Source organism: Marinobacter sp. (genome assembly GCF_041687235.1).
Taxonomy (GTDB): domain Bacteria; phylum Pseudomonadota; class Gammaproteobacteria; order Pseudomonadales; family Oleiphilaceae; genus Marinobacter.
On record NZ_JAWLCH010000019.1, the window covers coordinates 1 to 53910 of the forward strand.

General features: G+C 57.6%; 44 protein-coding genes, 1 tRNA gene and 1 pseudogene. 29 read left to right on the top strand and 17 right to left on the bottom strand.

Annotated features, from left to right (window positions below):
- The 3 genes and pseudogenes from ACESMK_RS17920 to ACESMK_RS17930 form a co-directional block, all read left to right on the top strand.
- Positions 1 to 674 (top strand): annotated as a pseudogene (locus ACESMK_RS17920) (hypothetical protein); the annotation flags it as partial.
- Between the two features lie 266 nt (positions 675 to 940).
- Positions 941 to 1354 carry a TA system antitoxin ParD family protein gene (locus ACESMK_RS17925; RefSeq protein ID WP_373001603.1) on the top strand — a complete coding sequence of 138 codons (414 nt, stop codon included), beginning with the start codon at positions 941 to 943 and terminating at the stop codon, positions 1352 to 1354.
- A complete protein-coding gene (locus tag ACESMK_RS17930) occupies positions 1338 to 1916 on the top strand; it encodes an AAA family ATPase (protein WP_373001605.1) in 579 nt (192 codons plus the stop codon). Before ACESMK_RS17925 ends, ACESMK_RS17930 begins: the two co-directional genes overlap by 17 nt.
- A gap of 7 nt (positions 1917 to 1923) precedes the next feature.
- Here the strand turns inward: ACESMK_RS17930 and ACESMK_RS17935 are convergent, their stop codons facing one another.
- Entirely contained in the window at positions 1924 to 2820 is an 897-nt protein-coding gene (locus tag ACESMK_RS17935) for a DUF1853 family protein (protein ID WP_373001607.1), read from the bottom strand.
- 76 nt (positions 2821 to 2896) lie between these two features.
- Between ACESMK_RS17935 and ACESMK_RS17940 the strand changes: the two genes are divergently transcribed.
- The 3 genes from ACESMK_RS17940 (at position 2897) to ACESMK_RS17950 (ending at position 5208) form a co-directional block, all read left to right on the top strand.
- On the top strand, positions 2897 to 3337 hold the full coding sequence (locus ACESMK_RS17940) for a VOC family protein (protein ID WP_373001609.1): 441 nt from the start codon (positions 2897 to 2899) through the stop codon (positions 3335 to 3337).
- Positions 3338 to 3437: 100 nt separating this feature from the next.
- Positions 3438 to 4862 (top strand): hypothetical protein, encoded by a 1425-nt coding sequence (locus tag ACESMK_RS17945; RefSeq protein WP_373001611.1) that lies wholly within the window; start codon positions 3438 to 3440, stop codon positions 4860 to 4862.
- Entirely contained in the window at positions 4834 to 5208 is a 375-nt protein-coding gene (locus tag ACESMK_RS17950) for a hypothetical protein (RefSeq protein WP_373001613.1), read from the top strand. Before ACESMK_RS17945 ends, ACESMK_RS17950 begins: the two co-directional genes overlap by 29 nt.
- A 45-nt stretch (positions 5209 to 5253) precedes the next feature.
- On the opposite strand, the gene ACESMK_RS17955 is transcribed toward ACESMK_RS17950, so the two are convergent.
- Positions 5254 to 5784 (bottom strand): cold-shock protein, encoded by a 531-nt coding sequence (locus ACESMK_RS17955; RefSeq protein ID WP_373001615.1) that lies wholly within the window; start codon positions 5782 to 5784, stop codon positions 5254 to 5256.
- A gap of 223 nt (positions 5785 to 6007) precedes the next feature.
- Between ACESMK_RS17955 and ACESMK_RS17960 the strand changes: the two genes are divergently transcribed.
- Positions 6008 to 6226, top strand: coding sequence for a SlyX family protein (locus ACESMK_RS17960; protein WP_373001617.1), 219 nt, complete (start codon positions 6008 to 6010; stop codon positions 6224 to 6226).
- A 49-nt stretch (positions 6227 to 6275) separates the two neighbouring features.
- Here the strand turns inward: ACESMK_RS17960 and dapE are convergent, their stop codons facing one another.
- Genes dapE through map form a run of 6 tightly spaced genes read right to left on the bottom strand, consistent with a single transcriptional unit; the run spans position 6276 to position 13410 of the window.
- Positions 6276 to 7412: a succinyl-diaminopimelate desuccinylase gene (gene dapE / locus ACESMK_RS17965; RefSeq protein WP_373001619.1), complete on the bottom strand. Its 1137-nt coding sequence runs from the start codon at positions 7410 to 7412 to the stop codon at positions 6276 to 6278.
- Entirely contained in the window at positions 7399 to 8427 is a 1029-nt protein-coding gene (gene dapD, locus ACESMK_RS17970) for a 2,3,4,5-tetrahydropyridine-2,6-dicarboxylate N-succinyltransferase (protein WP_373001621.1), read from the bottom strand. The genes dapE and dapD overlap by 14 nt, the downstream gene beginning before the upstream one ends.
- Before the next feature lie 35 nt (positions 8428 to 8462).
- Entirely contained in the window at positions 8463 to 8798 is a 336-nt protein-coding gene (locus ACESMK_RS17975; RefSeq protein ID WP_373001623.1) for an ArsC family reductase, read from the bottom strand.
- Positions 8795 to 9997 carry a succinyldiaminopimelate transaminase gene (gene dapC, locus ACESMK_RS17980; protein ID WP_373001625.1) on the bottom strand — a complete coding sequence of 401 codons (1203 nt, stop codon included), beginning with the start codon at positions 9995 to 9997 and terminating at the stop codon, positions 8795 to 8797. The genes ACESMK_RS17975 and dapC overlap by 4 nt, the downstream gene beginning before the upstream one ends.
- Positions 9994 to 12639, bottom strand: a complete 2646-nt coding sequence (locus ACESMK_RS17985; protein WP_373001627.1) for a [protein-PII] uridylyltransferase — start codon at positions 12637 to 12639, stop codon at positions 9994 to 9996. The genes dapC and ACESMK_RS17985 overlap by 4 nt, the downstream gene beginning before the upstream one ends.
- Positions 12640 to 13410 carry a type I methionyl aminopeptidase gene (gene map, locus ACESMK_RS17990; protein WP_373001629.1) on the bottom strand — a complete coding sequence of 257 codons (771 nt, stop codon included), beginning with the start codon at positions 13408 to 13410 and terminating at the stop codon, positions 12640 to 12642.
- Positions 13411 to 13663: 253 nt separating this feature from the next.
- Here map and rpsB point away from each other — a divergent pair, with 253 nt between their 5' ends.
- From rpsB to ACESMK_RS18075, 17 genes are all read left to right on the top strand, one after another.
- Entirely contained in the window at positions 13664 to 14416 is a 753-nt protein-coding gene (gene rpsB / locus ACESMK_RS17995) for a 30S ribosomal protein S2 (RefSeq protein WP_373001631.1), read from the top strand.
- Positions 14417 to 14508: 92 nt separating this feature from the next.
- Entirely contained in the window at positions 14509 to 15378 is an 870-nt protein-coding gene (tsf, locus tag ACESMK_RS18000) for a translation elongation factor Ts (protein ID WP_373001633.1), read from the top strand.
- Positions 15379 to 15562: 184 nt separating this feature from the next.
- Complete coding sequence (gene pyrH / locus ACESMK_RS18005; protein ID WP_008170379.1) at positions 15563 to 16291, top strand: UMP kinase; 729 nt, start codon at positions 15563 to 15565, stop codon at positions 16289 to 16291.
- A gap of 73 nt (positions 16292 to 16364) precedes the next feature.
- Entirely contained in the window at positions 16365 to 16922 is a 558-nt protein-coding gene (gene frr, locus ACESMK_RS18010) for a ribosome recycling factor (protein ID WP_373001635.1), read from the top strand.
- Between the two features lie 71 nt (positions 16923 to 16993).
- On the top strand, positions 16994 to 17764 hold the full coding sequence (uppS, locus tag ACESMK_RS18015) for a polyprenyl diphosphate synthase (RefSeq protein WP_373001637.1): 771 nt from the start codon (positions 16994 to 16996) through the stop codon (positions 17762 to 17764).
- Positions 17765 to 17785: 21 nt separating this feature from the next.
- The gene (locus ACESMK_RS18020; protein WP_373001639.1) at positions 17786 to 18625 is read left to right on the top strand and encodes a phosphatidate cytidylyltransferase; all 840 of its coding nucleotides are present in this window, start codon (positions 17786 to 17788) and stop codon (positions 18623 to 18625) included.
- Between the two features lie 2 nt (positions 18626 to 18627).
- Positions 18628 to 19812 carry a 1-deoxy-D-xylulose-5-phosphate reductoisomerase gene (gene ispC, locus ACESMK_RS18025; RefSeq protein ID WP_373001685.1) on the top strand — a complete coding sequence of 395 codons (1185 nt, stop codon included), beginning with the start codon at positions 18628 to 18630 and terminating at the stop codon, positions 19810 to 19812.
- A gap of 48 nt (positions 19813 to 19860) precedes the next feature.
- Entirely contained in the window at positions 19861 to 21210 is a 1350-nt protein-coding gene (gene rseP, locus ACESMK_RS18030) for an RIP metalloprotease RseP (protein ID WP_373001641.1), read from the top strand.
- Between the two features lie 44 nt (positions 21211 to 21254).
- A complete protein-coding gene (gene bamA / locus ACESMK_RS18035; RefSeq protein ID WP_373001643.1) occupies positions 21255 to 23573 on the top strand; it encodes an outer membrane protein assembly factor BamA in 2319 nt (772 codons plus the stop codon).
- Positions 23574 to 23618: 45 nt separating this feature from the next.
- Complete coding sequence (locus tag ACESMK_RS18040) at positions 23619 to 24116, top strand: OmpH family outer membrane protein (protein WP_373001645.1); 498 nt, start codon at positions 23619 to 23621, stop codon at positions 24114 to 24116.
- A gap of 47 nt (positions 24117 to 24163) precedes the next feature.
- Complete coding sequence (gene lpxD, locus ACESMK_RS18045) at positions 24164 to 25189, top strand: UDP-3-O-(3-hydroxymyristoyl)glucosamine N-acyltransferase (protein ID WP_373001647.1); 1026 nt, start codon at positions 24164 to 24166, stop codon at positions 25187 to 25189.
- An 11-nt stretch (positions 25190 to 25200) separates the two neighbouring features.
- On the top strand, positions 25201 to 25638 hold the full coding sequence (fabZ, locus tag ACESMK_RS18050) for a 3-hydroxyacyl-ACP dehydratase FabZ (protein ID WP_373001649.1): 438 nt from the start codon (positions 25201 to 25203) through the stop codon (positions 25636 to 25638).
- Positions 25638 to 26429, top strand: coding sequence for an acyl-ACP--UDP-N-acetylglucosamine O-acyltransferase (lpxA, locus tag ACESMK_RS18055; RefSeq protein ID WP_373001651.1), 792 nt, complete (start codon positions 25638 to 25640; stop codon positions 26427 to 26429). Before fabZ ends, lpxA begins: the two co-directional genes overlap by 1 nt.
- A 20-nt stretch (positions 26430 to 26449) precedes the next feature.
- On the top strand, positions 26450 to 27631 hold the full coding sequence (gene lpxB, locus ACESMK_RS18060; protein ID WP_373001652.1) for a lipid-A-disaccharide synthase: 1182 nt from the start codon (positions 26450 to 26452) through the stop codon (positions 27629 to 27631).
- Positions 27631 to 28317, top strand: coding sequence for a ribonuclease HII (rnhB, locus tag ACESMK_RS18065; RefSeq protein WP_373001654.1), 687 nt, complete (start codon positions 27631 to 27633; stop codon positions 28315 to 28317). The genes lpxB and rnhB overlap by 1 nt, the downstream gene beginning before the upstream one ends.
- Before the next feature lie 69 nt (positions 28318 to 28386).
- Positions 28387 to 28463, top strand: a tRNA-Met gene (locus ACESMK_RS18070).
- A gap of 307 nt (positions 28464 to 28770) precedes the next feature.
- Positions 28771 to 29196: a fibronectin type III domain-containing protein gene (locus tag ACESMK_RS18075; RefSeq protein WP_373001656.1), complete on the top strand. Its 426-nt coding sequence runs from the start codon at positions 28771 to 28773 to the stop codon at positions 29194 to 29196.
- Positions 29197 to 29227: 31 nt separating this feature from the next.
- On the opposite strand, the gene ACESMK_RS18080 is transcribed toward ACESMK_RS18075, so the two are convergent.
- The 4 genes from ACESMK_RS18080 to ACESMK_RS18095 form a co-directional block, all read right to left on the bottom strand.
- On the bottom strand, positions 29228 to 31795 hold the full coding sequence (locus ACESMK_RS18080) for a CHASE2 domain-containing protein (RefSeq protein WP_373001658.1): 2568 nt from the start codon (positions 31793 to 31795) through the stop codon (positions 29228 to 29230).
- 33 nt (positions 31796 to 31828) lie between these two features.
- Positions 31829 to 33466, bottom strand: a complete 1638-nt coding sequence (locus tag ACESMK_RS18085) for a FecR domain-containing protein (protein WP_373001660.1) — start codon at positions 33464 to 33466, stop codon at positions 31829 to 31831.
- Positions 33459 to 34193 carry a response regulator transcription factor gene (locus ACESMK_RS18090; RefSeq protein WP_373001662.1) on the bottom strand — a complete coding sequence of 245 codons (735 nt, stop codon included), beginning with the start codon at positions 34191 to 34193 and terminating at the stop codon, positions 33459 to 33461. The genes ACESMK_RS18085 and ACESMK_RS18090 overlap by 8 nt, the downstream gene beginning before the upstream one ends.
- A 112-nt stretch (positions 34194 to 34305) precedes the next feature.
- Entirely contained in the window at positions 34306 to 36489 is a 2184-nt protein-coding gene (locus tag ACESMK_RS18095) for a DNA topoisomerase 3 (RefSeq protein WP_373001664.1), read from the bottom strand.
- Positions 36490 to 36619: 130 nt separating this feature from the next.
- On the opposite strand from ACESMK_RS18095, the gene ACESMK_RS18100 reads away from it, so the two are divergent.
- Positions 36620 to 36973, top strand: coding sequence for a BolA family protein (locus tag ACESMK_RS18100; RefSeq protein ID WP_373001666.1), 354 nt, complete (start codon positions 36620 to 36622; stop codon positions 36971 to 36973).
- Positions 36973 to 37596 (top strand): L-threonylcarbamoyladenylate synthase, encoded by a 624-nt coding sequence (locus ACESMK_RS18105; RefSeq protein ID WP_219477792.1) that lies wholly within the window; start codon positions 36973 to 36975, stop codon positions 37594 to 37596. The genes ACESMK_RS18100 and ACESMK_RS18105 overlap by 1 nt, the downstream gene beginning before the upstream one ends.
- A gap of 9 nt (positions 37597 to 37605) precedes the next feature.
- Here the strand turns inward: ACESMK_RS18105 and ACESMK_RS18110 are convergent, their stop codons facing one another.
- Complete coding sequence (locus tag ACESMK_RS18110) at positions 37606 to 38271, bottom strand: hypothetical protein (protein ID WP_373001669.1); 666 nt, start codon at positions 38269 to 38271, stop codon at positions 37606 to 37608.
- A 286-nt stretch (positions 38272 to 38557) separates the two neighbouring features.
- Between ACESMK_RS18110 and ACESMK_RS18115 the strand changes: the two genes are divergently transcribed.
- Positions 38558 to 40192 carry a methyl-accepting chemotaxis protein gene (locus ACESMK_RS18115; protein ID WP_373001671.1) on the top strand — a complete coding sequence of 545 codons (1635 nt, stop codon included), beginning with the start codon at positions 38558 to 38560 and terminating at the stop codon, positions 40190 to 40192.
- Here the strand turns inward: ACESMK_RS18115 and ACESMK_RS18120 are convergent.
- Together ACESMK_RS18120 and ACESMK_RS18125 are read right to left on the bottom strand one after the other, a co-directional pair.
- Complete coding sequence (locus tag ACESMK_RS18120) at positions 40161 to 40808, bottom strand: MBL fold metallo-hydrolase (protein ID WP_373001673.1); 648 nt, start codon at positions 40806 to 40808, stop codon at positions 40161 to 40163. The two genes, ACESMK_RS18115 and ACESMK_RS18120, sit on opposite strands and share 32 nt — an antisense overlap.
- 41 nt (positions 40809 to 40849) lie before the next feature.
- A complete protein-coding gene (locus ACESMK_RS18125; RefSeq protein ID WP_373001675.1) occupies positions 40850 to 41524 on the bottom strand; it encodes a spermidine synthase in 675 nt (224 codons plus the stop codon).
- Positions 41525 to 41799: 275 nt separating this feature from the next.
- Between ACESMK_RS18125 and ACESMK_RS18130 the strand changes: the two genes are divergently transcribed.
- Positions 41800 to 42306, top strand: a complete 507-nt coding sequence (locus ACESMK_RS18130; RefSeq protein ID WP_373001677.1) for a PRC-barrel domain-containing protein — start codon at positions 41800 to 41802, stop codon at positions 42304 to 42306.
- 62 nt (positions 42307 to 42368) lie between these two features.
- Here the strand turns inward: ACESMK_RS18130 and ACESMK_RS18135 are convergent, their stop codons facing one another.
- Together ACESMK_RS18135 and ACESMK_RS18140 are read right to left on the bottom strand one after the other, a co-directional pair.
- A complete protein-coding gene (locus tag ACESMK_RS18135) occupies positions 42369 to 50936 on the bottom strand; it encodes a GH36-type glycosyl hydrolase domain-containing protein (RefSeq protein WP_373001679.1) in 8568 nt (2855 codons plus the stop codon).
- Positions 50937 to 51172: 236 nt separating this feature from the next.
- Positions 51173 to 52432, bottom strand: a complete 1260-nt coding sequence (locus tag ACESMK_RS18140; RefSeq protein ID WP_373001681.1) for a DUF2254 domain-containing protein — start codon at positions 52430 to 52432, stop codon at positions 51173 to 51175.
- 293 nt (positions 52433 to 52725) lie between these two features.
- Between ACESMK_RS18140 and ACESMK_RS18145 the strand changes: the two genes are divergently transcribed.
- A partial coding sequence (locus ACESMK_RS18145) for an NAD(P)/FAD-dependent oxidoreductase (protein ID WP_373001683.1) occupies positions 52726 to 53910 on the top strand: 1185 nt, incomplete at its 3' end.

Here is a 53910-nt window from a genome sequence, read left to right on the forward strand (position 1 = left end):
GCGAAGTGTGTTTTGTACCGGAGGGAGAGAAGACGCCGATCTTTGTCCCCTGGGAAGAGCTGGTCGCCTGGGTGACGGAAGCCCAGGGCGTTACCGAGTTTGGTGTGCAGCGCCAGTGCGGCTTTGGCATTGGCTTCTATCACCCGGCCACGGGCGAGAAATACACCCTGGAGTTCCAGACTTATGGCCAGCCCCAGGCCATCAGCAACTGGGAAGCTGTCCGGGCGTACATGGAGTATGAAGTCCATACCCTGAAAGAGATCCAGGATCCATTGGACCTTCAGGGCCCGGACGATCCTCCCTGGGAGGGTGTCCATGTTTTCCGCAATGCCCGCAAACGCCTTCATGAGGAATACCGGGACGGCAAGCGGGGAGTGCTTTACCTGACCGGCTGGTACCTGTACCACCTGATCACCTTCTGGACCCTGCCCAACCGGCTGGTGGAGTGGGAGGTCAGGAAGATCAAACGCATGAGCCGGAAAACACTGCCCAAGGCCATGGCGGAGTGGTCTAAATCGCTTCCGGAAGACCAAAGGGCCAAACCCAGCGAGGAACTGAAGCGCCAAAGCAAGCGGGTGCTGGAACTGCAAAAAGCGGATCCGCAAAGGCCGGTTACTGAGATCTTTGCCCAGGTGAGTGAAGAGTTTTCAGGTGAGGCCTCGATGACTGCGTAACCTGGCGCTGAGGGTCCGGCTGGACACCCTGCATTCGCAAGATAGCTGCACCCACTGGGTGAGTGCATGTGAAGGCCCGCGCGGGGCGTTTATTGTGTCCGGTTAAAATAGCAATGGGCCCTGGCAGCGTTTGTTGAAGGGCTTGCTCTGAGCCAAGCCAAATTCCTTTGGGGAAGCCGGGTTGATGAACTGAACCTTCTTTGTTGCATCGTGCAACATCCGTGGTAATCTGTAACAAATGTTTGGCCATGCCACAGGAGGCTACCATGACGACCGCTGTCCGTCTCGACGACACCCTGGTCCGCCACGCTGCTGCCGAAGGCGCGGTTCATCGGCGCTCGACGCCCAAGCAGATCGAGTATTGGGCCGAGATAGGGCGTGCGGTTGCGGGTGAGGTGAGTGCAGAAGATCTGATTGCGATTCTCCAGGGTATTCGCCAGGTGAAAGTCGAGCCTGTGGTGCCTGAGTCTGTTTCCAGTGATGACCTCTGGGCTGAGGTGGATCAGGCCCGGGTAAGCGGTGATCTGGGTCGTTCTATCGCACGTGGGAGAACGGTGTATCAGGCGTCTGGAGAGAAGCCCGGCTATCTGGAGGCCATATATCCGGATGGCAGCCGGGAAGTGGGCCAGTTTCGCAATGGGCGGTTTGAGGCACTGAGTGACCGTGACAACGCAGCCTGAACTCTGGCTGCTGATTGGCGGTAACGGTGCGGGCAAGACAACTTTCTATGAGCGTTTTCTGGCTCGTCGGAAAATTCCTCTGGTGAATGCCGATAATATTGCCCGCAGCGTGTGGCCGGATGCGCCTGAAAAGCACAGTTATGAAGCGGCGCTGATTGCCGAAAGGGAACGGCTCCGGTTGCTCGAAGAGCGTCAGACGTTCTGCTTTGAAACGGTCTTTTCTCATCCTTCCAAAGTGGATTTTGTAGCAGCTGCCAAAGCCGCTGGTTTTCGCGTTCGGTTGTTTTACTTCCACCTGGAGCTGACAGCGTTGAATAAGGCGAGGGTAGCCTCACGGGTTAAGTCCGGCGGGCATAGTGTCCCTGAGGCCAAGATTGAGTCGAGGATTCCTAGAACCCTGGCGAATCTGCGCCAATGCATAGGTCTGGCGGATGAAATGCATCTGGTCGATAACTCCAGTCTCGACCAACCTTACATGCGCGTTGCGGTCTGGGAGGCGGGGCAGTGGCGCCTCTGTGAGGAAGATTTGCCAGAGTGGGCAACAGATCTGATCGATACCTGACGGATTGTTATGGCCAGCTGTCCGGCACTACAAATAACCGGTCGGTTTCCCGCCAGAGTCCGCTAACAGAGTTCTGTTCGAGTTTCGCGAACAAGAGGGGAAGGTTGTAGCGCTTGATCGTGTTAAGTGCTGCCGACACTTGCGCCGGCAAAGGCGGCTCACTCTGACACCAGGGTCCAATCCAGTGGGGCTTGTTCAATATCACCCAGCCCGGAATATCCGATGGCTTAACCTGTGAGAGATAGCACCACCGACCGCGCAGGTGATCGGTAGGCACAGACTCGGGAGCAACAAGGTGTTTGGCTGCCGGGTAGAACAAATATCCCGGCATGAAAATCCGGGGATTCACAGGTCCAGTGATTCCAGCGTCTCCCAGCAATGCCCGGGCCTCGGGTAGCCGGGTCCGCTGACTCTGCATGCGCAGCATTCGATCGGTTTTCAGATCCAGCCGGTCCCTGGCGTTTGGGCCGTACCACCGTGTTTCCCCGCTTTGCTCCGGAACCCCCAGGTAGTATTTGATGGCAATTTCGTGGTGTTCAATCCGGTCTTCAGAGCGATTGTGGACCACGAAATCCAGTTCGCCGATGGTCCGACCGTTAGACTGGATCTGCCGGTTCTGAAGAAGAACGTCCCAGCCCAGCAGATCCTCCAGCAACACCCGGTAAAGTCGCTCGAAGTAGAATCCGAGCCGCTTCTGAGGTGTCGCTTTCAACAGTGGCGGTGCTGTTTCGGGGTTGCGATCCCAGGCCAGAAGTTGGTCTGGCACAATGTTGGACAGGTAGCGGCCAGGTTCGAACGTCAGTGGTGAGTGCAGCAGCTGGGGCGCCCTACATAACCAGGCGAGATGCCGGATAGCGGGTGTGGTCAGTTCTGACGTGTGGTCATGCGCTGTTTTTGCATCCATACGGCCAGAATACCGTAAACTGTTCTCAGTGTAAGACGGTGAATTCGCGATCAGTCCTGTTATTGAAGGAGGCTTCATGCAATATCTTCACACCATGATCCGGGTAAGCAACCTGGATGAGACCCTTCATTTTTTCTGCGATCTGCTGGGAATGGTTGAGATCAGTCGTAAAAGCAGCGACAAGGGCCGATTCACCCTTGTTTTTCTGGCCGCGCCCGAAGACGAAGCCCAGGCCCGTGAAGATAGGGCGCCGATGATCGAGCTTACGTACAACTGGGATCCAGAAGAGTACACCGGTGGGCGCAATTTTGGCCATCTGGCCTACCGGGTTGATGATATCTATGGGTTGTGTGAACACCTGAAGGCCAATGGCGTGACGATCAACCGCCCGCCGAGGGATGGTCATATGGCGTTTATTCGTACCCCGGACAACATCTCTATCGAGCTTTTGCAGAAAGGCGAGGCGCTACCGCCCAGAGAACCCTGGGCCAGCATGGAAAACACCGGCACCTGGTGATGATAGGCCGGGCCGCCGTAAAGGCTTGAAAGTGGTATAGTAAGCGCCTGCAATACAGCTTTCGCATCAGGATGATGCATTCAGAACATGGAGGAGTTTGATGGACGATTGGCAAGGATGCCTGGACCCCCAGTGCCAGACCGCATTGTTACGAGCCCGGGAAAATGTCGAACGCCGCGGTGGCTCGGTGATTACTGTTGAAGACTACCTGCTTGCCCTGCTGGATTCCGCCCCCGTGATTACCCGCTTTCTTCGCGGTTGGGGTGTGGATATGGACGAGCTCACCCGAACGATTCAGTGTGAACAGCCTATCGTGACCGAAGTCGGCGGCGAAGGGCAGTTATCTTCACAACTGATGTACTGGTTTGCAGCCGCCCGGGAAACCACTGGGTCGCCATGGCTTGGGTGGTCGCAGCTGCTGGAGACCCTGGTTCGTCATGCCGAGCGGTTGCAGGAAAAAGCCTATGTGGCGGTATTTGAGCTGGTCGCCCGCTGGCCTGACGCTTCCGAGGAGCGGGAGCCGTCGCCTATTGATGATTGCCAGAGAGCGCCCGTGGTGGTTGCGGATTCCGCATGGATCGAATTGGCCGAGGATGTTGCCATCGGCCTGGCGGCCTCTTCCTCAGGCATGATCTGGGTGCGTGGCGAGCGAGGTTCGGGCAAGACTGCCTGGCTTCAATCGCTGCTTCCGATGCTGGAGCAGGATTACGTTGAGCTGGATCTGCGGCGTGAAGCCGAGATCATGGCCAGTGATCTGCCAGTTCTTCCGGAGCGCCCGGAGGCGGGCAATCTCAGGGAAGATGCTCCACGCTGGCCGGTTCTGGTGCTGGATAACGTCTCGCCCGCGGACCTGAATGCGATGATGGATCAGCCGAGTGGTCTGGCCTCAGCATTGGTCCTTCAATGGGCTGGACCAATACTGCTGCTAGGGCCAGACGAGCCGGTTGGTGGCGCCGCAGTTGCAACGCTGCAACACCGCCTTGGGCGGACCCTGGACACCTTTGATATGCCGGGTTCAAGTGAAGTTCAGCGCCAGGCCATTCTGACGGCACATCAGGCTGCTATCGAGAAACAATGGAATATTCAGATCCCCCGGCCGGTGATACGGTTCGCCGCTACTCGACGAAGCCGTTGTGTGAGCACGCCCGGCGGGATGCTTCAATGGCTGGAGCGGGCAGCTGCGCGCCTGAATCTCTTTGCCCGGAGAGGCCCGGCGGAAGCCATGGCTCTTGCGGGGCAGGCGGAAACTCTCAGGCGTCAGTCCCTGGTTGCACTGGCCCGAAAGGAACCGCTTGAGGACATTGAAGCGTCACTGGGCGAAATCCAGCTTTATCGAGTGGCTGCCGAGGTGGCCTGGCATGAACGCAAAGCCGCCGGTACGCTGCGTCAGCTTTGTATTGAAGATTTGCGGCAGGAACTGGAGCGCTGGGTTGCAGCGCGACCCGGGCCGGTTCACTATGTGCTGCATTGTAATCAGCAGGATGGAGATTCAGCGGGTGCAGGATCTGGAAATTTACATTCGTGATCTGGAGCCGGGTGCGGTTTCGGGTTGGCTTGAGAGCCACCTGGATGAACTGGAACTGGATGATGGCGAGGTCACATCGGTCGTGAAGGGCGTTGCCCGCTATGAGGGCGAAAGGTTAAGGATATCTCTTTATCCTGGGGCATTTGGCAAGCGTTTCACCTCGTTGGTCATTGAAGGACCCCGGGTGCCCTGGAGCTGCGACCTGGATTGTGCGCGCAGTGCCTGGCGTGCCATGGATACCGAAATTCGCTGCAGTCCGGGAGACTGGAAAGAGGGTGAACCGGTAGAGGACGAGAAGTGGTGGCGGCTGGATCACCGTGGCGAGCAACAGGTCGTCTGGAACTGAAAGAGGCAGCCCGTGGGCTGCCTCTCTGTTTTTAGTGGGCGATCTTCATTCGCTCAGGATGGACACGTTATCGGCCTGAAGCCCTTTGTCCGCCTCGACAACATTGAAGCGAACCAGCTGGCCCTGGCGCAGAACCCTGCGACCACGGCCCCGGATGGCACGGAAATGGACGAAAACTTCATCACCACTGTCGCGGACGATAAAACCAAAGCCTTTCTTGACGTTGAACCACTTGACGGTGCCTTCTTCATTGCCCTCAGGGCTGCTTTCGTCGTAGTCATCCTCTTCGTCATTATAGTTCGGGCTTGGGGCGCGGTTGTTGGTTCGGGATGTGTTGCGCTGATTGGCCGGTTGTTTGGCTGAGAATGCAACGGCCAGAAAACCCGCTATGCCGAAAATAATCAGGGCGATGATGTAGGCGGCGATGCCACGGTTGCTACCCAGGGCTTCTACAAATTGTCCAGCGGCAATGAGGCGAAGCGGCTCGGGTGTGAAGGACAGCAGCAGGGCAAGCACCAGCGGTGCGGGGATGGCGATCAGGAGAGCAACAAGGATCGCTTTGGATGGATTACGCATTGACTGAAATTTCTCCATTCTTGTAACGCTAACGATAAAAACCGGATATCGGGTAAAATCGCAGATCCGGCCGGTGAAAACCGCCAGTTCCCCGGAAAACGGGCTCGCTGGCGGGCAAAAGCGGCATGATACCAGATTAACCCGAGCGCTGACCAAGCAACGGGATAAGCAGTGTCATTGATCACACTCTTGAGAGATCCACCCAGGGGAGTACCAATACCCAATGAGCCAGAACGATCTGGAAACCCGATTGGACGAGCTGGAAACACGGCTGGCCTTTCAGGACGACGTTATCAATACCCTGAGTGAACAGGTGGCCAGGCAGGAACTGGACATTCGTGAATTGTGGGAGGCCAAGCGCATGCTGCACAAACAGCTCAAGGATGTTTCACCGTCCAATATCAAGTCAGAGCAGGACGAAACCCCTCCACCTCACTACTGAAAATGGGGTCAGAAGAAAAGTTCTTCTGATCTGGCCCCAAGTTCACGTCCTAGGCCAGAAGTTCGATCAGAATCTGTTCGTAGATTTCGGACAGGGTGTCGAGATCCTCGGCCTTCACGCACTCATCCACCTTGTGGATGGTGGCATTGATGGGGCCAAGCTCCACCACTTGTGCGCCAGTGGGTGCGATGAAGCGGCCATCCGAGGTGCCTCCGGAGGTCGAAAGCTCGGTTTCCCGGCCAGTCACTGTGCGTATGGCCTCCTGGCTGGCGGACACCAGTGCGCCCTTATCGGTCAGGAAAGGGCGGCCACTCAGATGCCACTGCAGGTCGTACTTCAGGTTGTGGCGGTCGAGGATGGCGACCACCCGTTCCTCCAGGCTTTCGGCCGTGTTTTCTGTACAGTAGCGGAAATTGAAGTGCACCAGGCATTCACCGGGAATAATGTTACTGCCGGTGCCCGCTTCCAGCTTGGTGATCTGGAACGTGGTTGGCGGGAAGAAGTCGTTGCCGTTATCCCAGAACTCCTTTGCCAGCGCATCCAGGGCCGGAGCCACTGAGTGAACCGGGTTCTCGGCCAGATGTGGATAGGCTACATGGCCCTGAACACCGTGTACCGTCAGGTAACCATGCAATGAGCCCCGGCGTCCGTTCTTGATCACGTCGCCCACTTCATGAGTGCTGGAGGGTTCGCCAATCAGGCACCAGTCGATCTTTTCGTTCCTCGCTTCGAGGGTTTCCATCACCTTGACGGTGCCATGCTGGGCCGGCCCCTCTTCGTCACTGGTGATCAGCAGGGCAATAGACCCCCGGTGATTCGGGTATTTGACAACGAATCGCTCACAGGCGGTCACAAAGGCCGCCAGACTGCCCTTCATGTCCGCCGCACCACGTCCGAGGAGATAGCCGTCTTTGACCACAGGATCAAAGGGCGGGTGTGCCCAGTTCTTCTCGGGCCCGGTTGGAACCACATCGGTATGCCCGGCAAAGGCCAGGACCGGTCCCTCGGAGCCCTTTCGGGCCCAGAGGTTATCGGTATCGCCAAACCGCAGGTTTTCGCCGGCAAAACCCAGGGGCGCCAGTCGCGACATCATCAGTTCCTGGCAGCCGGCATCGTCGGGAGTGACAGACGGCCGCCGGATCAGGTCAATGGCAAGATCGAGAGTGGGGGAATCAATTGTTTGCATGCAGCTCTTCATTCAGCTCGATGGCGGACTTGTTGGTTTTGCACTCCACCGCGCCTGTCTGGCTGTTACGACGGAACAGAAGGTCCGGCTGGTTGGCCAGATCGCGGGCCTTGATGACCTCAACCAGTTCGTTGTTGTCATCCAGCAGCGCAACCTTGGTGCCTGCAGTGATGTACAGACCGGCTTCAACCTTGCAGCGGTCGCCCAGCGGGATGCCGATACCCGCGTTGGCGCCGATCAGGCAGTTCTCGCCAACGGCAATGATGATGTTGCCACCACCGGACAGGGTCCCCATGGTGGAGCAGCCACCGCCTAGGTCGGAACCCTTGCCAACCATAACGCCGGCGGAAATACGGCCTTCGATCATGCTGGTGCCTTCGGTACCGGCATTGAAGTTGATGAAGCCTTCGTGCATAACGGTCGTGCCTTCACCCACATAGGCGCCAAGACGAACCCGTGCGGTATCGGCAATACGAACACCTTTTGGTACCACGTAGTCGGTCATCTGCGGGAACTTGTCCACCGATTTCACTTCCAGCGTGCGGCCTTCCAGGCGGGCCTGGAGCTGGCGGTCGGGGAGCTCATTCAGGTCAATGGCTCCTTCGTTGGTCCAGGCCAGGTTCGGCAGAAGGCCAAAAATACCGTCCAGCTTCAGGCCATGGGGTTTCGCCATGCGATGGGAGATCAGGTGAAGCTTGAGGTACACCTCGGGCGTGCTGGACGCTGTGTCATCGGTTTCCAGCACCGTAACCACCACTGGGCGTTCACTGTTGGCTGATTTTTCAGCCAGTGCTGCCTGGTCGGTCTGGCCAACCTGGCGCAGGGCATTGGCCAGTTGGCTGAGTTGCTCGGCGGTCGCACTGATCGCCTGATTGCCACCCTTGTAATCAAGGGCATTGGAGATGACGTCCATCAGGGTGTTATCGGGTGTCATGACCGGCTGCTGGTAAAAGACTTCCAGCCACTCGCCCTGGTTGTTCTGGGTGCCGATACCGATACCGAATGCAAAGCTCATCTGATGGTTACTCCTGTGTTGGTTAATAGGTGTTTCTACCATGCAGCCCATTCGTCTGCGTTAAAGCCCACACTTATTTGATCGCCGCGCTCAACAACGGGGCGTTTGATGATGGATGGATTCTCCAGCATGATCTCGTGGGCACTTTGGGCGCCAATGGTATCACGAACCTCTTCGGGAAGTTTGCGCCAGGTGGTGCCACGGCGGTTGATGAGGGCTTCCCAGCCCAACGTCTTTTCCCATCGTGACAGCAGTTCGCCGTTCAGGCCGTCTTTCTTGAAATCGTGGAACTGGTAATCGACACCGTTCTCGTCCAACCACTTTCGGGCTTTCTTCACCGTGTCACAGTTTTTGATGCCATACAGCTTCATGTCCGGTTCACCTTAACAAATTCAACAATGCGGTTTGCTGCCTCAACGCACTCTTCCAATGGCGCAACCAGGGCCATCCTTACCCGGTTTTCTCCGGGATTATGGCCATCGACTGTTCTGGACAGATAGCGCCCCGGAAGAACGTGAACATTTTGCTGGGCGGACAAGTCCCGGGCAAAGGTCTCGTCGTCCATCGGGGTCTCCGGCCACAGGTAGAAACCGGCGTCCGGGAAATCCACATTCATGACTTCCCGGAGAATCGGCACTACGGCCTCGAACTTGGCGCGGTAGGCTGCTCGATTCTCCCGAACATGATCTTCATCGCTCCACGCCGCAATACTGGCCAGCTGGTTGTGGATGGGCATGGCGCAGCCGTGATAGGTCCGGTATTTCAGGTAGCCCTCGAGGAGGCTCGCGTCACCGGCGACAAAACCCGAACGTAGCCCGGGAAGGTTGCTGCGTTTGGACAGGCTGTGGAACACCACGCAGCGGGAGAAGTCGTCGCGGCCAATGGCGGCGCAGGTTTGCAGCAGGCCTTCCGGTGGATTGTTCTCGTCCGGGTACAGTTCGGAGTAGCACTCGTCGGAGGCGACGATAAAGTCGTACGTGTCGGCGAGCGCAATTACTTTTTTCAGAATGTCCCTCGGGATGACGGCGCCACTGGGGTTGCCGGGCGAGCAGAGGAACAGTACCTGGCACTCGTGCCAGGTGGATTCCGGGACCGAATCAAAATCGGGAATAAAACCGTTGGAACCGTCGCAAGGCAGGTACACCGGGGTGGCGCCGGCCAGGAAAGCAGCGCCCTCGTACACCTGGTAAAAAGGATTGGGGCTGACCACTGTCGCAGGCTTGCTGGCATCCACTACTGCCTGCACCAGCGAGAAAATGGCTTCTCGGGTTCCATTCACCGGCACGATGTTGCGGGCCGGACTGAGGCTGCCGGGTGTCAGATTGAATCGCCGGGTCGCCCACTGGCTGATGGTTTCGCGGAGCTCGTCCGTGCCTCGGGTTGTCGGGTAATTGGCAAGCTTGTCCAGGTTATTGGCAATGACCTGTTTGACGAAGTCGGGCGATGGGTGTTTGGGCTCACCGATACCGAGCGAAATGGGCCGGAGGTGATCAGGCACGCTAATGCCAGCCTTCAGTTTGGCCAGTTTTTCAAACGGGTAGGGGTGGAGTCTGTCCAGATTCGGATTCATTGAATATCGTCCAGCATTTTACAGAGATCCTGCTGCAGGGCCTGGCATACGGCCGGGTCCCGGATGGGTTCGCCGTGCTCGTCGGTAACGAAGAAAACGTCCTCTACACGCTCGCCCAGGGTGGCGATCTTGGCGTTGCTCAGGCGCACGCGATGTTCCAGCAGTACCTGGCCGATGCGGGCCAGCAGACCGGGCCGGTCCGGCGTGATCACTTCCATCACGGTGCGCTGGTTGATGGTGTCGTTCGAGAATGTCACTTCGGTCGGAAAGGCGAAATGCTTCAGTTGCCGCGGCGTGCGCCGGTGGATGATGTCCGGATAGTCATCCGGGTCATCCAGCTCTTCAATCAGGCGTAAGCGCACCCGCTCCTTGCGGGCCGGGTCGATGCCCAGGGGCTGGCCTTGCTCATCCAGCACCACGTAAGAGCTGATCGAGTAGGGGCCTTCGCTGGAGCTGATCCGGGCGTCCACGATGTTCAAGTTCAGTTGTTCAAGTACAGCGGTAGTCGCGGCAAACAGGGCAACCCGGTCCTTCATGTAGATAATGATCTGGGAGTAGCCGTCTGTGGGGCCGCCGCGGGTGTCGCGAATAAGCACCAGCGGGTCCGGATTGTCCCCATGTCGGATGATCGCGGCGGTTTGCCAGGCGATATCAACGGTAGAATCCTGGAGGAAGTAGTCCTCGTCGACGGTGTCCCAGATGGCATCGATCTGTTCATCGGTCATGTTCTGGGCGTGCAGGATCTCACGAGCTTCGGATTGGGTAGCACGAACCCACTCCTGCCGGTCGATCGGAGTCTCCGTGCCCCGGCGCAAGGCGCGTTTGGTCTCTATATAGAGTTGGCGCAGCAACGAGGCTCGCCAGGTGTTCCAGAGTTTGGGGTTGGTGGCGCTGATGTCGCACACAGTCAGCACGTAGAGGTAATCCAGGTGCGCCTGGCTGGGTACTGCCCTGGCGAACCCGTGGATGATGTCCGGATCCGATATGTCTTTGCGCTGCGCGGTCATGGACATCAAAAGATGGTTTTCTACCAGCCAGGAAATCAGCTGAGTGTCGCGTTCGCTGAGATGATGGCGCTGGCAGAACGCTTCGGCATCTATCGCGCCCAGTTCCGAATGGTCGCCGCCACGGCCTTTGGCGACATCGTGGTAGATGCCTGCGATATAGAGCGTTTCCAGTTTTGGCAGGCGATGGATCAGGCGGGAGGCGAGGGGGTATTCGTCCCGGGCCTCGGTACCGCTGAGCCGGACCATGTTGCGGATGACCCGCATGGTGTGGGCGTCCACGGTATAGATGTGGAACAGGTCGTGCTGCATCTGGCCAATGATCTGGCCAAATTCCGGCAGATAGCGGCCAAGCACGTTGTATTTCTTCATTGCTGACAGGGTCTGATCCAGCGCATGGGGTGTTCTGAGCAGCTCCATGAACAGGGTGGTCACGGCCAGATCGGACCGGAACGCATCGTCAATCAGGTGCCGGTGTGCCCGCAGAGACCGGATTGTAGTCGCCCGGATGCCCTTGATCTCCGGATGCTGAGCCATCAGCACAAAGATTTCCATAATGGCGTACGGGGCATAGGCAAAGACCTGATTGTTTACGGCCTCTATATAGTAATTGCGAATCTGGAAGCGCTTGTTAATTGGCTGGATGGCGTCTTCGGAGGCGCTGCCGAGAATCGCCTCGTCATAATATTGCAGGATCACATCCGCCAGTTCGGCGAGGGCCAGAACAGTGCGGTAGTAGGACTGCATCATCAACTCGACGCCGAGTCGCTTGCCCTCGTCCTTGTAGCCCAGCATCTGGGCCAGGGCCCGCTGGTGATCGAACAAAAGACGGTTTTCGTTCCGGTCGGCCAGAAGTTGCAGGCCATAACGCAGTTGCCACAGGAAGGTTTCACCCTGGAAAAGGATCTGGTGTTCTTCTTCGGTAAGGATGCTGAATCGGGTCAGGTCTGCAATATTCTGCAAGCCAAAATGCCGCTTGGTAATCCAGCCAATGGTCTGGATATCGCGCAGGGCTCCCGGGGAGCCTTTTACGTTGGGTTCAAGATTGTACTCGGTGTCGCCGTATTTCTGGTGCCTCGCCTGCTGCTCTTCGCGCTTGGCAATAAAATAGTCGCGGTCGGTACTGACACTGTCGGAATAAACCTGTTCGCTCAGTTCCGTGCGCAGCTCATCCGGACCGGCGATCGTGCGGGTCTCAAGCAGGTTGGTCAGTATGGTGATGTCTTCACGGGCGGCGGATTTGCTTTCTTCGATGCTGCGAACACTGTGGCCGATATCAAGCCTCAGATCCCAGAGCAGCGTTACAAAGGCCCCGAGATCTTCATGCCAGCTATCTTCAATGCCTTTTCGGGTAAGAATGAGTAGATCAATGTCGGAATGGGGGTGCAGTTCGCCCCGGCCATATCCACCTACCGCTATAAGGGCAATATCCGGTGAGTTGGAGAACGGGTAACGGTTCCAGATCAGTCTGAGAACGGTATCGACCGTGTCGGCCCTGGAGTGGACGAGGGCGCGAACGTCTGCGCCCTGTCGGAAGGCCTCGGCATCGGCGTTGTACCTCCCCTTCAAGAGCTCCCGGGCCGCCTTAACCGGAGAGGGGTCGTTACTGATGCGGGATTCCAGTTCGCTTTGGTCCACTTAGAAGGACTCTTCCTTTCGCTTGGTCAGAACCTCATGGCCGTCGGCAGTCACAAGGATGGTGTGCTCCCACTGAGCAGAGAGCTTGTGATCCTTGGTAACCACTGTCCAGCCATCCGGTAGAAGTTTGGTCTGGTACTTGCCCTGGTTGATCATCGGCTCAATCGTAAAGGTCATGCCTTCCTGGAGTTCCATGCCGGTACCTGGTTTGCCGTAATGCATGACCTGCGGCTCTTCGTGAAACACCGCGCCAATACCGTGGCCGCAGTAGTCGCGGACTACCGAATACCGGTGCTTCTCTGCATGCTGCTGAATCACGTGCCCGATGTCGCCCAGGCGGGTCCCAGGCTTCACCAGCTCGATACCTTTATAGAGGCATTCCTGAGTGATCTGGATCAGGCGTTCTGTACCCGGTTTCGGTTTGCCGACGATCCACATTTTGCTGGTATCGCCGTGGTAGCCATCCTTTATTACGGTGACATCAATATTAAGGATGTCTCCGTCCTTGAGGATTTTCTTCTCGGACGGAATGCCGTGGCAGATAACGTGGTTGACCGAGGTGCAGATCGACTTCGGGAATCCCTTGTAATTGAGCGGTGCCGGAATGCACTTCTGTTCGTTGACAATGTAGTCGTGGCAAATCCGGTCGAGTTCTTCGGTGGAAACGCCGGGCTTGACGTAGTCGCCGATCATCTCGAGAACTTCAGCCGCCAGGCGGCCTGCGACGCGCATCTTTTCGATTTCTTCCGGAGTCTTGATCGATACCTGCATTGGGCTTCCCGTTGATTTGTATCAAACCGGCATTTTAAGGGGCCTGCTGCCCGGGTACAAGGAAGCTCGTCCTCAAAAATAATGGCGTTTACTGCCCCGATTATGGTATAAACGCGCCCGCCGGAAACGAATCCGGCAAATTCACACACGTGTCGGCACGTTATCCCAGGGTGCCTGCTTCTGCTTTTGAAGGAGCCAGGTTGGGGTAATCGGATACGTGGAGGACTAACCCGAAGCTAAAAAGGTAACTATCATGGCTCAGGTAAATATGCGTGACCTGCTGAAGGCAGGTGCTCACTTCGGTCACCAGACCCGCTACTGGAATCCGAAAATGTCGAAGTTCATCTTCGGCGCCCGTAACAAGATTCATATCATCAACCTTGAGCAGACTGTTCCTGCCATGAACGACGCTCTGACGTTCGTTCAGCAGCTGGCAGAGAACAAGAACAAGATCCTGTTCGTTGGCACCAAGCGCGCCGCGGCCAAGATCATCAAGGAAGAAGCCGAGCGTGCTGGTCAGCCGTTCGTTAACCACCGTTGGCTCGGTGGCATGCTGACCAACTACAAGACCATCCGTCAGTCTATCCGTCGCTACCGTGATCTGGAAACCCAGAGCCAGGACGGTACTTTCGACAAGCTGACCAAGAAAGAAGCGCTGGATCGCACCCGTGAAATGGATCGCCTCGAGCGTTCCATCGGTGGTATCAAAGACATGGGCGGCCTGCCGGACGCCATGTTCGTGATCGACGTTGACCACGAGCGTATCGCTATCAAGGAAGCCAACAAGCTGGGCATTCCTGTTATCGGTGTTGTGGATACCAACAGTGATCCGGACGGTGTTGATTACGTGATTCCGGGCAACGATGACGCCATTCGTGCGATCCAGATTTACGTGAAAGCCGTTGCTGACACCTGCATCGAAGCAGCCCAGTCTGCCGGTGCCGGCGCTGACGAGTTTGTTGAAGTCAGCGAAGACGCTGAAGGCGCTGCTCCAGCCGCTGAGTGACGCTTTACCTTCACGTTTGAGATGTAAGGTATGCCCGGGGTTGCCCCGGGCATACCTCCCCACCGAATTCGGAACAGTTGAGAGGATTGAACATGGCTGCAATTACCGCCGCAATGGTCAAAGAGCTGCGTGAGCGTACCGGCCTTGGCATGATGGAGTGCAAAAAAGCACTCGTTGAAGCTGAAGGCAGTGTGGACGCTGCAATCGAAGAGCTGCGTAAGTCATCCGGCCTGAAGGCCGCCAAGAAGGCCGGCCGTACCGCTGCTGAAGGCGCTTCACTGATCAAGATTTCTGACGACAACACCGTTGCCTTCATTCTGGAAGTGAACTCCGAGACTGACTTTGTTGCTCGTGATGACAACTTCCTGAACTTTGCCAACGAAGTTCTTGGTGTTGCCTTCGAGAAAGGCGAAACCGACGTGGCCAAGCTGATGGAAGGCGATCTGGAAGCCAAGCGTGAGGCGCTGGTTCAGAAGATTGGCGAGAACATCACTGTTCGTCGTATCGTCAAGGTTGAAGGCCCGGTTGTTGGTGGTTACGTCCACAGCAACAACAAGATTGCTTCCGTTGTTGCCCTGACTGCCGGCGACCCTGAAGTGGCTCGCGACATCGCCATGCACGCTGCCGCTGTTAATCCGCGCGTTGGCAAACCGGAAGATATGCCGGCCGAAGAGCTGGAAAAAGAGAAAGAAGTCATCAAGGCCCAGCCTGACATGGAAGGCAAGCCTGAAGAAATCGTCGAAAAGATGATGGGTGGCCGCATCAAGAAGTTCCTCAAGGAGAACAGCCTTGTTGAGCAGCCGTTCGTCAAGAACCCGGACCAGACCGTGGGCGAACTGATCAAGTCCAACGGTGGCGAGCTGGTTGGCTTCGTTCGCCTGGAAGTGGGTGAAGGCATTGAGAAGGAAGAAGTAGACTTTGCTGCCGAAGTTGCTGCTGCAGCTGGCACAGGCAAGGCCTGATCCTTCGTTTGGTGCAGCAGGCATTCAGCCACTGCATCACCTGAGTCTGCCACGTTAGTCGGGAACTCCCGGCTCTCGTGGCGGGCTTGTATCTGAGATACCCCTTTTTTGAGGAGTATGTCAGATACAAGCCTGCAACGGGTATCACGCCGGATAGCAGCCAACAGACGAAAAGGGGATCATCATGCCGACATCATCGAAAACCCAGCCCAGATACAAGCGTGTTCTGCTCAAACTCAGTGGCGAGGCCCTGATGGGGGAGCACGATTTCGGTATTGATCCCAAAGTTCTTGACCGCATGGCGCTGGAAATTGGCGCGCTGATCGGGATCGGCGTGCAGGTTGGTCTGGTGATCGGCGGCGGTAACCTGTTCCGTGGGGCTGCGCTGAATGCTGCGGGCATGGATCGGGTGACCGGTGATCACATGGGCATGTTGGCCACCGTTATGAATGGTCTTGCCATGCGTGATGCCCTGGAACGCTCCAATATCCGGACTCGCGTTATGTCGGCCATCCCGATGAGCGGGATCGTGGAGCACTACGACCGTCGTCGGGCGGTTCGGGATCTCAAGGACGGCGATGTGGTGATCTTCTGTGCCGGTACCGGCAACCCCTTCTTCACCACCGATTCAGCCGCCTGCCTCCGTGGTATCGAAATAGAGGCCGATGCGGTGCTCAAGGCCACCAAGGTGGATGGCGTATACTCTGCGGATCCACATCTGGACAGCAGTGCAGAGAAATACGATTACCTCACCTATGATGAGGTTCTGGACAAGAAGCTGGGCGTAATGGATCTGACAGCCATCTGCCTCGCCCGGGACCACGGCATGCCACTGCGGGTATTCGACATGAATCGCGCGGGAGCGCTGACTCGCATCGTAACCGGCGAAAAAGAAGGTACACTGATCGAATAACTTGCTGTCCGGGTTCCCTGCCATCAGGGGCCAGATTACAGAATGAAATGACGAACGAATTGAGGATGCTGAAGTGATTAACGACATCAAAGCAGAAGCCGAAAAGAAAATGAAAAAGAGTCTGGAGTCTCTGAACTCGGCGTTCAACAAGATCCGCACCGGCCGGGCTCATCCCTCTATCCTGGACAGTGTCATGGTGAATTATTATGGCCAGGAGACGCCGCTCAAGCAGGTGGCAAGTGTCAATGTTGAGGATAACCGGACGCTGACCGTCTCTCCCTGGGAGAAAAACCTGATGCCGACCATTGAGAAGGCCATCATGAGCTCCGATCTCGGCCTCAATCCGGCCACCAGTGGCGATATCATTCGCATTCCGATGCCCATGCTCACCGAAGAAACCCGTAAGGAAATGGTCAAGCAGGCGAAAGCCGATGCTGAACACGGCCGCGTCTCCATCCGTAACGCTCGCCGCGATGCAAACAGCATGATCAAGGATCTGTTGAAGGAAAAGGAAATCACCGAGGACGATGAGCGCAAGGGTGAAGATGAGATCCAGAAGCTGACAGACCGCTACATCGCGGAAGTCGAGAAAATGCTCAAGGCCAAAGAAGAGGACCTGATGGCGGTTTAACCGTCCGGGTTCACTTGCAAGCGAATTGAAAGGCCGGTGGTAACAGCTGCTCCGGCCGCACAGGGGATTTCATGACGGGAAATGTATCCGCAGAGATTCCGGTGTCGGCAGATAGCCGGCCCCGGCATGTGGCCATCATCATGGACGGTAACAATCGGTGGGCCAAAGCCCGTCGGCTCAAGGGAGTGGCAGGCCACAAGGCCGGTGTGGATGCGGTCAGGGCAGTTGTGGAAACCTGTGCCCGTGAAGGCGTGGAAGTCCTTACCCTATTTGCCTTTTCCAGTGAAAACTGGCGTCGGCCCAAGGACGAGGTGTCAGCCTTGATGAAGCTGTTCCTGTTCGCACTGGAACGGGAGGTGCGTAAGCTTCATCGGAATGATATCCGCCTCAGAATCATTGGTGATCGATCCGCCTTCAGCTCTGTGCTTCGCGAGCATATGGAGGCGGCAGAAGAGCTGACCCGGGGCAATTCCGGTATGACCCTGGTGATCGCCGCCAATTACGGCGGTCACTGGGATATCACTCAGGCCACCCGCAAGGTCGCGGAGCAGGTTCGGACAGGGCAGCTGGCGCCATCGGATATTACCGATGATCTAATCCAGCAGCACCTCAGTATTGGTGATCTGCCGATGCCAGACTTGATGATTCGTACCGCTGGTGAGCAGAGAATCAGCAATTTCATGCTCTGGCACCTGGCTTACACAGAACTCTACTTTTCTCCGGTGTACTGGCCTGATTTCCAGCAGGAGGAAATGCGCAAGGCCCTGCAGGCCTACGCCGGTCGACAACGTCGTTTTGGCCAGACAGATGACCAGATAGCGGCCAAGGCCCTACAACAATAACGAACGATAGCGACGCCAACCGTGTTAAAGACCCGAATTATTACCGCACTGATCCTGGCCCCTATCGCCATTGGCGGGATTTTTTTCCTGCCGCCCCTGGGGTTTGCGCTTTTCACTGGTGCCATTATCACCGTCGGTGCCTGGGAATGGGCGAATATGTCAGGCATTGGGAGCGCCGCAGCCCGTGTAGCCTATGCGCTGGCCACTGCGCTTGTTCTCTACGGATTGTTGAACGTGCCGTCTGTGGCGGTGCTCTGGCTGGCACTGCTCTGGTGGTGTGTCTGTTTCCTTCTGGTTCGCAGCTATCCTGCAGGCTCTGACAAATGGGGAAGCTTGCCGGCAAGAGCCATTATGGGGCTTTTCGTTCTCGTACCCGCGTGGGTCGGGTTGAACCATTTGCGCACTGGTGGCTTTCAGTTCGGTGACAGCACCAACAACCTGCTTCTCATTCTGTATGTCTTTTGTGTGGTTTGGGTTGCTGATATCGGGGCTTACTTTGCCGGTCGGGCGTTTGGTAAAGCCAAGCTGGCGCCCAGGGTCAGTCCTGGCAAATCCTGGGCAGGTGTCTGGGGTGGGCTGGTAGCCGTCGGGGTTTTTGCCCTGGTGGTCAGTTTCCTTGCTTCGGCAGGGGCGAGCGAGACGTTGCTTCTGGTGATCGCCAGTCTGGCTACAGGTCTGGTTTCGGTGTTGGGCGACCTGTTGGAAAGCATGCTCAAGCGACACCGAGGCATAAAGGACAGCAGTCAGCTGCTGCCCGGCCATGGCGGTATTATGGACCGGATCGACAGTCTGACCGCCGCCATTCCGGTGTTTGCATTAATTATTACCCAACTTGGTTGGCTGACAGCCGGGCACTGGTGACTATGGTTACGCGTCATATCAGTGTATTGGGGGCCACGGGCTCCATTGGTCTGAGTACTCTGGATGTCATTCGACGGCATCCTGAAAGGTTCTCGGTCTATGCGTTAACCGCCAGTACCCGTGCCGAAGAACTCGCTGTATTGTGCCGGGAATTCCGTCCCAGAGTAGCCGTTATGGCCGACCCCGAGGCTGCCAGTATTCTGTCAAAGTTGTTGGCAGATCTGCCGGGCACCGAGGTACTTGCTGGTCTGGAGGGACTTTGTGAGGTGGCCTCGGCACCGACTGTTGATACCGTGATGGCAGCCATTGTGGGGGCAGCAGGTCTGTCGCCGACACTCTCGGCGGTGCGGGCAGGAAAGCGGGTATTGCTTGCCAATAAAGAAGCCCTGGTGATGTCCGGTAAACTGTTCATGGACACCGTCGCTGAGGCGGGGGCGGAGCTTCTGCCCATAGACTCCGAGCATAACGCGATATTCCAGTGCATGCCGCCGGACAAGATACGAAATCCCGAAGCTGCCGGAATTACCCGGATTCTTTTGACGGCTTCCGGAGGTCCCTTCCGGGAGCATTCAGCCGAGGATCTTCGGTCGGTAACTCCGGCCCAGGCCTGTGCCCACCCCAACTGGTCCATGGGGCAGAAGATTTCCGTGGATTCCGCCACCTTGATGAACAAAGGCCTCGAGTTGATCGAAGCCTGCTGGCTGTTCAACACAACACCTCAGAAAGTAGAGGTGCATGTTCACCCTGAAAGCATCATTCATTCGATGGTTGAATACGCCGATGGCTCAGTCCTGGCCCAGCTTGGCAGCCCGGATATGAGAACGCCCATCGCCAATGGCCTGGCGTGGCCGGAGCGGATTGATGCGGGCGTTGCGCCGCTGGATCTGTTTGCCATTGGACGGTTTCACTTCGAGCGTCCGGATCTGGCGCGTTTTCCCTGCCTGCGTCTGGCTGCAGAAGCATTTGAGGCAGGTGGCACAGCGCCGGCGGTTCTGAATGCTGCCAATGAAGTGGCCGTGGCCGCTTTTCTGGAGGGGGCCCTGTGTTTTTCGGACATCCCCGTTATCATAGAGCGAACGCTGGTTGCGACGGCCGTTGAACCGGCCGACAGCTTTGACGTTATCTTTGCCAAGGATAAAGAAGCACGGGCCCGTGCACGGGAACAGATAGGTCTGTTAACTGTCTGATAGTCGCAGCAGACTGCTGCCCGGCTGAAGCCATCAATCAGGAACGCTATGCAGATTATTGAAACCGTCCTCGCACTTGCGCTCACTCTGGGCATCCTTGTGACCCTTCATGAATACGGTCATTTCTGGGTCGCCCGGCGTTTCGGCGTAAAGGTGCTCCGGTTCTCGGTAGGATTCGGGAAACCCATGTTTTCCTGGTACGACCGACACGGAACCGAGTTTGCCATAGCGGCCATTCCACTCGGTGGCTACGTAAAAATGCTGGATGAGCGGGAAGGGCCGGTACCCGAGGAGCTGAAGGACCAGGCCTTTACTTCCAAACCGCCCGGCCAGCGTATTGCGATTGCGGCCGCAGGTCCTGTGGCCAACTTTATCTTCGCTATTTTTGCTTACTGGCTGCTGAGCGTGGTCGGCGTTACCCACGTTGCGCCCATTGTCGGGCAGGTTACCGATGAAAGTGTCGCTGAGCGGGTGGGGCTGCAGGAAGGCATGGAGATTCACACGGTGGACGGCCATCGGGTGAGCTCCTGGCGTGATGTAAACATGCGCATTCTGGAGCGGACCGGCGAACAGGGTGTGATTTCGATGGATGTATCCGATGACGGAGCCCGTGGGACCGTCAGCGGTGAGCTTTCCGGCTGGCGTCTGAGTGATGATACGCCCAACCCGCTGGCAGAGTTTGGCATCACCCCCTGGCGGCCCGCGGTTCCTCCGGTATTGGGCGAGATTTCCGATGGCGGTCGTGCACAGGCGGCCGGGCTTCAGACCGGTGATCGGATTGTGGCAGTCAATGAAGAGCCGATCAGCAGCTGGTTTGAACTGGTAGAGTTTATTCGCAATGCCCCGGAGCAGACGCTTCAGATCACGGTTGAGCGCAATGGTACCGAACGTTCTGTCAGCGTAACACCGGAAGCCAGAACCCAGGACAGTGGCGAATCAATCGGTTTTGTCGGTGCCGGCGTGGAAGCCATCACCTGGCCGGAAGAAGTGCTGCGTGACGTCAGTTACGGCCCGCTTGCCGCCATTCCGGTTGCCCTGAGCGAAACCTGGGCAGATACCCGCTTGACGCTGGTGGCGATCAAAAAGATGGTCACGGGGCTGCTGTCGCCGACCAATCTCAGTGGTCCAATCACCATTGCCCGGGTTGCAGAAGCCAGTGTCAGCTCCGGATTCGAAGACTTCGTGCGTTTTCTTGCCTATCTCAGCGTGAGTCTGGGTATTCTGAACCTTCTGCCTGTGCCGGTACTTGATGGTGGCCATATTGTTTATTACACCATCGAAGCCCTTCGCGGAAAGCCGCTTTCCGAGCAGGCTCAGGCATTCGGATTACGAATCGGTATGGCAATGATCCTCACATTAATGGTGTTTGCTCTTTACAACGACCTGATGCGGTTGTGAGAATTGCGGGCTCCTTACGCGCATTAACCAGGCGAAATATTTGAATGAGACGTTCTCTTCTAGGTGTAGCCGTTGGCCTCGCTGTAGCTGTGTCCGGCCTGAAGCCAGCACTTGCTGATCAGTTCACTGTTGCGGATATCGAGGTGGAAGGCCTGCAGAGGGTATCTGCAGGTACTGTGTTTTCCGCGTTCCCTGTCAACATTGGTGAGCAGGTGGACGAGACCGAGCTGGCCGAGGCGATCAAGTCGCTGTTCCGGACCGGGCTGTTTACCGACATTGAGGCCAGCCGGGATGCCGGCGTGCTTATCCTGACGGTTCGCGAGCGCCCCTCCATCAGCGACATCGAGATTGACGGTAACAAGAACATTGAAACCGAGATGTTGATGGATGCGCTCGGAGGTGCCGGGCTCCAGGAAGGGCAGGTGTTCCGCCGAGCGACCCTTGAGCGCCTTGAGCTGGAGATCCTGCGCTCCTACATTGCTCAGGGGCGGTACAACGCCCGGGTGAAGGCAAGCGCGGAAGAGCTGCCCAGAAACCGGGTTGCGATTCGACTGGATATAAACGAAGGCTCAGTCGCCGCCATTCATCATATCAATCTGATTGGTAACGAGGATTTCAGTGACGAGGAGTTGCTGGACCTGTTTGAGCTGCAGTCCACGAGCTGGTGGAATTCGATTACCAATTCGGACAAGTACGCAAGAGAGCGGCTCAGCGGCGATCTCGAGTCGCTGCGGTCGTTTTATCTTGATCGCGGTTATCTGGACTTCAACGTTGAATCCAGCCAGGTGTCTATCTCGCCGGACAAGCAAAAGGTCTTCATCGCGATCGCTCTCAATGAAGGTCCCAAGTACACCATTTCCGAGATCAACCTCCGTGGCGATCTCATTGTGGATGAAGAGGAGCTACGTTCGCTGATACCGGTGGAGGAGGGCGACGTCTTTTCACGCTCCCGCATGACGGCGATTTCGGAATCTCTGGCATTCCGCCTTGGCCGCGAGGGTTACGCTTTTGCCAACGTCAATGCCGTTCCAGAACCGGGTGAGAACAATACGGCTTCGGTCACCTTCTTTGTTGAACCTGGCAAGCGGGCCTACGTGCGCAGGATCAATTTCGAGGGCAATGTTTCGACACGTGATGATGTCTTGCGCCAGGAAATGACCCAGATGGAAGGCGGTGTTGCTTCCTCTGACCGTATCGAATTTTCCAAGACCAGGCTGGAACGGCTGGGCTTCTTCCAGGCTGTAAACGTGGACACCGTTCCGGTTCCGGGCACGGATGACCTGGTTGATGTTAACTACTCGGTGGAAGAGCAGCCAACCGGCAGTCTGTCGGCCTCGGTGGGCTTTTCACAGGATTCCGGGGTCATCCTCGGTGCCAATGTTTCCGAAAACAACTTCTTCGGTACTGGCAAGAGGGTGTCCTTTGGTGTGAACGTCAGCGATGCCATCAAGAGTGCCAACATCTCATACTCCGACCCCTATTACACGGTCGATGGCGTAAGCCGAGGCTTCAGTGTGTTCGCCCGTGAGACGGACTACGAAGAAGAGGACATCTCCTCATTCCTGCTGGACGAGTACGGTGGCCGTGTTACCTTCGGCTATCCAACAGACAGTATCACCCGTCTGAATTTCGGCGCCGGTGTAACCCAGTCGAACCTCAAGGAAGGTCTGTTCACTTCGCAGGAAGTGAGTGACTTCATTGATGAAGAAGGCGACTCCTTCACCAACTTCTTCCTGTTCGGAAGCTGGCGGCGCAGTACGCTGAACCGTGGCGTGTTACCAACAGATGGGTACAGTCACTCGCTGTCACTCGATGTGGCAGTGCCTGGTAGTGATCTGACCTTCTACAAGGCAACTCATAAAACCGACTTCTACTATCCGGTTACCGACGACAATCGCTGGGTGTTCCGGGCACGGTCTGAAATCGGCTACGGCGATGGCTATGGCGATCGCTCCCAAATGCCGTTCTACGAACATTTCTACACAGGCGGTTATGGTTCGGTTCGCGGTTACGAGGCCAACTCCCTGGGGCTAAGGGCAACCAATAACGTGAACGATCTGTCTGACCCGGATCCTTTCGGCGGCAATCTGCTGACAGAAGGTGGGCTGGAGTTGATTTTCCCGACACCTTTCGCGGGTGATACCCGATCCATGAGGACGGCCTTCTTCCTGGACGCCGGCCAGGTTTTTGACACAGCACGGGGATTTGATCCCGAGCTTGGTGAGATCCGGACGGCAGCGGGCGTCGGCTTCCAGTGGATTACTGCCGTGGGTCCACTGGCGTTCAGTCTCGCCTACCCCCTGAATGACAAGGCTGGCGATGATACCCAGGTGTTCCAGTTCTCACTGGGCCAGACCTTCTAAAGCATGGATAATAACAATCTACGGATGAAAACCAGGAGAAAACCAATGTCCCGATTCGTGTTGATGTTCACTGCAGTGATCATGGCGGTTTCATTCCCGGCCATGGCCGAAACCCGTATTGGTGTGGTCGACCTGCGTCAGGCGCTGTTCTCGTCTGAAGATGCCAAGACCTTCAGCGAATCGCTCCAGAAGGATTTTGCAGGTGACGAAGCCCGGGTGCGTGAAGCTCAGGAAGAAGCCCGCAAGCTTCAGGAGCGCCTGGAGAAAGACGGCGCCATGATGAACGAAAGCGAGCGCAACAAGCTTTCCGGCGAGTTTCAGGAAAGGGTAAAAGAGTTTAACTTTTTGAAGCAGCGTCTGGATTCAACGGTGAACCAGCGCAAGCAGGCGTTTCTGGAACAGGCCCGTCCAGAAGTGGATGCCGCTGTTAAAGAGCTTCTTGAGGAGAACGACCTCGACCTGATCCTGCCAAGCGAAGCCGTTGTCTATGTGAAGCCGGAAATGAATCTGACCTCTCAGCTTCTCGACAAACTGAACCGTTAATCTGTGACGGGCACCCCGGTGCCCTGATCGTTGCTTGGGAGCACGCAATGACAGAAAGGTCCTATCGCCTTGGGGATATTGCCGATGCCCTGGGTGCGGAGCTTCGGGGTGATCCTGATGTCAAGGTATCAGGGCTTGCAACGCTGCAGGCCGCCTTGCCGGGCCAGATCAGTTTCCTGGCAAACCCATCCTATGGCAAATACCTGCCGGATACGCGTGCGTCGGCTGTCATCGTGTCTCCGGCCACCGCGAAGGATGCCCCGACCAACGTCCTGTTACTGGACAACCCCTACCTCGGCTATGCTCGCCTGAGTCACTGGTTTGACCCTGCTCCGGTCGCCTCACCCGGTGTCCATCCGAGCGCTGTCGTCGATCCTTCCGCTTCACTCGCCGGCGATGCCTGTATCGGTCCCAACGTGGTGGTGGAGGCGGGTGCCGAGATTGGCGAGAAAGTGGTCGTTGGAGCCGGCTCCGTTATTGGCGCCCGTACCAGAATCGGGGCGCATACAGTCATACGGCCAAGAGTCACTCTGGCTCACGACGTGGTCGTTGGTCAGCGCTGCCACATCCTCAGTGGTGCCGTCATCGGCTCCGACGGGTTTGGTTTCGCCAATGAGAAGGGGGTATGGCATCGTATCGCCCAGCTTGGTCGGGTGGTTCTCGGGGATGACGTGGAAGTGGGAGCCAACACCACCATCGATCGCGGTGCACTGGACGACACCGTGATCGGCAATGGTGTAAAGCTCGATAACCTGATCCAGATTGCCCATAACGTTCGCATCGGCGATCACAGCGCCATGGCGGCTATGGTTGGTATTGCCGGTAGCACCCGTATTGGCAGGAACTGTGTATTTGGTGGCGCCTCCGGTGTGGCTGGCCACCTGGAGATTGCCGATCAGGTTCATCTGACAGGTATGACCCTGGTAACCGGTGATATCCGGGAGCCGGGGGTCTATTCATCCGGCACCAGCGCCGATAGTAACCGTCAATGGCGCAAAAATGCTGTGCGCTTTCGCCAGCTGGATGCCCTGGCACGACGGGTCAAAGAACTGGAAAAGAAATTAGAGGGCTGAGGCCGATCAACATGATGAACATCGACGAAATTCTGGAATACCTGCCACACCGATACCCGTTCTTGCTGGTGGATCGGGTAACGGAGGTCGAAAAGGGAAAGTCGATCAAGGGCTACAAGAATATTTCGTTTAACGAGCCGTTCTTTCAGGGCCATTTCCCGAACAATCCCATTATGCCAGGTGTATTGATTATCGAGGCCATGGCTCAGCTGTCAGGTATTCTCGGTTTTGTGACTGTAGGCCGGAAACCTGCTGATGGCGTGGTACAATACCTCGCCGGTTCCAGTAAGGCCCGGTTCAAACGTCCGGTTCTGCCAGGGGACCAACTGTGTATGGAATCGGAATTCATCTCCGGTAAACGGGGTATCTACAAATTCGAGTGTCGCGCCCTGGTCGACGGTGAAGTCGTATGCGTGGCAGAGATTCTGACCGCTGAGAGAGAAGTTTGATGGCGACAAATGACTGGTCGGGTGTCCATCCTCAGGCAATTGTAGACCCGTCAGCCAGGCTTGGGGACAACGTCACTGTTGGACCCTGGAGTTACATTGGCCCGGATGTGGAAATCGGCGAGGGGACCGAGGTTCTCTCCCACGTGGTCGTTAAAGGGCCAACGGTGATTGGCCGTAACAACCGCATTTTCCAGTTCTGCAGTATTGGCGAAGAGTGCCAGGACAAAAAGTACGCAGGCGAGCCCACCACCCTGGTAATTGGTGACAACAACGTGATTCGTGAGAACTGTACCATTCACCGTGGCACGGTTCAGGATCGTGGGGAAACCCGTATTGGCAGCGGCAACCTTCTGATGGCCTATGTTCATGTTGCCCATGATTGCATCGTTGGCGACAACACCATTCTGGCCAATTGCGCGACCCTGGCTGGCCACGTAACCGTCGGTGATTTTGCGATACTGGGCGGTGGCACCATGGTGCACCAGTTCTGCCATATTGGTCCTCACAGTATGGCGGCCGGTGGCAGCATTGTTTTGAAAGACATTCCGGCTTACGTGATGGCCAGTGGCCAGTCTGCAGAGCCGCACGGCATGAATGTGGAAGGCCTTAAGCGCCGCGGGTTCAGCAAGGACGTACTTTTGGCCCTGCGCCGGGCCTATAAGGTCATCTACCGTCAGGGTCTGACGACCGAACAGGCGGTTGAAGAGTTGGAGAACGCCTATTCCGATGTGCCGGAAATACGGCCCCTCATTGACTCCCTGCGTGGAGCACACCGCGGCATCATCCGCTAGTCCGGCGGGAGCCACAGTCGGTGACGGATTTTTCTCACGCGATCATCAGCGAGCGTAAAATCACCTTCGGCATTATTGCCGGCGAGGCGTCGGGGGACATCCTCGGAGCCGGCCTTATCCGCTCACTTCGCCAGCGTTACCCCCATGCCCGCTTTGTGGGAATCGGTGGAGAAGAGATGATCGCCGAGGGCTTCCATTCGCTGGTGCCCATGGAGCGGCTGTCGGTGATGGGCCTGGTAGAGGTGCTGGGTCGTATCCGTGAGCTTTTCAGTATCCGTGCACGGTTATTGGACTATTTCTTTAGCACTCCTCCCGATGTGGTCATCGGCATTGACTCACCGGATTTTACCCTCGCCATCGAGCGACGCTGCCGTGAGGCAGGTATTCTCACTGTCCATTATGTGAGCCCCTCTGTCTGGGCCTGGCGCCAGAAGCGGATATTCAAGATTGCCAAATCCGTAAACCTCATGCTTACCCTGTTTCCCTTTGAGGCCCGATTTTACGAAGAGCATCAGGTACCCGTTGCTTTTGTGGGGCACCCGCTGGCCGATCGCATTCCCATGGCGCCGGATACCGTGAAAATGAGGGAGTCCCTTGGCATTGATGCCCATGCCTCGGTGCTGGCTGTCCTTCCGGGCAGTCGTGCAGGCGAGGTGGAGAGGCTTGGTACGCTGTTTTTGGAAGCGTCTCGCTGGATCCAGGAAAAACGCCCGGACCTTCAATTGGTCATACCCTGTGTGAATCGGGACCGGGAAAAACAGGTGCGTGATCTGGTCAATGCGTTGGATGTGAAATTGCCGGTCACTATCATTCGGGGCCGCTCCCGAGACGTAATGGCCGCTTCGGACGTAGTTCTGCTCGCATCTGGAACGGCAACGCTCGAAGCCATGCTGTTAAAAAAGCCGATGGTGGTAGGTTACCGTCTGAGCGGATTCAGCTACGCCCTGTTGTCGAAGTTGGTGAAGGTGCCCCACGTGGCGTTACCCAACTTGCTCGCCCAGCGCGAGCTGGTGCCGGAACTGCTTCAGGACGAAGCAACGGCCGAAAGCCTCGGTAAGGCGGTGCTCGAGCGTCTCGAGAACACGGAAGAGAGGGGGCGGCTCAAAGAAGCCTTCACCGAGCTGCACCATACTCTCAAGCAGGGTGCCGATGAAAAAGCCGCGCAGGCGATCTCGGATCTGGTAGAGCAGGGAGGCCGCTGATGCCGAAGGCTCCTTTGCCACCCTTCGAATGTCATTACAGGGGCTCTCTCCTGGCTGGTGTGGACGAGGTGGGTCGGGGACCGCTGATTGGAGCCGTCGTGACCGCTGCAGTCATTCTGGACCCGGACCGACCAATCGCTGGCCTCGCTGATTCAAAGAAACTCACCGAAAAGCGCCGAAATATACTTTTTGAGCAGATCCTTGAGCATGCCAGGGCCTGGAGTATTGGCCGCTGCGAGGCCCACGAGATCGACAGGCTAAATATCTATCAGGCAACGATGCTCGCCATGGAGCGTGCAGTTTCCGGTCTTGCAGTGAGGCCAGAATATGTCCTGGTGGACGGTAATCGATGTCCAGGATGGAGTTGGCCTTCAGAACCTGTCATCAAGGGCGATAGTCGGGTGGAAGCAATCAGTGCCGCTTCCATAATCGCCAAAGTAACTCGTGACAGAGAGATGGCCGAATTGGAGGCCCGATTCCCCGGATATGGCCTGGCCCAACACAAAGGCTATCCAACTCCCGTTCATCTTGAGGCCTTGCGTCGGCTTGGTGCAACGCCCGAACACCGCCGTTCCTTTCGTCCGGTTCAGGAAGTTATCGATGAGGTAGGGTTTTATCAGGGAGCTCTGACGCCCGACCAGGAGCGGCTGGAATACCCAACCGACCTTTTTGAAGATATCGATTGACAGTACCGCACTGAATCCTTAATATACGCGCACGTTGATCGGGGTAGCCCGATCAACAACCAGTTTTGATGCGGGGTGGAGCAGTCTGGTAGCTCGTCGGGCTCATAACCCGAAGGTCGTAGGTTCGAATCCTGCCCCCGCTACCATCTTTAAAACAAAGCCCGCTTTTGCGGGCTTTGTTGTTTTTAGCCCGTCAGTGACATAAGGCCCGCAATTGCGGGCCTTATTGCGTTTTAAGTTGCCCGCTTAGACCTTTTTACAATACCTCGCGCTACACCCAATCTCCCTGGGCAAAAAATTGCCCATCGTATCAGTAACTTCCCTTACTTCATTACCGATCCCTGACGAGAAATTGACAATTTCGTAACTAGGTAAATGACAGACTTCACATCGATAATCGGCCCCGTTTTATACAATTTCACAAAATCGACGATAAAATGGTTCCGAAAGCCTATGAAACGCGTCATCAAAATGTCACAGGCATGGATTGCCGCGTTTATTCTGGGATCACTGCTCACAGGGTGTGGAGGAGGTGGTTCTTCCGAGTCTGCAGGTACACAAACCGGTTCTGCTGATTCTGGCGGGCAGGTGTCTTCTCCAGAGCGCTCCGCCGTTCTGAGCTGGAGTGCGCCGCTGACCCGTGTGAACGGTGAGAGCATCCCTATGGGAGAGCTCGACCGATATGTAATCCGTTACGGCCAGGACGCTGAGGAGTTGAGCGAAGAGGTCGTTGTCACTAACGCCCAGGCCGAGGCAGAAATGTCTTATGAAGTAAGTGGTCTGGAAGCAGGGACCTGGTATTTCACCATTCAGGTTCAGGACACCAGTGGGCTGATCAGTGAGCCCTCCGATGTTGTAAGCAAGTCCATCCGTTCCTGAGTCGGAGTTCCCGCGCCTGAAGTTTGAAGTCTCAGGCCATCGGGTCCGCTATCGGGAGTTTCAGGGTGAATGAAGAGCCTTTGCCCGGCCTGGACCATACCGATATCTCCCCCCTGTGTTTTTCAACAACGGTTTTCACGAAGGAAAGTCCAAGGCCCGTTCCATGTACTCCAGCGAGCTCGGTACTCTTCTGGCGGCGATAGCGGTCGAACAGATACGGCAGTTCCTCCGGATCGATGCCGGTGCCTTCATCCGCGACCGTCAGGCAAGCCTGGTGTCCCGCACGGAATACCTGAATGCTGACGGCTGAGCCGCCAGGGCTGTATTGGACCGCATTGGTCAACAGGTTGATAACTGCCCGTTCCAGAAGCTCTGCGTTTCCTTTCAGCCAGAGATCCTCCGTACCCTGCAATTGAAGTTGAATCTCTTTTTCGACGGCCTGCTCACTGACGCTGTCCCGGGCGTTCTCAACGATGGCCAGGAACTCACACTCGTAGAACCGGGTTTCGGTTAACTGCTCGGCCCGTGCCAACTGCACGAACTCCTCGGCAAGGTGATAGCTTCGCCTGGCCAACCTGCCCAGTTGTTCCAGTTGGCTTTGTTCGATGTGGCTCGGGTCCCGTTTCAGTTGCTCGATCAGGGCAAGCTGGGAGACAAGTGGCGAGCGCACGTCATGGGAAATGAAGTCGATGGCTTCGCGGTGCTGTCTCTGCTGCTCCCGCAGTTCTGAAATATCAGAAATATTGGCGATTATGCCTTGCTGGTCGCTGTCAGGTAGTGAAAACGGCGCGAAGTGGATCAGGAAATCCTTGTCGCGGATTCTGAGGTCCACGGTTCGGCTCTGTCGCAGTGTCAGGGTGTCGGACACGGTTTCATGCCAGGGGGGTGTTTCCCTTGGATCATGCCCTTCAAGAAGCCTGACCAGAGGTAATCCGGCCAGGCTGGGCATGGGTTCCCGGAACCACTCCTCAATGTGCCCGTTGGCAAAGCGGATCACGCCAAGCTCATCGGTCACAATGATGCCGTCGGGCATGCGCTCGAAACTTCTTCGAATGAACTGCTGCATATGATTCAAGCGATCAGTGGCAATGCGGACACGTTCGATTCGGGCTGAAATGTTCTCGCTTGGCCTGGCAGTAGGATCTGCCTGGGCCGTTTGCTCAAGGCAAAGTCTGCGGAGGTAGCGCTGTATGGCTTCACGGCCGAGGTCGTTGGGAAGGACCAATCCAAGATGATACTGGGTGCCTCCGCGCAGCAGTTGAATCCAACTGCGATTGCTGTCATGAAACCAGTGGCCAGGTGTCAGGTTTTCCGGGATATCTGTGCGCGACAATTCCCGGGCGGAAAGAACATCATCTTCCTCGGTTAACAGCCACCCAGTGGGTCTGAACAGTGCCTGAAAGTGTTCCAGCAGCTGGGTTGGGTGTCTGCCTGAAGTCGGTGGCAGCGCCACCTGAGGGCTTCTGGCGAGGTCATCCAGCTGGCGGTTGAGGAACCGGTTGGTCATGGCAAGGCGCAGGCCGCTCGATACTGGAAATGCGAAAATGGGAACCAATACCGAGTTGGCGATCGGTACCCACCACCTCATTACCAGCAGCATGAACAGGTAGAACCCGGCCAGCGCAATTACAGCGGATGCGCAGGCAAGCAGAGTTCGTGCGGGGCGCATTGGGGGTAGGGAGAACGCCAGCAGCAGGATGGTTGTCAGCGCGAGCGCGGCGGAGGCCCACTTTGGCGCAGGCCGAATCAGCAGATCCCGAACCTGGGCAGAGTACACGTTGGCGTGAAATTCAACGCCGGACATGGGGCGGCTGAGGCCGGAAAACGGCGTCGGCAGTATGTCTCCGAAGCCAGCTGCTGTGGCGCCTACGAACACCGTTTTGTCCCGAAACAGTTCTGGTGAGGGGGGTTGAGTCAGTACCTGAGAGAACGAGTAGGCAGGCAGAGTCCCGGCGCCCCCGATCAGTGGAACGGCCCGATACTGGTCCCGGACGTTTACATAGGAGGGTGTGTCCCCGGTACGTGTGTTCTGCGGTCCTGCCCCTGTGGCTGCGAGGGCGAGGCTGGGCCAGAGTGTTTGCCCCAGGCCATTGAACAGATAGAGACCGCGCGCGACACCGTCGCTGTCCAACTCTACATGGGCATGGCCGAGACCAGCAGCCGCAGACGCAAGTGGTCCGACAGGCAGCTGTTCGCTCAACAGGTATTGCGATGTGGGCGGGGAAAGATAGGCCGGCAAAATCACATTGCCATGGCTGCGCATCTGCGCTGCGAGTTGCTCGTCGTCAGGTGACGATTCCGCAAACAGGATATCGAAGACGATGGTTTTTGCGCCTGCCTGTTCAAGCTTGGCAATCAGCTCTGCGTGCAGACTACGGGGCCAGGGCCAGCGGCCCAGACGATCCAGACTCAGCTCGTCAATAGTAACCAGAACCAGCTCATCGGAGGCTTTCACAGGGTTCGAGGTAATGGTCTGGTCGTATAGCCAGAAATCCAGCCGTTCTGGCAGTTCAGTGGTCTGGGTGAGCAGAAGGAGTGCCAGCAGTATCAGGCCCAGTGTCCAGGGGGTCGTTTTTATTGGCAGCCAATCCCGGTTCATGAGCCCTGCTGTGCGTTTCGGTCGATCAAAGGTTTATTCCAGGTACAATTCCCTCCCTGGTCCCCAGCGGCTTTGCAGAGGGCCATCAGAAAGAGCTTTCAGGCGCACAAAATACCGCCTTCCGGGAATAAGACGCAAGGCTGCGGTGGTATCAGACAACGTTGCTTCCTTGATGATGTTATTGAAACCGGGCTCCTCTGAGAGTTGCAGGCGGTAGTCTGCCGCGGTGTCAACCTTTTCCCAGAACACTCGAACCTGGCTGTCAATGTAGTTTACGCTGATAATTCGCACCGGAGGCAGGCTGCCGTTGACCACAAGTTGGCGCGGCTTCGTGGTGGCCACCGAATTGCCTCCAGCCTCAGTGACAACCCGCCAGTAGTACTTGCCGGGGCCGAGCGGGCGTGATGGCAGCGCAGTGGTTTCCGGGGCCCATTCGCTGGTGGCAATCAGGTTCCGGAATTCCTTGTCTTCGGCAATCTCTACCCTTGCCACTTCGTTTGCACCCTTGAGCTGCCACCGGAACTCGGGCATGTCATCATTCACCGTCGCGCCATCGGCCGGAGACTCCAGGCTGGCGGTCCGCGCCTGCAGATCGACCTCCACCGGAACGACACTGGGCATGCCTGCGGTGCCGCGAGTATCGAGGGCTGCCAGGTGAATTTCATAGCTGCCGTTGTCCAGTTGCCCGATATCAAAGCTGTTGCCGGAGATTTCACGGCTTTCCACCCAGCGACCGCTGTCGGTCTCAAAAATGTCCACCCTGTGGCGGGGGGCAGGGTCTTCCTGCCAGGTCATGGTTGATGGCAGTTGAGTCAGCTTTGGGGGGAGTGGGTTAACGGCTGGTGCCGGCGGAAGGCGGCGAATGCTCAGGCCCTCATTGCCGGTTGTGGACAGGCTGGCACCAAATCCGGCCGGAATACGGCGGGTCTTGCCAGGTTCTCCGAAATCGACGTCGCCCTCCGTGACTTGCAGGCTGGTGCCTCCCGGTGAGGTCTGAAGCGCAAATGCCGTTCCGCGAACAGCGGCAACTGCTGATGGTGTTTCAATCTCGAATCGGGCGCCGCCTTCCATTACCGGTTTCACCCGGGTATGGATTTCGCCGCTGTCGAGTCGGAGCCGGGTATCCACCATGCCGGCTTTGCCGTACTGGGTCAGACGATTGAAGATCAGTCGCGAATTGGGCGAAATCCGGACTTCCGAGCCATCAGCAAGTTCGATAGTGGCAGTTCCGGAAGCTGACAGGATTTCGTCTCCGACACGGATCAGAGTGTCTTCGTCGAGCGAAGTTTTACGGCCGGTACTTCCGGAAATCAGCTGAACAGTCCCGGCCACCGATGTGGCTCGTGCTGGTTGCGGCTGGCGCTTCAGCCAGGCCAGGGGGATTCTGACGCTATCGCCGGCTCCCAGCGTGGCACCATTGCCAATGCCGTTGTATTGCAGCAGGCGCCCGGCAGAGTAGTTTTGAGACAACAGGTCGTTGGCCACTTCCGAATAGCTTTCACCCGGTCGAAGAGTGTATATCCACTCTGGCATCGGGCTGGCGGAAGAGGTATCAGCATGACCTGCAGACCCACGCGTTACCGACAGTTCTGCAGCGGCAGGCATTGCGCCGATCAGTAGTGCAAGCGTCAGTAGCAGTGAAGGCAATCGCGCGGCCCGGCTGTCAGTCATTGGCCGCCCTGGCCGTTTCAGGGGCATCAAACGCCTGCTCCTGGGCCTTCATCGCTTCCAGGCGGTAGCCGCGCTGATAAATGGTTTTGATCCGGAAACCGTTCTCGGGGTTCAGACCCAGTCGCCGACGAAGGCGGCTCATGTGGGTGTCCACAGTACGGGTATTGATATCCCGCGCCAGCCCCCAGACCCGCTCAAGCAGCATTTCCCGGGTCAGCAGTCGACCCTGGTTCTGGAACAGGAAAAGGGTCAGGTCAAAATCCTTGTCGGTCAGGGTAAGCTCTTCACCGTGTAGGGAAATGACCCGTTGCTGGGTGTTGATTTCGAAGGGCCCATAGCGGAGAACTTCTTTCTCGCTGTCTGGATTGGTGCGCCTGGCCAGGGCGTTGATGCGCGCAACCAGTTCTGCTGCCCGGGCAGGTTTGGCGAGATAGTCATCGGCGCCAGCATCCAGAGCACGAACGATGTCTGCTTCGCTGTCCCTCTGGGTGAGGAAAACCACAGGAATCGGCCAGTTCAGCTGGGCCCGCACGCTTTCGAGAACATCAATGCCGGTCATATCCGGAATCTGCCAGTCCAGAATGAGCAGATCGTAGCTGCGGTGCAACACGGCGCTCAGGAAATTCTGGCCAGTAGGGAAGCTGTCGCAGTGGTGTCCGCGCTCAGACAGAATCGACTGGATGTGCTGTGCCTGTTCGGTTTCATCTTCAAGCAAAGCAATACGCATTAAGCCTCTCCCGGAGTGTTGCTTTTTTCGCCTGACAAGGTGCAGAGCTCTGGACGGACTGCTCTGCTATATCAAGCAATTATCACAAAATGTGGATCTGTATTCAGTATCGTTATGTAGACTTGCGTAAACGGACTGCAGGCTTTCCGTTGTCGTCATCCAACGTTTGTCGGCAGCCCGGGAAATTACTGCAGCCCCAGAACCAGCCTTTTTTGCCTTTTCGCCGAACCAGGGGCGAGAAACAATGGGGGCAGGGGATCGGCTTCTGGCCTGTGCCGTCCTTTGGGCTGGATTCTTCCAGTGGTCGGGTGCCACGGCAATCCGGGTATCGGGAGCAGGCATAGAACCGCCCGAACTTGCCGTCCCGCTCGAGCATGGGGGCCCGGCATTTTGGGCAGTGGGGCTGGTTTTCAGCGGTGGCGGTCCCGGAACTCGTTGAATCCCCCCCTGGCTGGCCTTGTGGTCGGTTCAGGAAGCCTTGGATCTCCTGCTTCAGAGTCTCCAGGAACTTCCTGGGGTCACCCTCGCCCCGGCGGATGCTATCCAGGGTGGATTCCCACACCGCCGTGCGGTCCGGTTTGCTCACCGATTCCGGCAAGGCGTTGATCAGTGCCCTGGCTTTGTCTGTTGCCCGAATGTGCCGGCTGTCCCGATACAGGTAGTCCCGCTTGAACAGGGTGTCGATAATGGCTGCCCGGGTGGCTTCGGTGCCCAGGCCATCCGTCTCGCGCAGGGTTTTACGGAGCTCTGCATCGGTTACAAAGCGGGCGATGTTGGTCATCGCCGAGAGCAGCGTGGCGTCGGTGAAGTGCTGGGGCGGCTGGGTTTTGCGCTCGCTGATACGGCTGTCTTCGCAGAACACCGGCTCGCCTTTCTCCAGTCGGGGCAGGGGTGCTTTTTCCGGTTCGGTGCGACCTTCCCGGAGCTTAAGCTCCAGAGTTTTCCACCCGGCCACCAGAACGGTGGTTTCTGTTGCCCGGAACTGGTGCTCGGCCACCCGCACCGTGAGTTTGCCTTCCCGGTGGACGGCGTCTGCGGCGAACTGCATCAGGTAGTAACGGCTGATGAGCCCATAGATTTTTTCTTCGGCTGCGGTCAGTTTTCCGTTGGGCGTCGGGCGGCTGGTTGGAATAATGGCATGATGCGCATCCACCTGTTTGTCGTTCCAGGCAGCGGTCTTCCGGGCCAGGTCAGCGCCATTACAGGCATTCTGAAGATCCGGTGCCACCCGGCCGATCGCCCGAACCACCTGTTCCCTCTGACCGTAATGCCCCTCGGGCAAATACCGGCAATCGGAACGGGGGTAGGTAATAAGCTGATGCCGCTCGTAGAGGTTCTGGGCCGTATCAAGCACTTCTTTGGCGCCCATCCGGAACAGCCGGCCCGCTTCAATCTGCAGCGCCGAGAGGGATAATGGCAGCGGGGGGGCTTCTGGCCGGTCCCGGAAGCGGGATTCGGTGATCTTGCCAGGTCGGCTGTTCACGCTCTCGGCTATCTGCTCGGCCACTTCCCGGCTCAGCAGGCGGTTTTCGTCGTCCAGATTGTCCTGGAACTGCTCGTCTGGCAGCCAGCGGGCAGTGAAGGTTTGTTGGTCGGCTTCCTCCTCCTGGGCCTTAAAGCGGGCTTCAATCCGGTAATACGGCCTGGGTTGAAAGTTCTCGATGGTGTTGTCCCGTTCCACCACCAGTCCCAGTACCGGGGTTTGCACCCGCCCAACGGAATAGACGCCCTGTTCGCCCTGTTGCTGGTAGCTGAGGGTGTAGAAGCGGGTCAGGTTGATGCCGTAAAGCCAGTCGGCCCGTTGTCTGGCCAGTGCCGAATGGGAAAGGCGACGGAATTCCCGGTTGTCTTTCGGGCTCTGGATGGCTTTGGCGACGGCCGCCGGGGTCAGATCATTGATCAGGATCCGCTGCACTGGAGCGCTGGTGCCGAAATAGCGGATAACTTCGTCCACCAGGAGCTGGCCTTCCCGGTCCGGGTCGCCGGCGTGGGTGATGGTATCGGCCTGGCGGATCAGGGATTCGAGGACTTTGAGCTGCTGCCGCACGCTGTCCTTGGGCATGACTTCCCATTTTTCGGGAAACATGGGCAAATCTTCCTGGCGCCACTTTTTCCAGGCAGGGTTGTAGCGGGCAGGTTCGGCGGGTTCCAACAAGTGGCCGATGCACCAGCTTACGGTTGCGGCGTTTTCGCCGTTACCACAGCGAATCCAGCCCTGGCCTTTCTGGTGCGGGCCGGGAAGGGCGGCAGCGATGGCGCGGCCCAGGCTTGGTTTTTCGGCGATGTACAGGTGCATGGGGTCTGGTGTTTTGGAATCGGGATGGGAATGTGGCGTTTTGGCTTTATGCTGTCAAGGCTCTCGGGTGTGTACTGTATGTGTAGTAGACTGGGAGTCATATGAGCAGTGGCTGTGGGAGACCTGGAACATGAAAATTCAAACCGCAATTGAAGAAAAACTGAACGACACGTTCGATGCCCGCCTTCTTAAGGTGGAGAACGAGAGTCACAAGCACAGTGTGCCGCCGAATTCTGAAACCCATTTCAAGGTGACGCTGGTGTCACCAGAGTTTGAGGGGCAGATGAAGGTGCGTCGGCATCAGGCTATCTATAAGGTATTGGCCGAGGAGTTGGAGGGTGGCGTGCATGCGTTGGCGCTGCACGTGTATTCGCCGGAGGAGTGGGAGGCAACCGGTCAGGCAGCGCCGGAGTCTCCTAATTGTATGGGCGGGTCCAAGAAGGATCCGGCGATGGCGGCGCGATCCGCTCAGGGAGAGGGTTAATGAGTCAGTTTTTCCAGATTCATCCGGAGACGCCGCAGAAGCGTCTGATCAACCAGGCGGTGGATATTCTTCGGCGTGGAGGGGTGATTGTTTACCCCACGGATTCCGCCTATGCCATTGGCTGTCACCTGGGGGACAAGCAGGCGGCGGACCGGATCAAGCGGATTCGCAGGCTGGATGACAAGCACAATTTCACGCTGGTGTGCCGGGACCTTTCGGATATCGGGGTGTATGCAAAAGTTGATAATACTCAGTATCGGTTGTTGAAGAATTTCACTCCTGGCCCCTACACGTTCATTCTGGATGCGACCAGTGAAGTGCCGCGTCGATTACTGCACCCCAAGCGCCGTTCTGTGGGCGTGCGGGTGCCGGATAATGCCATTGTCCAGGAGCTTCTGGGCGAGCTGGGTGAGCCGATTATGAGCAGTACCCTGATCCTGCCCGGTGAGACGGAGCCGATGACAGACCCTTATGACATCCGGGAAACCCTGGAGCATGAGCTGGATCTGATTATTGATGGCGGGTTCTGTGGCATGGAAGCAACCACGGTGGTGGATTTCACCGGAGAAGCGCCCGTGGTGACGCGGGTTGGCAAAGGGGATCCGGCACCGTTTGAGGTCTGAATTGCAGGTTCAGGCCCGGGCGTTCAGGTTGAACGCATACGTCCGGGCATTGCCTGCCGCTTCTATCTGCTCGGCACTTACCGAGCGCCGCATAGTGTCGTACCGGTGAACCAGGTCCTGAAGGCCGTTGAACTGCTGGTTTTCGCTGATCAGCGTGTCCAGTAGCGGGTTGTTGACCCCGTAGGCCTGGTTCAGCTTCAGCGCATTGTCCATGAAGTGCAGGGTCGGTTCGTTGGTGCTCAGTCGATTGAACGCTTCCTTGAAGTTTTTGTTCACGTTCAGGTCTTTCTGAATCAAGGCCCGGGTCTTGTCCGCAATCTTTCCTTCCACGGCAATGCTGCCGTTTTCGTTCTTGCTTACGTTCAATGCCGTTGCCGGGTGCAGATTGTATTCGGCAAGTTTGTGCCGCAGCGTCTCACGCACGAAGGCAAGATCCTGCCCCACGGTTTGCCTGTAGTCGGCCATGGCGAGTCGGCGTGCTTTCAAGCGGCCAGGGTCTGCCAGGCTGGCGTCCGACGGTGTAAAGCGGTCGTCGCCGGATGTGGGCTCGCTCTCCACGGTTTTTGTCTGCGCCTTGCCAGCCGCGGCTTCCGGGCCAGTTGCCGGTGTCTGACGCTTTTCCATGGCCTGCTGGAACTGGGTGCTCGCCCGGATCAGTGAGGTCAGTAGGGACATGGATGGGTTTCCTCCTTCAGCCAACCGGAGTGCGGTTGTCGAACAGTCAGCGTTTGTGATGTCTGGTAACTACCACTGAACTTTGCAGCTTTCAGGCCAACTCCATCGAAAACACCTGGTCTGTTTTTTAGTGCGGGCAATGTCATTGACCACTCTTCGATCTGATCTGGATCAGGAAATAATTGACGCATATCTATAAAGTTTGGCGACAGTTGGCCGTCAAATTAACCAGTAAAAACAATCTTCCTTTGAGCCGCCGGTCGAGCGGCTCCTGTATCGGGTTGCCATGAAAAGACACTACTCCATCCGTTTTCTTCTTCTTGCTGCCCTGGCGGTGGCGTTCTCACTGGTGCTCGTGTTTACCGTGCTCTACAACGCGGATTCACAGCGTGATCATGTGGAAGAGTTCAGCCACAAGTATGTCGATGGTCTGGCCAAGTCCTATTTTGACGGTCTGAACACCATGATGGTCACAGGCACCATCGGCAATCGGGATGTACTCAGGGAAAAGGTCATGGCCCCGGAGGATGTTCTGGATGTACGGGTGATTCGCAGCGACCACCTGAACCGTACTTATGGTGCAGGCAATGCATCGGAGCAGAAGCAGTCTGCCCTGGACAAACAGGCGCTTGCCGGTGATCGGGTTGAAGCCTACTCCAGCAATGACGATGGCCGGGTCTACACGTTGATTGAGCCGGTCATCGCCATGGAAGACTACCAGGGTGTGAATTGCCTGGGTTGCCACCAGGCCAAAGAAGGGGATGTGCTCGGCGCGATCCGGGTGGATTATTCTCTGGCCGAAAGCGATGCCCGTTTACAGCAACAATTGCTAACCAGCGGTGGCATTCAGGTAGCGATTTTCGCGGCGGTGTTCTTTCTGACCGCTGCGGCGCTGAGTCGGCTCGTATTCTCCCGCCTGCGAAGGCTTCACGACCGGATGGACGAAATTTCCCGCAATTCGGATCTGACCATTGAGCTGGAAGTTACCCGTAACGACGAAATCGGCTCTGTCTCCCGGGCGTTCAACCGGATGATGACGAAGATCCGTCAGAGCATGAACACGGTTATGGATAACGCAGAGCAGGTGGAGCAGGCTGCTCGCAGTATTGCCGGCAAGGCGGACACCACCGAGCGCGAAGTTCTGGCCCAGCGAGACAATACCGACCAGGTAGCGAGTGCAACCACAGAAATGGCCGCCTCCGCCGTTCAAGTTCGGGAAAACGCTATCCACACCACCCGGAAATCCGCGGATACAGCAGAATCCGCTAGTAAAGGTGAGGGGCTTGCCCGGAACGCTGTGGAAGGCATTGAGGCGCTGAACCGCGAGGTTCAGAGTGGCGCACAACGCATCGAGCAATTGGACCAGCGCACCAGCCAAATGTCGGACATGCTGGAGGTTATTTCCAACATTGCCGATCAGACCAACCTTCTGGCGCTGAATGCCGCCATAGAAGCGGCTCGGGCCGGAGAGCAGGGCCGGGGCTTCTCAGTGGTGGCCGATGAAGTACGGGCCCTGGCTTCCCGAACCCAGGATTCCACCGAGGAAATCCGTAACACCATCAATGGCCTTAAGGGTGAAGTAGTGGATTGCGTGGCTACCATGCGCCATGCCTCGGAAATGGCAGAGCAGCAGGTCTCCGCGATTCTGAAGGTGGAATCCGAGCTGCAGACCATTGCTTCTGCAGTGCGCGAGATTACCGATCTCAATCAGGAAATGGAGAGCGCGGCCAACGAGCAGAGCGACGTCTCGGAATCCATCAATCACAACGTCATTGAGATCAGCCGTTCAGCAGAGCAGACCTCCGGGGACGCGAAGGAAACGGCTCGAATTGCCGGAGATTTGCTGGCCATGGCGGAAACCCTGAGAAAAACCATTGAGCAGTTCCGGCTCAGCCCCGGTGGTCGGACACAAAAGGGTTAGTGGCACGCTCCTGACCAAAGGTAGACATAGGGCCGTGTCCGGGAATGAACGCAATCTCGTCTCCCAATGGGAACAGCTTTTCCCGAATGGAACGGACCAGCGTGCTGTGATCGCCCTTTGGGAAATCCGTGCGGCCGATAGAGCCATGGAACAGTACATCACCCACCAGTGCCAGGCCTGATTCCTTGTGGTAGAAAACCACATGGCCGGGTGTGTGACCGGGGCAGTGGAGCACGTCCAGAACCTCATTGCCTACGGTGACCTGTTGACCATCCTCCAGCCAGCGATCCGGCGTGAAGACCTCGGGTGCTGGAAAACCGAACATCTGGGCCTGCTGGGGCAGGCCGATGATCCAGAAATTATCCTCCTTCTGCGGCCCTTCAACGGGAATGTCCAGTGCTTTTGAGAGTTCGGCTGTGCCTCCGGCATGGTCGATGTGGGCATGGGTCAGCAGAATCTTTTCGACAGTGACGCCTTCCTCGTTGACCGCGGCGCGGATTCGGTCGAGATCCCCGCCGGGATCCACAACGGCGGCTTTGCGGGTTTCCTCGCACCAGATCAGTGAGCAGTTCTGCTGGAAAGGCGTTACCGGGACGATTCTGTATTTCAGTGACATAGGCTTTCTCGAAAACAGGATAGATGGTTTAGTGTCGTAATTTACCACGCCAGCCAGATCACGTGCCGTGCGCCTTTGCCTGGGCGGAGGGCTCTCACGGTCACCGGTTCCACGGAAAAACCGGCCCGCCGCAATCGCTCGGTAAACGCGTGTTCCGGGCCGGCAGACCAGTAGGCCAGGATGCCGTCTGGTCGAAGCGACTTCTGGGCGGCGGCAATGCCATCCCGGGAATAGATCCAGTTGTTTTCCTTGCGGGTAAGCCCCTCGGGACCATTATCGACATCCAGCAGAATGGCGTCCCATTCACCGTTGCTGCTTCTGAGTAATTCCGCCACATCACCAATGTGCACCCGGGCCCTCGGATCGTTCAGCGGCTTTCCGGCGGCAGAGCCCAGTGGTCCCCGGTTCCAGGCTTCAACCTCGGGGACCAATTCAGCCACTGTAACCTGTGCATCATCACCCAGAGCGCCCAAGGCTGCGGCTAATGTAAACCCCATCCCCAGTCCGCCAATCAACACACGGGGAGCGGGTTGATCTGCAATTCGTTCGCACGCCAGGGTGGCGAGGGCGTCTTCCGAGCCATGTATCCGGCTGTTCATCAACTCACCGGTAGTGCCGGCAATTTTGATCGAAAATTCGTCATTGCGTTGCAACAGTCGAAGCTGGGTTCCCTTTCCGGGAATTGTTGCCGTACCAATTTCGGTGAAGCGGGCCATAAGAGGTTCCGGTTAGCAGGACAGGCGCGCAGTGTAACCTGATCCGGCTGATTTGAAGAAAAAAGTCGGTTATGGGTAGTCATTTGTCCCATCTGGGTGCGTCAGCGTACCGACTGCCCCCATCGCTCGGCGTATCTTGAAGGTTCATCCTGAATCCTCTGTCTCCTGGAGGTTCAGCGCCTTTCACGGAAATGATTCCGGGGAGGAAACGTTTTGATGAAACAGCAGACAGGACATTTTGTCCGACCAGTACACCCGATTCGAAGGAGAATCACATGAAAAAATTACATTCATTTGCCTTTTATGCGTTGGTTACCCCGGCCATAGCATTCGGTTCTGGCGCTGTTCTTGCCGAGCAATCATCAGGCGAGGGCGTTGATAAGGGAGCGAAAACCTCCCAGCACGAGCAGGACGCGATGAAATCAACGTCCAAGTCCGCTCAGACCGACCAGAAAATGCAGGACCAGTCAGGCATGCAAAGCAGAGATTATCTGGCATCTGCCCCTGCTAACGGTATGCACGCGAGTGATCTGATCGGTTCCACAGTCAGAACCACCGGCGACGAAGATGTTGGTGCAGTGAGTGATCTGATCATCAACCAGAACGGAGAAGTCGTTGCCGTGGTCGTCGGTGTTGGCGGATTCCTGGGCATGGGTGAAAAAGACGTAGCCATTGGCTGGGATCACCTGACCAAGTCAATCACGTCTGATGAGCAGGACCTGCGGGTAGATCTGTCCCGTGAGGACCTGGAGTCTGCACCGGAGTTCGTAACGGAGAAGTGAATGGCAGTAGGTCCACTTAGTGTGGAACGAATAGACGGCAGGGGCGAAAGCTCCTGCCGTTTTCATATCGGGCCTGCAAGATGCTCCTGGCCCAGGTACACATCGACGAGGTGCTCCTGATGGTCATCAATTAAAGGGATGCGCAAGTCGGTTCGTTCGGCGCCGTCCACGGTCACTCTGGTGACTGAGCCTGAGGCTCCACCGACGCCTCCGACGCTGATGTGGTAGACCGTGTCTCTGTATCGGTAGTGGATCTTGTAGCCATCCCAATTGGCTGGCATACAGGGTGCGATCCGCAGATGGTCCACTTCCAGCTGCAGACCCAACAGGGTTTCCACGGTCAGTCGGTACATCCAGCCCGCCGCCCCGGTGTACCAGGTCCAGCCGCCGCGACCGATGTGCGGCGACACGCCATAGATGTCCGCGCACATGACGTAGGGCTCGACTTTGTAGCGTTCGATGGACTCAGGCGTGCTGCCGTGGTTAACAGGATTGAGCATGGCGAAAAATTCCCAGGCCCGTTCGGTGTCGCCCAGCATGGCAAATGCCATCGTGGTCCAGATCGCGGCATGGGTATACTGACCGCCGTTTTCGCGTACGCCGGGAATATAGCCCTTGATGTAGCCAGGCTCGAGATCGGATGTGTCAAAGGGTGGGTCGAGCAACTGGATGATCTGTCTGTCGCGGCGGACCAGGCGCTGGTCCACTGCCATCATGGCCTGACGGGCCCGAAGCTCGTCGCCGCCTTTCGAGATGACCGCCCAACTCTGGCTTATCGAATCGATCTGGCATTCATCGTTGCTGGCTGATCCTAATGGAGTGCCGTCGTCGAACCAGGCTCGTCGATACCAGGCACCGTCCCAGGCCTGGGCCTCAGTGTTGCTTCGAAGTTGTATCGCCTCCGCGTGGCACAGTTTGGCAAACCCCTCATCACCGCGGTCACGGGCCAAGTCGGCGAACAGCTCGAGATTTTCGATCAGGAACCAGGCCAGCCATACACTTTCGCCACGGCCGTCCTTACCCACCAGATTCATACCATCGTTCCAGTCCCCGCAACCCATCAACGGTAAATGATGGGCGCCGAATTTCAGGCCGTACTTGAGAGCGCGCACGCAGTGGTCGTAAAGGCTGGCCGTTTCTGGCGACCGTTGCGGTTGGTCGTAGTAGGCTTCCTCATCAGCATACAACTCGCGGCCTTCGAGAAAGTGAATGGGCTCGTCGAGCACGCCGGTATCGCCGGTTGCCCGCACGTAACGGCAGGTGGCATACGGTAACCACAGATAATCGTCGGAGAAATGGGTTCGCACGCCCTGTCCATTGGGCGGGTGCCACCAGTGCTGAACGTCGCCTTTCAGAAACTGTCGCCCGGCATGCCTGACTAACTGCTCGCGGGCGAGCCATGGCGTTGCATGAATCAGTGCCATGGTATCCTGCAGCTGATCGCGGAAACCGTAGGCCCCGCCCGACTGATAGTAGCCGCTGCGCCCCCAAAGCCTGCACGACAGGGTCTGGTACACCAGCCAGCCGTTGGCCAAGAGGTTCAACGCCACGTCCGGTGTGTCGACGTTGACTGCGCCCAGGGTCCGGTTCCAGTGTTCCCATACCGATTCCAGCGTGTGTCGTGCGCCTGCCCGGCCGCCGTATTGCTGAATGAAGCGCCGTGCCTCATCCGCGGTATCTGCTGCGCCGAAGGCGAACACGATTTCACGTTCCTGGCCCGCCTCAAGTTCAATCCTGGTCTGAATGGCGGCGCACGGATCAAGGCCAGCCCCGATCCGGCCCGACAGGCGCTTCCGGCGCATCGCCGCCGGATTGGCAAGCACACCATTGCGGCCGATGAACTCGGTGCGATTTCCGCTCATCGAGCGCTCGGGTTCGCTGACCTGCGCGAACACCACCCGGTTGGCACACTCACGCCCGTAGGCATTGCGGGCAAACAGCGCGCCGGTATGCAGGTCGATTTCAGTGACGATGTGCATCAGATTGGCGTGTCGCCACTCTCCGAGCACCAGCTCCCAGTAGCCGGTGAGCGACAGGCTACGGGTACGCTTTGAATGGTTCTGCAGCTTGATGACGAGGAACTTCACCGGCGCATCCATTGCAACGTAGGTAAACAGTTCAGAAGCGATATCGGCCTCCAGGTGCTCGAACACGCTGTAACCGAAGCCATGCCGACATACGTAGCCCGAGCGGCCACGGGCAGGTAGCGGCGACGGCGACCAGAATGCACCGGTTTCTTCGTCACGGATGTAGAGCGCTTCGCCACTGGCGTCAGACAGTGGGTCGTTGTGCCACGAGGTCAGACGGAATTCGTGCGCGTTTCCCACCCAGGTATAGGCGCTGCCACTCTCACTGATCACTGTCCCGATGTGCGGGCTGGCGATCACGTTGGCCCAGGGTGCCGGCGTGGTTTGTCCTGGTTCCAGTGTGACAACGTATTCGTGGCCGTCAGGGGTGAAGCCGCCCAGACCATTGCTGAAAATGCGCTCCCGTGGCGCCAGCGGATAAACCGGTTCAGTGCCCGCCTTTAGCGGGGGCTCCAGCAGGTCCGATGCGCGTTCGGGAGACACGCGACGATCTATTTGCTCAATGAGAGTATCGGCGGTGTCGCTGAAGACGATGCGGGATACGGTCTGCAACAGCACGCGCTCGTCTTCTGAAAGCTCTTCGGCCCGCCGAACGAAGACACCGCCGGGTTTATCGATAACCTGCACTTCCGGTCCCGCATTGATCAGCCCCATGATCATATCCTGCAGCTCCGCACGATAACCGGAGAAACCTTCATTGATGATAACCAGGTCGACGGCCAGGCCCTTCAAGCGCCAATAGGCGTGTGCCTGCACCACTTTTTTGACCAGATCGATACGGCTCAGGTCGCCGATCAAGAGCAGAACAATGGGCAAATCGCCGGAGATGGCAAATCGCCACAATCCGGATTGCCCAAGTTGGTTGCGAGCGATGACACCGGGTGAAACACGTCGCAGGGCATTGCCGTAAATAACAGAGTTGGCGAGGCGGCCGAAAATCTGGGCATCGGCTTCGGTCGCGTTAAGGTGCCGCAATACCTCCTGGCTCTGGAACCAGGCCATCTCGAACGCCCGCTCGACAAAATGCCGGTCACAGTATTTCTCGAGCAGGGCCAGAGCGGCCTCGCGTGTGTCTGCCACTCCGGAAATGATCTGCACGCTGGCGGATTCATCGGGAGACAACGTCACTGTGCTTCGAATCGCCACACAGGGGTCGAGCACGGCTCCCTGGGTATTCGACAAGGTTGACGAGCGGTCCCCGCTGGCCAGCATGATCGGATTGACCGCGGTACGGCCACGCCCGACGAATCGGGCGCGGTCGGTCTCACAGGAGGGCTTGCTGGCGATCGAACCCGGTGTGGCCAGCAGGTGAAACATCCAGGGGACCTGCTCGCCCGGTACACGGGGGCGTCGGGTGCAGAGGATTGCCCGCTCGCCAGGCAGAATCTCAGTTTGTACGAAAAGGTTGCTGAACGAGCGATGGGCCAGGTCGGCGTTCAGGGGCGCCAGCACCACTTCCGCGAAGCTTGTCACTTCGATGTGACGGGTGCCCGGCGACTGGTTGGTGAGCGTGACGCGACGGATCTCGACGTCGTCTTCCGGGGACACGCTGATTTCCGTATGTGCCTCAATTGCATGGTCGCGTCGCCGGTATTCTGCGCGGCCCTGCACGAAAATTGCCTCGTAATAGTCGGCCTTGCTCAGGGTTGGCTGGTATGCAGCCGACCAGTACTTTCCGTCATCGTGGTCGCGAAGGTAAATGAAAGTGCCCCAACCATCAGAGGTGGCGTCCTCGCGCCAGCGGGTGATGGTGAGGTCGCGCCAGCGGCTGCTGCTACCACCGGCATGGGTTGCCATCAGGTGGTAGCGACCGTTGGACAACAGGTGAACTTCGGGGAGACGAGTGTTCGGGTCAGTAAACACACGCATGATCTCGCCAACATCCGCACTAGGGGGGCGCGCGGCCGCGCTCACTTCGGCTGCGTGCGGGTGCAGAGTGTCCCCCCTCTTCGGCACCCGCTCCTGCAACAGCAGTTCGGTTGCCCGTGCGAGTGGGTCAGACATGAAGCGGCGCTGCATCGGCTGGTTGAACAGTACATGAGCAAATGCCAGGAGGCTCATGCCCTGATGGTGTGCCATAAAACTATGCACGATGGCATGGGGCTTGCCCCGGGGCACACGTGTCGGGGTGTAGTCGATGGCTTCATAGAAACCGTAGGCGTCGAGGAATCCCTGATCAGCCAACACCTGGAGATTGCGGCAGGCTTCCCGTGGCATCACCGTCAGAGCCAGCGCGCTGGCGTAAGGCGCGATCACGAGGTCATCACCCAGACCCCGCTTGAAGCCGAGCCCGGGTACTCCGAACGCCCGATACTGATAGACCTGGTTGAAGTCCGTAGCGTTGTAACAGGATTCAGAAATCCCCCAGGGTACTGCGCGTTGCCGGCCGTATTCGATCTGACGCGAGACGGCGGCCCTGCAGGTCTTGTCCAGCAGGGTATGTGCGTAGCTCGGCATCACGAGTTGCGGCATCAGGTATTCAAACATCGAGCCGCTCCATGAAATCAGGCTGACGTCTCCGCCATGACTGGTCAGCAGTCGCCCGAGCGCGAACCAGTGCTTCTGCGGCACCTGTCCCTGCGCAATAAGCAGGAAACTGGCCAGCCGCGCCTCCGATGCCAGCAGGTCATAGCAAGCAGGGTCGCGGCGTCGCTCGCTGACGTCGTAGCCGATCGTCAGCAGGCTGCACCCGGCATCGTAGAGAAATTCGAAGTCCATCTCTGACAGAACACGGCAGCGGTTCATCAGGTTGTCGATCTGGTCGATCTGCGCCTGTGCACAGGCTGCATGGGTGCTGCCACCGCTGCAGGCCAATTCGATCCGGGTCGGAAGGCCACTGCCTTGCCAGGACTCGGGCACCAGAAACGTAAGTTCTTCGCGAAGCGCGCGGCATTGCTGGTCGAACGAACGTGCCCAGTAAACCAGCTCGCCATCCTTGTCGACATCCACCGGTAGCCAGGTCATCAGCGCTGTTCCGGTTCGATGAATCTGGTCCAGGGCATTGACCGCGGAAGCCAGGGTTTTGGGAGGGCCTTCCAGTGTGAGTGCTCGCAGGGTGTCCTGAAGCACACGAATGTTGTCTGTCAGTTCCGGGGCCGGCGAGGCGGGTAGCTCTTCGGCCACGATCTGCAGAGTGTCCTGCAGCCCCTGCAGGGCATTGAAGGACAGCACCGGTTGGCTTTTCAGTTCAGCCAACCCTGCCTGCAGGGTGAGCAGACTTCCAACGAGGTTGCCGCTGTCTACCGAAGAGACGTATTGCGGGTGAAGTGGTTGCAGCGTTTGGGTGTCGTACCAGTTAAAAAAATGGCCGCGGTAGCGCTGAAGCTTTTCCATCGTGGCGACGGTGTGACCGATGCGCCGAAGACACTCTCCTACCGTAAGATAACCAAAATCGACCGCAGCCAGGTCTGCCAATAAAGACATGCCGATGTTGGTGGGCGAGGTGCGTGAGGCAATGGCCGGGGCAGGCCAGGCCTGAAAGTTGTCGGGCGGCAGCCAGTTGTCATCCGGGCCGACGAAGTCTGCGAAATAGCGCCAGGTGCGGCGGGCTGCGACGCGCAGGAACATTTCCTGCTTTCCACTCAAGCCTGGGGCAGGGGTGACCAGTGGCCGGCTGATCCACCAGCCGACCACGGGTGATACCAGCCACAACAACAGGATGGGGGCCGCTGCGAGCCATGTAGCCGGACGGGCGTCTGTCATTGCCAGGGCAACCGCCACGCCGCTGGCGAGGCCGGGCCCGATCCAGATTTCGCGGGCATAATCTGCCAGCGAACGGCATGCATTGCGACGTGCGTAGCCGGGGAGCTGCCACAGTAACAGTCCGCGTCGGGTGAACAGCATACGCATGCCTGAACGCCAGATTGCGCCGAGACTGTTTCCCGTGTCATAGGGTAAAAAGGCCAGGGTCAGCAGGGCCAGCGCAATCGGACGGCCCGCCGATTTTCCGGTCACGCTCAGATGCACCAGCCACCTGCATCGTTCCGGCTTGCGAATCAGATCGATCAGGGTTGACAGGACCACGGGCAGGAGCATGATTGCAAGTACCAGCAGGGTCCATCCCCATGCGGGGCCCGCGCCAGAGAGCCACCCCCCCATCAAAAGGGCAAGCAGCGCCATTGGCACCAGGCTGCGCCTCAGATTGTCAAAAATCTTCCACAGTGACAGGGCGGACAGTGGATTCACCTGCCGTTTTGATCGGCTTCCATTGCCAACGGGTGGCCCCGGCACCCGGGGCAGCAGCCAACCGGCGAGTTGCCAATCGCCCCGTATCCAGCGGTGGCGCCGGCTGGCATCGATGGCAACACTGGCCGGTTGCTCCTCGATCAGGTCGACGTCGGTCACCAGGGCGGAGCGTGCGTAGCCGCTTTCCAGCAGGTCGTGACTGAGGATGAGATTTTCCGGAAAGCGCCCATCGACGGCCTGACGAAACGCGTCGACGTCGTAGATGCCCTTGCCGATAAACGAACCTTCCCCGAACACATCCTGGTAAACATCCGACACCGCTTGCGTGTAGGGGTCGAGACCAGAGTCACCGGAAAACAGTCTGGCGAAGCGTGACCTGCCGGCACTGATCAGGCTGATTGAGGCACGCGGTTGCATAATCGCATAGCCTTCGACGATGCGGCCCTTGCTGGCGTCGTAGACTGGTCGATTGAGCGGATGAGCGAGATTACCGATCAGGGAGCGTGCCGCGTCGCGCGGCAGTTGCGTATCAGTGTCCAGAGTAATGACGTATTGGATAGAACCAAGGATAGACTGATCGCCGACGATGTCCGAGAACGCCGTATTTGCCTCGCCCCGAAGCCGCGCGTTGAACTGCTCGAGCTTGCCGCGTTTGCGCTCGTAGCCCATCCACACCCGCTCAAATGGATTCCACAGCCGTGGCCGGTGAAACAGATAGAAAACACAGGGGCGATCGTCGCCGTAGGTCTTGTTGAGCGCCTCGACGCCTGCGCGTGCGTGGGTGAGCAAGGCCGAATCGCCCGATAGGGTTTGTTTGGGTGCGTCGGGAAAATCCGTCAGCAGGGCAAAGTACAGATTAGGATCACGATTGCCGAGATAGCGTATCTCCAGGGCCTCGAGCAGGTTATCGATGTCCTGCCGACTGCTTAGCAAGGTGGGAACGATCACCATGCTGCGGTGAGCAGAAGGAATACCTTGTGAGAAATCCAGGCGTGGCAAGGCCCGCGGTGGTACAAAAAGCGTGACCGCCAGGTTTACCAGTGCAACCGCCAGCGCCGAAGTGCCCATCACACCAGCCATCGCAAAGAACCAGTAGCGCCAGTCATTCGGTGCGAATCCACCAAACACATTCAGCAAGCCTGCTGTCATGATCAGCGTCAGTAGCAGGATGGGGCCAATATACAGGGGCAGGCGGACCTGCCGGCTCGCCCTTTTTACCCGGGTTCTCAACGAGAGACGGCAGCCAACCGCATGCTCCAGACGCGGTCGCCCCCGAGCAATCAGGTAATAGCCAACGTGCGCACTGCGGTCGTGCCGGCCCTGTTGTGCGGCAGCCGCCTGAGAGAGGACAATGGCTTCACGCGCAACGGCGATTTCGTCACAGTTGCTACTCCGGGCCACGTCCTCCACGACATGCCGGTACCGGTCACGCGTCGTGAAATCCTGCAAAACGTGAATGCCCGCTGGGTCTTCACGCAACGTCTTTTCGACGACACTCAGCGACTCCACGTAATGCTTCCAGTCCATGGCTCCGATAAAGCGAAGGCTGCCGATGCTGTTGGCAATGGATATCTGGTTGGCTGCGTCAGTGCGCCCGGCCGCTTCCGAAAGCTTCGTTGCGGTCACACCCTGCTCGTGCAGTTTCTGTTCGACCCAGGTTTGAACGAAGGCCATGGCGGGACCCTGCGACTGCAGCCGGTCATAAAACTCTTCCACGAACGGCGCGGTCAGGGGCACGTCGGCGTGGGCAAATTCTGCCAACAATTGAATCAGTTGCTTCGGATCGCTTTCGGCTGCGACAAGCATCCGGTCGGCCCAACGGATGGCGGCGTCGCGCTCCTCGCGCCGTCGGGCAATGCGAACGCCCACGCGGCGCAGATTTTCCAGCAGCGCCAGTTGCAGCATGATAGGGAAGGCCCACAACTCTCCCAGCTTCAAAGGTTCTACGGTCTGGTAGGCGGCAACAAACTGGGTAACGTTGTCGCTGTCGACCCGGCCATCCATGTGGGAGATCAGTTCCAGCGCCAGGTCGTAAATGCGGGGGAAACCGGCTGACTGGCCATCGGCCAGGCGCGGCAATTGCCGACTGTATCCACGCGGAAGGTGTCGACGGGCCAGGCCGATCTGCTGCTCGATCAGGTAAAAGTTGTCCAGAAGCCAGGCTTCCGTCGGCACGATCCGTTGTCCCGTTGTCGCGGCGGCGGTAACGACGTCATAGGTGCCCAGCAGCACACGCGCATTATCTGCCAGCCTCGGCAGCAGCCTGTCGGCTCCCGGACGCGGGTCGAGTTCATGCTGCTCTGCGAGAATGAGCGCATGACGTTTTAGCTGCTCAATGCTGAACAGCTCGGCGCGCAACAGCGCGGTATCCTGATCATGGTCCAGCCCACTCCCTGTCCGGACCGAGAATCTGAACGCTTTGATGGTTATCGCTCCTTGCTAACCCTTAGCTATGCCCGGTTGTCCGACGAGGCACATCCGTTACCAGCATCTCCCATTGCAGAAGGTAGCCAGTGACCCGTTGACCAGTCGGTGCGGTATCGCACAGTGGCTGTGACCCAGCCGCGTCAAGCCGGAGGTGTTTTTACAGCACATCAGAGCCTGGCAGCTCTGCGCACAGCATCAATATCTTCCGGGAGTGACATCGCGCGCTCCGACCGTGTCATTGCCATCCGGGAGTGTTTTCTGGCCGCAGCGGCCATGGCACTGTCATCTGTTTCGGCCAGCGCACACAAGGCCTTTTGCAGTCGAATGGCGACCTCGACCATACCGGCGCCGTCGCGGGCGATCGCCGTAAAGGCATCGTCGAACAAGTCATCGATCTCCAGCTCCGGAACGGATACACGGTCATAGGAGATCGGCCGTAATCCGTCCTTTTCAAGCGGCGATTGCCAAAGTGTAAAAAGCCGTACCATGGTGCCGATGACATGGATCGCGGTTCCCGGGTCATTGATGCCTGGTGACAGAGACTTGTCGGCAATTTCCGACAATGCAAGAAGCCCGAAACGGGGATCATCTTCAAAGGTGCGGTTTGAGCTAATCGTGAAGGCGTTAGTCAAGGCGTCTTGATTGACCGCCTCGCACTCCGCCGCAGCCTCCTCAACATAAAGCAGCGGGCGGTGCGTGGTCAGAAAGGTACCGGGCAGCGCTGTTACCCTGACGTGGCAATCAAGGGTTTCCGCGTTGGATTGCAGAATCTCCAGATCAATGTGCTGGACATAACCCACCGTTGACGAATACACGGGGACAGCACCAGCCCTGGCCGCATACCGTGAGGCTCTCTGCGCTCCCAGTGTGGGCGCATGGCGGCGCCGGTCCAGTGCCTCGCACGCGGCCTTTTCGACTTGCTCAATGGTGTTTACCACCCGACCAAGCCGGGCAATTCTGTCCACCCAGCGAACGAATGTGATGATGACAATGGCAAACACCAGGAGGGTAAGCACGAATATCGCAAACAGGCCGGCTGAAACAAACAAATCGTTTTTGACGGCGATCAGGGAAACAATACTGAAGATGAAGGCGCCGATAAATGCGGACAAGGCGTTTTGGGTAACATCATCTGAAATAACCAGAGGTATGGACCGAGGAGTCGCACCGGTGCTTGCGGAGGCATAGGCCGCGACCATTGAGCCTACCGCAAAAGTCGCAATAACCAGCATGCTGGACGCCATGATGGACAGAAGGGACTCAACGGATTCGAGCGTAACTTCGGGTAGAGCGCCGGAAAGCCCCACATCGTCAGCCAGCTTGGCAATGAAGGTGCCACCAATAGAAAGCACACAAAGTACCAGCGGCTTGACCCACAAACGCTCTTTGATGCGGCTGAAGGCGAAACGAAACCGATCCAGGCTCAATTCGCGACTATGTCGTTGGTTTCGAGTGGGCCAGGAACGCTATTGGCAGATTTCTTTTTCGTAGCCATGGTCTTCTCCAGAGAGGGAGGATGCATCGTCTTGACGATTTCTGACCATCAATTATCAACCGATTGGGAGGCGCTCTCTGTGCGCAAACAAACGGAGTGGCGAGAAACGTTGCGATTCAGATATGGCAATTGCTGCAGGCTCCACGCTCGCTCAGTGTGAAAACGCACCGACGCAGTCGTGGGTGCGGGTAGACTCTACCCACGTTGATTTCCGAGGAGTGACCGATGGATCTGAAAAGCGGATACCCGTTCTGGGCGGTCAAAAACGGCCTGATGTATGCCTTCCCCCAGCTTGATGTTGACCTGAGCTGTGATGTGGTCGTGATGGGGGCTGGCATCACCGGCGCGCTGATCGCTGATGAGTTGGCTGGCCATGGTCATGATGTTGTCGTGGTTGATCAGCGCGACGTCTGCTGGGGCAGTACTTCAGCCAGCACGGCCTTGCTGCAGTATGAAATCGATACGCATGCCATAGACTTGGCAAAGCGCTATGACGAGACCTCAGCGCTCCTGGCGTATCAGTCCAGTTTACGCGCAATCAGTGAGATCGGAGAACTGGCTCAAGAAGTCGGAGATGTTGATTTTGCTACTTGTGACAGCCTGTACTACGCCAGCAAGTGCAGTGATCTCTCAAACCTGGCTGATGAATTCGCCTGGCGGAAAAAGCACAGGTTTCCGGTTCGCTGGCTGAACCGGGCGGGACTCAAGGACGAATACGGATTGAAAGCGCCAGCTGCCATCCTGAGCTCGGTGGCCGCCCGGGTTGATCCCTATCGCCTTGCATCCAGGTTGCTTGAAAGGCTTCACCGTCAGGGCGCACGCGTTTTCGATCGCACGGAGGTGACCTCACTAACGGCTACCGAGCGTTCGGTTCAGTTGACCACCGACAGTGGCATGGCGATAAAAGCAAAACACGCCGTCGTTGCCAGTGGCTATGAATCGCAACGCTGGTTGCGCCAGCGTGTTGCGAAAAACCTCAGCAGCTATGCCTACATCAGTGATCCGGTCGATCCGGCCCAGCTTGGCTGGTTGGCAAACACGATGCTGTGGGAGTCGTCCCGGCCCTATATTTATCTGCGAAGCACCGGCGATGGGCGGCTCCTGGTGGGCGGCGAAGACGACGACCGTGACGTCCCGGCGCGCAGGGATCGGTTAGTCGACCGAAAGGCGGCTACTCTGCAGCGCAAGGTCGCGCGTTTGTTTCCTCACCTGAATGCACCGCCGGCCTTTGCCTGGGCTGGCACTTTCGCTGAAACCAGTGACGGCCTGCCGCTGTTCGGTCTTCATCCGCAGTACGGGCCGCGTGTGCTCTTCGCGTTGGCCTGTGGTGTTAACGGCATTACCCAAAGCATGCTCGGGGCCGATTTGCTTTGTGCCCAGATCGAACGTCGCCCGCATCCATTAACCAAA

What these genes read in the sequence shown, in the direction of transcription:
- ACESMK_RS17925 (WP_373001603.1), top strand. Translation starts at nt 941, where the DNA reads ATGACGACCGCTGTCCGTCTCGACGACACCCTGGTCCGCCACGCTGCT.
- ACESMK_RS17935 (WP_373001607.1), bottom strand. Translation starts at nt 2,820, where the DNA reads ATGGATGCAAAAACAGCGCATGACCACACGTCAGAACTGACCACACCC.
- ACESMK_RS17940 (WP_373001609.1), top strand. Translation starts at nt 2,897, where the DNA reads ATGCAATATCTTCACACCATGATCCGGGTAAGCAACCTGGATGAGACC.
- ACESMK_RS17945 (WP_373001611.1), top strand. Translation starts at nt 3,438, where the DNA reads ATGGACGATTGGCAAGGATGCCTGGACCCCCAGTGCCAGACCGCATTG.
- ACESMK_RS17955 (WP_373001615.1), bottom strand. Translation starts at nt 5,784, where the DNA reads ATGCGTAATCCATCCAAAGCGATCCTTGTTGCTCTCCTGATCGCCATC.
- ACESMK_RS17960 (WP_373001617.1), top strand. Translation starts at nt 6,008, where the DNA reads ATGAGCCAGAACGATCTGGAAACCCGATTGGACGAGCTGGAAACACGG.
- dapE (WP_373001619.1), bottom strand. Translation starts at nt 7,412, where the DNA reads ATGCAAACAATTGATTCCCCCACTCTCGATCTTGCCATTGACCTGATC.
- dapD (WP_373001621.1), bottom strand. Translation starts at nt 8,427, where the DNA reads ATGAGCTTTGCATTCGGTATCGGTATCGGCACCCAGAACAACCAGGGC.
- ACESMK_RS17975 (WP_373001623.1), bottom strand. Translation starts at nt 8,798, where the DNA reads ATGAAGCTGTATGGCATCAAAAACTGTGACACGGTGAAGAAAGCCCGA.
- dapC (WP_373001625.1), bottom strand. Translation starts at nt 9,997, where the DNA reads ATGAATCCGAATCTGGACAGACTCCACCCCTACCCGTTTGAAAAACTG.
- map (WP_373001629.1), bottom strand. Translation starts at nt 13,410, where the DNA reads ATGCAGGTATCGATCAAGACTCCGGAAGAAATCGAAAAGATGCGCGTC.
- rpsB (WP_373001631.1), top strand. Translation starts at nt 13,664, where the DNA reads ATGGCTCAGGTAAATATGCGTGACCTGCTGAAGGCAGGTGCTCACTTC.
- tsf (WP_373001633.1), top strand. Translation starts at nt 14,509, where the DNA reads ATGGCTGCAATTACCGCCGCAATGGTCAAAGAGCTGCGTGAGCGTACC.
- pyrH (WP_008170379.1), top strand. Translation starts at nt 15,563, where the DNA reads ATGCCGACATCATCGAAAACCCAGCCCAGATACAAGCGTGTTCTGCTC.
- uppS (WP_373001637.1), top strand. Translation starts at nt 16,994, where the DNA reads ATGACGGGAAATGTATCCGCAGAGATTCCGGTGTCGGCAGATAGCCGG.
- ispC (WP_373001685.1), top strand. Translation starts at nt 18,628, where the DNA reads ATGGTTACGCGTCATATCAGTGTATTGGGGGCCACGGGCTCCATTGGT.
- rseP (WP_373001641.1), top strand. Translation starts at nt 19,861, where the DNA reads ATGCAGATTATTGAAACCGTCCTCGCACTTGCGCTCACTCTGGGCATC.
- bamA (WP_373001643.1), top strand. Translation starts at nt 21,255, where the DNA reads ATGAGACGTTCTCTTCTAGGTGTAGCCGTTGGCCTCGCTGTAGCTGTG.
- ACESMK_RS18040 (WP_373001645.1), top strand. Translation starts at nt 23,619, where the DNA reads ATGTCCCGATTCGTGTTGATGTTCACTGCAGTGATCATGGCGGTTTCA.
- lpxD (WP_373001647.1), top strand. Translation starts at nt 24,164, where the DNA reads ATGACAGAAAGGTCCTATCGCCTTGGGGATATTGCCGATGCCCTGGGT.
- fabZ (WP_373001649.1), top strand. Translation starts at nt 25,201, where the DNA reads ATGATGAACATCGACGAAATTCTGGAATACCTGCCACACCGATACCCG.
- lpxA (WP_373001651.1), top strand. Translation starts at nt 25,638, where the DNA reads ATGGCGACAAATGACTGGTCGGGTGTCCATCCTCAGGCAATTGTAGAC.
- rnhB (WP_373001654.1), top strand. Translation starts at nt 27,631, where the DNA reads ATGCCGAAGGCTCCTTTGCCACCCTTCGAATGTCATTACAGGGGCTCT.
- ACESMK_RS18075 (WP_373001656.1), top strand. Translation starts at nt 28,771, where the DNA reads ATGAAACGCGTCATCAAAATGTCACAGGCATGGATTGCCGCGTTTATT.
- ACESMK_RS18080 (WP_373001658.1), bottom strand. Translation starts at nt 31,795, where the DNA reads ATGAACCGGGATTGGCTGCCAATAAAAACGACCCCCTGGACACTGGGC.
- ACESMK_RS18085 (WP_373001660.1), bottom strand. Translation starts at nt 33,466, where the DNA reads ATGACTGACAGCCGGGCCGCGCGATTGCCTTCACTGCTACTGACGCTT.
- ACESMK_RS18090 (WP_373001662.1), bottom strand. Translation starts at nt 34,193, where the DNA reads ATGCGTATTGCTTTGCTTGAAGATGAAACCGAACAGGCACAGCACATC.
- ACESMK_RS18095 (WP_373001664.1), bottom strand. Translation starts at nt 36,489, where the DNA reads ATGCACCTGTACATCGCCGAAAAACCAAGCCTGGGCCGCGCCATCGCT.
- ACESMK_RS18100 (WP_373001666.1), top strand. Translation starts at nt 36,620, where the DNA reads ATGAAAATTCAAACCGCAATTGAAGAAAAACTGAACGACACGTTCGAT.
- ACESMK_RS18105 (WP_219477792.1), top strand. Translation starts at nt 36,973, where the DNA reads ATGAGTCAGTTTTTCCAGATTCATCCGGAGACGCCGCAGAAGCGTCTG.
- ACESMK_RS18110 (WP_373001669.1), bottom strand. Translation starts at nt 38,271, where the DNA reads ATGTCCCTACTGACCTCACTGATCCGGGCGAGCACCCAGTTCCAGCAG.
- ACESMK_RS18115 (WP_373001671.1), top strand. Translation starts at nt 38,558, where the DNA reads ATGAAAAGACACTACTCCATCCGTTTTCTTCTTCTTGCTGCCCTGGCG.
- ACESMK_RS18120 (WP_373001673.1), bottom strand. Translation starts at nt 40,808, where the DNA reads ATGTCACTGAAATACAGAATCGTCCCGGTAACGCCTTTCCAGCAGAAC.
- ACESMK_RS18125 (WP_373001675.1), bottom strand. Translation starts at nt 41,524, where the DNA reads ATGGCCCGCTTCACCGAAATTGGTACGGCAACAATTCCCGGAAAGGGA.
- ACESMK_RS18130 (WP_373001677.1), top strand. Translation starts at nt 41,800, where the DNA reads ATGAAAAAATTACATTCATTTGCCTTTTATGCGTTGGTTACCCCGGCC.